Source organism: Listeria grandensis (assembly GCF_014322885.1).
Taxonomy (GTDB): domain Bacteria; phylum Bacillota; class Bacilli; order Lactobacillales; family Listeriaceae; genus Listeria_A; species Listeria_A grandensis.
Genome location: NZ_JAASUG010000004.1, coordinates 230,686 through 288,356, shown reverse-complemented (window position 1 = coordinate 288,356; position 57,671 = coordinate 230,686). Strand labels below are relative to the sequence as shown.

Here is a 57,671-nt window from a genome sequence, read left to right as displayed (position 1 = left end):
TTTATGTGGAAAATAAGTATGATTTTGGGAAATAATAAATGATAAGCTAAAGCACTCGGCCTTCTGGTCAGGTGCTTTTTGTTGTTAGACATATGTAATTTTAATTATATAAATATAAATGTAAGCGTACGCAAATCGCTTGAAAGATGTGTTTATGTATATATAATGAACTTTTCTATAGAAGCTTGAATACGCGGAGTCCTGACTGTATAATAATAGAAGTAGAGTCAATAAAATAAGATTGTAGAATTAAAAAAGTTGAAATAGTGCCATAAAAAAATATTTTTGTGCTTTTGTCAAATTAAAATATGCATTATTCGATGATTTTAAAATATATTTTCTTAATATTCAATTTTTAAAAAGGGGAGTAAGCAGAATGATTTCTGTAGATTCGAAAGAGCAGGACATGAATAAAGAATATCAATATCGAAAAGAGGAGACAAATTGGTCACGGTTGCTATTTTTGGCGATTATTTCCATTTGTAGTAGCTTGATGTTTTATATATGCATCATTGTCTATACAAATTGGGGAATGCTTACGAGTATGCTGATGGCGGCACCGTTACTTTACGCGCTGTTAAAATTATTTTTATCTTTGTTTTATCGTCCCTACCAAGATGAAGTAGGTGATAGCAAGAATGTAAGTGTAATTATACCGTCTTATTTAGAATCACCAGAAAGCATTACCGATTGTGTTCATTCTATTTTAGCCCAAGAGTATACGGTTCACGAAATTATCTTCATAGATGATGGTAGCCCAACGGAAGATGGCTATCGAGCCGCACAAGAAATCGCTAATTATGTAAATAATAATACGCGCATTAAATCTGTTATGACTGTTCACCGCTTCGAAAAAAATCAAGGAAAGCGAGAAGCGCAGAAATGGGGATTCAAACACGCGACAGGTGAATTTGTGATGATTATTGACAGTGATAGTTATTTTTTCAAAACAACCATTAAAGAAATTATGAAACCATTTGCGAGAGATAATATTTGGGGTGTTACTGGGCATGTAAGGGCTCGTAATAAAAATAAGAACATTATGACATTATATCAAGATGCCCTCTACGATCGAGCCTTTTATGTGGGGCGTGGCGTACAAAGCTTATCAGGTGATGTTTTAGTTTGTTCGGGTGCTTTATCTGTATTTAGACGAGATTTTATCATGGCTAATTTAGATGATTTCACAAGGACAACTTTCGGTAAGAAAAATTCAATTGGTGATGATCGTAGATTGACGAATATGGCACATGAAGGCGGAGGGCGTATTGTTTATCAGGCTACAGCGCAATGTTTAACAGATGTACCGGATAATCCTAAAAAATTTTTGAAACAGCAAACTAGGTGGTCCAAATCGTTTTTTGTAGAAAGTATTAGAGCCTATCGTTTTGCTTGGAAAAGACCGATGTTCTTGTTTTGGTTAACGTGCGAACTGATTTTATGGTTGTTTTTCTTAGTGTCACTATTATTTCATCTAGATACATTACATGAGTATTTTAGTTGGAGCTTTGTTTTTTATCAAAGCATTTATATTATGATGATTGGTTTCGTATGTAATGCTTATTATGCTAGACAGAATATTCTATCTTTTTTATTGTCGCCTATTTATATTATTATTCATGCAATATGGCTAATCCCTGTTAGAATCTATGCATTATGCACGCTGAATAATGCAAAATGGGGAACACGCTAAATAAAGGGAAATGGATCAATAAGATTAAACTAGTTGGTCTAATAGTTTCCGATAAAGAGCCTTTGACTTGGATGGTTGTCTTAGGTTCTTTGTCTGTTATTGTAGATAAAAATAGAAGCAGAGTATACGGAATGTTGAAAAATTTTAATTTGGTGCAAAAACGTGGAGATTGTTAATTTTTGGACGCTTATATTTGAGTAATTTCAGTGTTTTTTTCCTTATTTGTGAAGATATTATGAATTATTTTTTGAAGGCTTGAAATACATATAAACTTGGCTGTATAATCAATTAAGGAAATAGGTGTTTTGTGGAGAAGCAGTAATGATGACAGGAAGATTGGCTCAAAATAAAGCATAGAGAGGTCATTAAATTTTTGTACTGTCACTTTGTAGTATTTAATCCTTTAAATAAAAAAGAAAGAATATTCTGTTTATTTATTTGGTTTTTTTTTTTAGCTAGGCCTAAGCGATAATGTCTATGAAACAAGAAATAGATAAGGTTATAAAATTAAAAATAGTTATTGGATACTTTTTTATGTTGCTCTATATTGTAACAAAATGAGAGAGGCTTGCGAAAAAAGAGTGATTTATTCCAAATAAGTGACTATAAGATTCAAAAATCGGTTTTAATAAAAAAATGAACTAGTAAATGGGTTGAAAACTAGGTAATTTACACAAAAATCATAAAAATATGTATAAAAAGTGAAAGATTCAGAATGCTATTGTGTATCGATGAATTGGTATGTATAATGAGGAACGTACCTCACTTTAATGTAATAATGGAGTGAAAGGTGAGATGTCAATTTGTTCAAGTAAAGCGTCTAAGGTTTGCGGGAATCATTTATGACGAAGAGCAAATGGCAGTGCACGAATTTTATGGTTGCCGAGTTGTTGTAGTATTTTTGTTATTTTATTGTTCATGTACTGAAGTTGATGCGGTCCACAAACGCACTTGTTGAACTATCATAAGTATGGAGAGGAAGAGATGATGCGTGAAAAAAATTATCACATACGGTACGTTTGATTTACTCCATTGGGGACATATTCGCCTTTTGGAGCGTGCCAAGGAGCTAGGAGATCACTTAACAGTCGTATTATCAACAGACGAGTTTAATCAGCTAAAGGACAAGAAGGCATTTCACAACTATGAGCAACGTAAGTATTTACTCGAAGCAATCAAACATGTGGACAAGGTTATTCCTGAAACATCTTGGAATCAGAAGATTGCGGATATTCAAACGAATCAAATTGATATTTTTGTAATGGGTGATGATTGGAAGGGTCAGTTTGACTTCCTCACGCCTTATTGTAATGTATGCTATCTGGAACGAACGAAAAATATTTCTACGACATACATTAAACAACAGCTTGCCGGCAGTATCGAGACCTAACGCGCGGTATTCCTCTTCTATAAGGGTAAATATGATGAAAAAGTGGAGAGAGATTTTTTTTGAAAATGAGGAGTCATCGAGATGAAGGTTGGGATTATCGGATTTAATGTTTTTTCGCCAGGTGGTACGAGTCGGAGTAATTTAAATTTAACGAAGGAATTTAATCAAGAAGGGATCACGATTGTGATTTATAACGCGCGCTCTTTTTCACCTACGGATATTTTAAGTCTTCGCCACCAGGAAGGACTAAGCTCTCAGGTGATCTTCAAGCCTATTCAAGATTTAGGTAAGGATGAAACGATTGATTTATATATAATTACTCGGGAGACCTTTTTTCCTTTGGCACAACTCATTAAGCATTATTGCCCTCACGCGATGGTCATAGGGGAAATACATGCACCGCTTAGTTTGCTTCCTGATAATTTGGCAACCGATTTACACGCATTAGACTATGTAAGAGTCGCGACAGAATCTATCAAAACACAATTCCATATGAAATATAAATACGATGCTTTGCTTGTGCATCACGTTAGCACACATCATGTGACATTACCAAAAAATACAGCGCAAAAGCCTACGAGTAATCTGTTTGTTTTATCTCGTTTTGAAGATGATGTGAAAGATATCTCATATGCAATACGGCTTTTAGACTACCTCGTACATTACCACAAGGCAACGCATATCAAGCTGTATATTCAAGGATATGGCCCGTCGGAGATGTTATACAGGAATTTGATTAATAATTATTCACTGCATGCCAACGTGTTTTTTAATCAAGGGATACCGGTGGACTATATTTATTTTTCGACATCCCGTTATGAAACGTTCGGGTACTCTATATTAGAGGCGCTGGCAGAAGGGAAGCGAGCCATTTTATTTCCAGGAGAAGACAGAGTATTAAGAGAAGTATATGGTAATCCTAATAATATTCAATGGATTACGAAAGATATACAAGCTGATGCGCCGCGTGTTCTGAATTTTATCGCATCTACGGAGCGGATCAACTATCGTCAAGCGTTACCAGTCATTGCGACGCCTCAAAACTATGTTTCGCTCTATATGCAGCAATTAGCGACCTTTAAACGCCAAAAACAGAAGCATTTCATCGCAACAAAAAGTGTCGATGATGTTTGGACAGAAGTCTTGACGAGTCCGGTTCATCAGATTCCGATGGCCTATCAACTTTATGGTTACTTAAAAGATAAGCCGGTTATCGGGAAATTTTTGACGAGTCATTCTGTTAAAAATATGCTTCATTCTATGCTGGATCGTATCGAGGCTTGGAAAGAGCGGCATCAGCGGACAACATTAGTGAATGACAATATGTATTTTATCGAATCGTTTCATGGGAAATCTTTTTCTGGTGATCCGAAATATATGGCGCTTTGGCTAAAGCAAAACATTCCGGATGCCAAAATATTTGTCAGCTCGGTGAATCAGTTGGTGGACATGGAAATTAGGCATTTTGGTATGGAGGCGCTAAGGTTGGGCAGCGCAAACTATCTGCAAAAATTCCGGATGTGTAAATATATCATTGTTAATGGAAACCCGTTAGATAAGGCTGGAAAAGGGGCAAATCAAGTCATTATACAAACTTGGCATGGTTTACCGCTTAAGAAGATGGTGGCCGATCTTGAGGATCTAAAACATCGCCAACAAGAATTAAGTGCGTTTCTGCCAAGGATGAAAAAATGGGATTATCTACTAACTTCTTCGGCTTTTAATACGGAATTGTTTACATCTGCATTTTTGTTAAAAGAAAATCCGAAATTGGAAATTCTGGAGATGGGAGCTCCTCGAAATGCTTATTTGATTCAAAATAGGAGTAGGCATGGAGAAAAAGCGCGGTTGCATTTGAAGTATTTCAACCGCCCATTAGATGCGACTAAAAAATTCATTCTTTTCTGCCCTACGTGGCGAAAGCAAGAGCGAGAAGAGGTTACCGGCATTGACTTGAAGAAGTTGATTGAAAACTTGCCGCCAGAATATGAGGTTATTGTGAAATTGCATCCACTTGAAACCTCGCTTCGTAGGCTGTATAAATCATTAGATCCTCGGATTCATTGTTTCTTTAATGAGCTGGTAGATATTCAAGAACTATTTATTTTAGTCGATGTCTTAATTTCTGATTATTCTTCTGCTATTTTTGATTATGCACATCTCAATAAAAAAATTATTATTCTTCAAGAGGATTCAGAAAACTATCAAAAGAAGGTTGGCTGGTACTTTGATATGAAAACGACTTGTTTATTGGAAGGCAAGTCATATACAACGGAAAGTCTCACTCAGGCGATTTTAGAAGAGGATCCGAACATTTTTAGTTATTGTAAAGCGATTCAGAACAATTTGTTAAACAAGGATAACGTATTTACAAATGAGAAATTAATGCACGAATTATTTTTGCAAGAGAGGCTGTGAACATATTTGACAACAAATAAAGATATTGAATTTACAGACATTTATAACTTTCAATGTGATTATGAGAAAACAAAATTGGTCGTTAAAACATTTTCCAATAAAAACATGTTGGAATTGTCACGGGAGACGCAACCAATTTTAGATATGTATAAAGCGGTTTTAGCGCACGATTATATTTTATATATGCATACTGGTCAATCTTCGTATTTTATTCGTCGTAAAGATGTGCACACGATTTGGCAACGAAAAGACCTGGTTCAGCATGGAGATCTGTTTTATTCGCTCGATCAAATACCTGAGGATAGAGAAAACAAGCTTGCTCCTAAGCGTTTGGTTGTCATTTTTTCACCAATGCCTGGGAAGGAACAGTATCATAGCGCGAATATTGCACACCGCTGTTTTACATCATCATTTCCGAGCATGCAGAAGCACTTAGTTAAAAATACAATCATCATGCGTATTATGGATTTGAATTTATCATACGGTAGTCACTATATTAATACGTTTAACTACCATAACATGGAATCTGATATTCAAGAAGCTATTCAGTACGTCATGTATTCGCAGCACATTGCGAAAGAGGATGTGGTTTTATACGGTGGATCAAAAGGTGGAACTGGTGCACTATATCACAGTTTACTCGGTGATTACAATTCTGTGACGGTGGACCCAATTATTAGTATCGAACAATACAACCAAGAGAATGATCTGCATTTTTTACGTGATTTCCGTAAAAGAAGTATTTTGAATGATCTTATCAAACTTGCGAATCAAGAGACAACGAAAAAACGGATTATTTTCGGATATCCGCTCATTTCTTTTAACTATAATTTGTACTCACAAATTCCGTCTGATTCGGTTGAGATTCATAACGTGTTTGATTCATCGGTACACAAGCATGCCGATATTTCGCGAAATACGATGATAGAACAAATTACATGTATTAATGAGCTGTTACTTTCCTCAGATAATCTGCATAAGATTGTAGATCAAATAAGCGCACTAACTGAATAAAGAAGGGGACGAGTAACATTATACCTAAAAAAATTGCGATTGTAGGCTCATGCTTATCCAGAGATAATTTTAATACGACATTTAATCCAGACTATAAAGATGTGTTCGAATGTGTTCTGCATCAGCATCAGTGCAGTTTTCTGAGTCTGATGTCACCGGAGATGCCAATGGTTGAAGATGAAGCGACGGCGGAAATGAATGCTTTTACGAGTTGGCATTTTAAAACGGAGCACACGAAAGAGTTTTTATCTTTGATTCAAACAAGAAAGCCGGAATATCTGTTGTTGGATGCCTATGCGGACATCTATTTGGGAGTTGTGGAAGTTGCGGAAGGCTACTTTACGTATAATCCTAAATTTAAAGATACGCCGGTGCTCCAGTTAGCCAAGGAAAAGTGGACTTTGGACGCGGATTACGAGAAATATTGGAAAGCTTGGACGCAGCATGTGGATGCATTTTTTCAATTTTTACAGGAGGAGGTTCCTTTTTGTAAAATTATTTTAGTAAAAGCACGATTTGCAGATCGGTTTGCAGATGGCAGTTCACTGAATGAGTGGCGAGAAAACCGTAAATATCCGACGGTAGATATTGCGGGCTTAAACGCGCTTTGGGATCAATTAGATCATTACGTGGAAGACTATTTCTCTGTTCAAATTTTAGATATGACGCAAAAAGAGTATACGCTGGATCGGGATCACCCGTGGGGCGCGTTTTATGTGCATTATACGCCTGATTTCTATCATGATTTTATGCAACAACTGATAGAATTAACGAATGGGAAATGAGACTGGAACATACTATTGAATGTGAGTGATGCAGTATGTATATACGAAAAATGTGATGTCTCTATTTGGTTCAAATAAGGTTACTCGTTTCGGTGGTGGGTCAGCTGTAGATGCTGAAAAATCATTAACAGTACAGTAAATTTTTACATTATAAAGGATTGCGAAGCTAAAGAAGATTCTGCTCTTGCTAAAGTGAGCGGAATCTTCTTTGTTATATCGATTAGTTACGCGGTCTTAATTGAAACGCCTGCCCGGGTTTTATGAAGGGGAGTAGAGCAATGGACTCTGGAGTGATATGACCGATATTATTTGTTTTTAGCTCGCTAGGCAAGTCGCGAATGGCTATGGTGACTTCGCCTCGATAACGTCCGAATAGGTTGTTGTCGATGAGAATGCTGCCGATGGGACGGGCGTTGGATGAGGTGGGTGCGATGTCAAGTTTCGCCAGGGCTGGGCGAGATTTTTCTAGGCGAATGAGATCGCGTGCTGGGTCCATGCGGTTATTGTCTGGGGTTAGCAGATGTTTTTGGATGGATGGATCTAGGTTGGATGCTAGTTTGCAGTCAAGTAAGAGCATGTTGTTTTTGGTGAAAGTCGCGAATTGTTCGGTAGTTTGTGTTTGTAAAGATGGATCGCCGATGTAGATGTGATCGACGCCGAGTGCTGCAAGTTCAAGCGCAGAAGCGAATGGATGGCTGTAGCGGTGTTTTTCGAGTGTCGGTAAGCCTTCGAATAAGGGTTGGCGTTTTTTACCGTCGCCGGGTACGAAAGCTGCAATTTTTAAGCCGTGATGGTGTAGAAAATCATTGGTTTTCTGGAAAAAGGGAACATCGAGACCTGTGTGCGGTTTTGGGTAGTAGTTATGGAAGGCCTCGACTTGTGAGATATCAACGCCAGCTTGTACAAGCGCTTCTAAAAAGGGTTGGTCAATTGTGCTGGCGTTGAGGTAGACTTTGATTTTTTTTGCGAGTTTTGCGATTTCGTCTGTGGTGAGGCCGTAATCAACGCGTAAACCGGTGACGCCTAAATCGGATAGTTGGTCGGCATTTTCAATCGTGAGGCTAATGTGTGCCAGCGATTCAGCAGAAATATCGAGGATTAATGGCATCTCGTGCATTTTTGCCGCAGCGCCTAATCTTGTGAGTAGGCGGCGATAGTTTGCAGGATTTTCTTCGGGGATATGTAAAGAACTAAAAATGAGCGAAAAGCCGTTTTTGGATGCTTGTTGGATCGTTTTTTCAAAGTCATGATTGCTGGATAAATAAATCGAGATACCAAACATGTGAATCACCGTACTTTCTTGATATTTTAAATTAAGTATACAGCTAGTGAAATATTATTTCAAACAAAAACCAGCTTCCGTTATTAGTTCGCGGAAACTGGCTTTGTTTTTCGTTTTTCAATAGCGATTACAAAGGGGGGATTGTTGCGCTGGTTGATGAAGCGGTATTCTAAGACGTGAAACTGTTCTTGAGGAAGCGCTTCAGCATAGTTTAGCACGGCTGATTTCTCTGTTTGGCCTTCGGGGTGTCCGTGATAAATGACTAGAATCACAATGCCGCCGACGGTAAGCATAGATAGGGCGCCTTCAATGGCTTTTATGGTAGAGTCAGCGAGTGTTGTGATTGTTTTGTCGCCGCCTGGAAGATAGCCAAGGTTGAAGATGGCTGCTTTGATCGTTTGATTAGGTAGGAGCTCCGTCATTTTTGCGTGATTCTCGCGTAGAAGTGTGACTTGATTGGCGACATGTTTCTCCGTGAGTAATTGTGTCGTGGTATCAATGGCTTCTTGCTGGATATCAAAACCGAATACGTGACCGTTTACGCCAACTAAATTCGCTAAAAAGGCTGTATCATGACCGTTACCAACAGTGGCATCGATGACGGTATCACCAGGCAAAATAATACGAGTTAACAGGTCGTGACTGAATGGTAAAATGCCTCTTAAGTTCATGCTTCGTTACCAACCTTCGCAAGGCTGAAAAATTTTCCTTGCCAACTATCACGTCTGACGAGTTCGGCGTCAATCGAATTCAAAACTTCCCATTTATTTAAGCTCCAAATTGGACCGATCAGATCTTCAATCGCGCCATCTCCCGTAATACGATGAATTACCATCTCAGGAGGTAGTATTTCCAATTGGTCACAAACAAGGTTGACATAATCGTCTTTTGTTAAAAATTTCAGTTCGCCGTTTTTGTATTGCTGGACCATGGGTGTTCCTTTTAGCAAATGCAATAAGTGGATTTTGATGCCTGCAACGCCGCTTTCGACGACTTTTTGGACGGTTTGCATCATCATTTTCGGTGTTTCGCGAGGTAGGCCATTGATAATGTGCGTACAAACACGAATGCCGCGCGCATGTAATTTTTCGACGCCTTCCACGTAACAATCGTAATCGTGTGCCCGATTGATTAGCACGCCTGTCTCGTTGTGCGCGCTTTGAAGGCCTAGTTCGACCCAGAGGTAGATTCGCTCGTTTAACTCAGCTAAATAGTCCACAACGTCGTCAGGAAGGCAATCAGGGCGTGTGGCAATCGAGAGGCCGACGACACCTGGTTCAGTCAGTACGGATTCATATTTTTCACGTAGTTCGGCAACTGGGGCATGCGTGTTCGTGAACGCTTGAAAATAAGCCATATACTTGCCGTCCTTCCATTTCGTGTGCATCCGGTCCTTGATAGCGTGAAATTGGGTTTGCAAATCATCCACCCGATCCCCTGCAAAATCACCAGACCCCGCCGCGCTACAAAAAGTACAACCGCCATGCGCCACCGTACCATCGCGGTTTGGACAATCAAAACCACCGTCTAGCGCCACTTTGAAAACCTTGTACCCAAAATGGTCACGCAAGCAGTAATTCCACGTGTGGTATCGTTTATTATCGTTCGTATATGGAAATGGGTTCATTTTTGTCAAACTCCTTCAAACTTGAAATAATCATCTCTGCTATTTTATCATATTTTTCAGGGTTGCGGAGGTGTTATCATTGTGCTATGATATAAAAATACTTTAACTTGGTAATGTGTTAAATCGACTTGGAGGCAGAGGACAATGAGCAAAACAAATAAAAAAATGGGCTATCTCGTGTTAACATCGTTAGTAGTAGGGAATATGATTGGATCAGGTATCTTTATGTTGCCGCGACAAATGGCAGAAGTGGCGAGTCCGCTAGGCATCATGTTGGCGTGGATCTTGACAGGGACGGGCGTATTAATGATTGCGCTTGTATTCGGAAATTTGGCTGTGCGACGACCAGACTTAACAAGTGGTGCGCAAAGCCATGCGTTCGAATTATTCGGAAATCCAAAGCTAAAACGGCTCGCTGGATTTATCGCTGTATGGAGCTACTGGGTGGCAAACTGGGCAGGAAACGTATCCATTATCACCTCGTTCGCAGGCTACTTATCGGTCTTCTTCCCAGTGCTAAACAGCGAAACAATAGTATTTACGATGGGTTCTTACAGTTTAGGCTTAGGTCAATTATTGACATTTCTAGTGTGCTCTTTGCTTCTATGGGGTGTATGCTTGATTATCATTCAAGGTGTGAGTGGAGCTGGGCGGATCAATTTCATCGCAACAGCGGCAAAAATCATCGGCTTCTTTCTATTTATTGTCGTAGGCTTATTTGCCTTCCAGTCTTCGGTGATGGGCGAGTGGTACCACCCAGTTGTGGATACTAGTGGCTTAGAGCATGGCTTATTATCGCAAGTGAACAGCGCGGCAATCGTGACGTTATGGGCGTTTATCGGAATTGAATCAGCCATGATGTTTGCTGGACGCGCAAAATCGGGAAGAACGGTTCGTGCAGCAACCATTTCGGGGCTTGTGATCTCCGTTTGTCTGTACACAACGATTACCATTCTGGCACTTGGTCTCATTCCAAAATCAAAATTACTACATTCAGCGAGCCCGCTAGCCGATGCACTCAATGTTGTCACCGGAAGTGGTGGCTCTGCAGTAATGGCTTTGCTCGCGCTAGTATGCCTTTTTGGTTCCGCAATCGGCTGGATTATGATGAGTTCAGAAGCGCCGTACCAAGCTGCCAAAAACGGACTTTTCCTTCCGTTCTTAGCTAAAACAAATAAAAATGGGACGCCGGTTTTTGTGTTAATTTTGACATGTTGCGCATCGCAATTATTCATTCTTTCTACACTCTCAGGAAATATCGCGGCGGCTTATGATTTTGTTGTCAAAGTATCGACGCTTGCTTTTCTCGTTCAATATTTCATCTCGCCACTGTTCCAGTTAAAACTAACGATTACTGGTGCAACGTATGAAGGAAATAGTGTTCTTAAGCGTTGTTTCGACGCTTTTATCGCAGCACTTGCTTTGACTTATTCCTGTTGGATCATCAAAAGTGGTATGGGAGACTGGCATGTATTCGTGCTTAGCGTAGGCCTGTTTTTACTAGGGTTCTTGCTCTATCCACTCATGAAATACCAACCGCTTCAAAAATAAGGAGTGAGGCTTTTGCACGAGCTATCCTTCGCAATTGATTTATTATGGTATCTATGCTATTTTTAAAGCAATTGTACATGGCTTTAAAAAAGGGAAAGAAGTGGAGAAATGATAATTCTGTATCTTGTGTTGGCAGTTATTTGTTTGATGGTTATCACGGCTTTTTATGGTAAATTTAATTTAAAAAAACATTGGATCGGGGTTGCTGCACTCATTTTGCTGGCGGGGTTAATGGCGATTTTTTTGAGGCAGACTTTTTTTGTGACGGGCAGTCCGTATCATGAAATCCACAAACAGGTGGCTTCCACAGACCTTTCTTCGGAAGCGGTGAACGGTATTAAAATCGATCAAATCCTCTCGAGCGAAACACAAAAAAAAGATTTTAACCTGCAAAAAGCGTCGGACAAGGGGCTAGAAGAAGAAATCAAAATGCTCGTTCCTAAGAAGCAAGACAAAGCAACGTACTGGGTTTCAATGGAAAAAGCCGACAAGAACCGTGTTATCCATATTGAGTTTGATAGCGATAAATTAACGACGAGTCGCAGTATTAAGTTCGGGGATTCGGTGGATAAAGTGACGGGTACGTACGGTTCAGCATATCGTAATTTAACGCGATCGGATCGCTATGAACAGGAACTTGTGTATGAGGATAAGGATAATAATATCGAATTGCGCTTTGGCTTTTGGAATGATAAAGTCGAGATGATTTGGTTGACGGCGCTGGATAAGGCTCCAATTTAGAGGGTTGTCAAAGCCGGTTTTATGCGCTACAATAGAAGCTTGATGAACAAAGTGAAGAGGAGTAGTAGTATGGGTGGATTGGCGTTTAGAGAGGTGACGGTTGGTGCGAGTCACACGCGAAAACATACGAACTTGCCTCGTGAGCATAGATTGCGGTTTGATACCGCCGTGTATTTCGCGTTAAGGAATGCTTGAGTTGAGTGGAGACACTAATTTGGGTGGTACCGCGGGGGTTTTTTAACTCTCGTCCCATAGCATTTTTTTGCTGTGGGATTTTTTTTGTGCAGCAAATATAGAAAGGGAGTATGGATGATGACATTTAATCACAAAGAAATGGAGCCGAAATGGCAGAAGAAATGGGAAGATGAGAAGATTTTCAAAACGACGGAGGACGCGGATAAGTCGAATTTTTATGCACTCGATATGTTTCCTTATCCATCAGGCTCAGGCCTCCATGTTGGGCATCCTGAAGGCTATACGGCGACGGATATCATTTCGCGAATGAAGCGGATGCAAGGACTCAACGTACTGCACCCGATTGGTTGGGATGCGTTTGGCCTACCAGCAGAGCAGTACGCGATTGACACTGGGAATGATCCGGCTGAATTTACGGCGCATAATATTGAGAATTTCACGCGTCAAATCAAGGCACTAGGTTTCTCTTATGATTGGGATCGCGAAATTAATACGACCGATCCGAGTTACTATAAATGGACGCAATGGATTTTCACGAAGCTTTACGAAAAAGGATTGGCATATGAGGCCGAAGTTGCAGTAAACTGGTGTCCAGCGCTTGGTACGGTACTCGCGAATGAAGAAGTTATCGATGGCAAAAGTGAGCGCGGCGGGCATCCTGTCTTTCGTAAACCGATGCGCCAATGGATGCTGAAAATTACGGCGTACGCAGATCGTTTGCTAGATGATTTGGATTTGGTGGATTGGCCGGAGAACATTAAAGATATGCAGCGCAACTGGATTGGTCGCTCGGAGGGAGCAGAAGTTGCGTTTGCAGTGAAGGATAGGGATGCGAGCTTTGCGGTATTTACGACGCGTCCAGATACACTTTTCGGAGCAACATATGCTGTTTTGGCGCCAGAGCACGACTTGGTTGATAAAATTGTGACGGCTGACCAAAAAGAAGCGGTGACGGCGTATCAGAAACAAGTCGAGCTAAAAAGTGAGCTAGAGCGCACGGATCTTGCGAAAGATAAGACGGGCGTTTTCACAGGTGCTTATGCGATTAATCCGGTGAATGGCGAAGAGATGCCAATTTGGATTGCAGACTATGTTTTGATTCAGTACGGAACGGGTGCGATTATGGCTGTTCCAGCGCATGACGAGCGCGATTATGCGTTTGCCAAGCAGTTTGGATTGCCGATCAAAGCTGTTCTTGCAGGTGGAAATGTGGAAGAAGAAGCGTATACAGGTGACGGGGATCATATTAATTCCGAATTCCTCAACGGTCTGAGTAAAGATGATGCGATTAGTAAAATCATTGATTGGTTGGAAGCAAATAAAGCGGGCACACGTAAAATCAGCTTCCGTCTGCGCGATTGGTTGTTTAGCCGTCAACGTTATTGGGGCGAACCAATTCCAGTTATCCATTGGGAAGATGGGGAAACGACAACGATTCCAGAACAAGAATTGCCGCTACTCCTTCCAAAAGCAACAGAAATTAAGCCGTCAGGAACTGGCGAATCACCACTTGCGAATTTGACCGACTGGGTAAACGTGGTGGATGCGAACGGCCGTAAAGGTGTCCGCGAAACCAATACAATGCCACAATGGGCTGGATCAAGCTGGTATTTCTTGCGTTATATTGATCCTACAAATAACGAGGTTTTGGCAGATAAAGAGAAACTTGAAAAATGGTTGCCAGTGGATGTCTATATCGGTGGCGCTGAGCATGCCGTATTGCACCTGCTTTACGCGCGCTTCTGGCATAAATTCCTATATGATATTGGTGTAGTACCAACGAAAGAACCGTTCCAAAAACTGTTTAACCAAGGGATGATTTTGGGCGATAATAACGAGAAAATGAGTAAATCTCGCGGTAATGTGGTCAATCCAGATGACGTGGTAGAGCAGTACGGTGCTGACACATTGCGTCTTTACGAAATGTTCATGGGACCGCTCGAAGCTTCTATTCCATGGAATGCAAACGGTTTGGAAGGAGCACGCAAGTTCCTCGATCGCGTTTGGCGCCTGTTCATAGAAGAAGAAACAGGAAAAGTGAACGCTAAAATTACAGCAGAAGCAAATGTAGACCTTGAGAAATCCTACCACCAAATGGTGAAAATGGTGACAGAACACTATGAAAACCTGCGTTTCAATACGGGGATCTCTCAATTGATGATTTTCATAAATGATGCGTATAAAGCAACGACACTGCCAAAAAATTATGCAGAAGGCTTCGTGCAGCTGCTTTCGCCAATCGCACCACATTTGGCAGAAGAGCTTTGGAACCGGCTTGGTCATTCAGAAACAATCACATACGAAGCTTGGCCAACATTCGATGCTTCCAAACTAGTAGAAGACGAAGTAGAAATCGTACTGCAAGTAAATGGAAAAGTTCGAGCGAAAGTCACGGTAGCCAAAGATTTGAAGAAAGAAGAACTGGAAGCAATCGCATACGGAAACGAAAAAATCAGCGAAGAAATTGCCGGTAAAACGGTTCGTAAAGTTATTGCTGTACCAGGTAAATTGGTGAATATTGTTGCCAATTAAATAAGTATCAAAATCCCTTTAGCCTATCCAGACGGCTTGGAGGGATTTTGCCGTTTTTAAAGAAATTCTAAAGGTTTTCATTTTGTCAATTTCGCGTCATAAATCTATGGTATGATGGAAAAAAATGAACCATTAGGGTGATGAATCATGAATGTGTTAATTGCAGATGACCAAAAAGATATGTTAAAAATTTTATGCGCTTATTTTGAAAAAGAAGGTTTCACGGTTTTTCAGGCGGAAAACGGCGAGGCAGCTTTGGATATATTTTATCGTGAAAAATTGGATTTGGCCGTGCTCGATTGGATGATACTGGGCGTTGATGGTGTGGATATCTGTAAGGAGATCAAGGCATCCAGTGCTGTGAAGGTGATGATGTTGACTGCAAAAAGTGAAGGCGAGGACGAATGTTACGCGCTGGAAGCTGGTGCAGATGATTATGTAAAAAAACCATTTTACCCTAAAGCACTGTTGGCGCGAGCGAAGAACTTAACTGGTTTTCAGAATTGCTTGCAAGTTGCGGATATCAAGATTGATACACATGCGAAGAAGCTTTTCAAAGCAGGTGTGGATATTAATGCAACAAAAACAGAATACGAATTGATGCGGGTATTATCTCAAAATAAAGGCGCGATTTTAAACCGGACGCAGCTTCTTGATATTGTTTGGGGCATGGACTATGAAGGGGAAGAACGCACTGTAGACACGCATATTCGCAGGCTTCGTGAGAAAATTGGTGATGGTTTGGTGAAAACACACCGCGGCATGGGTTATAGTATTGAGGTTGGTTATGAGTAAGCTTGGCCGCAAGTTGACATGGCGCATTTCCGCGGTTGTTATCGGCGTATTTGCGCTGTCTATCTTAGTCAACCAATTTTTTCTACCTAAATATTATCATTATGAAATGAAGCAAAAAGTGACGCAGGCAATGAAAGAAGTTGAGCATTGGGATAAAGATCAGATTGAGAATGATTCGGGAAAGCTGGAAGTGAAATATGATGTTACGATTGTGTCGGAAAATATTAATAACAACGAGAATGATCTAAATGAGATGTTGTCGCTTGATTTGGCTAGGAAGCAAATCGCGCTGAATCGCTTTTGGGTGACGGGTGATACGTTAGATGAATTGAAAAACGGCGCGATTTTAACGAAGTTGTACGATCAAGGAAAGCAGAAGTCGAGCTTTTTAGTCAGTTTGAACGAGAAAGACGGATTGCTTGTTATTGCAGGGGTTTCGATTGCAGATTACAGTGATACGGCGAAAATTATTAATGAGTTTAACTTGATGCTCATGCTACTCGGTTCGATTCTAGTTGTTGCGCTCACTGGTTTTTTATCACGAAAAATTACGAAACCGCTAGAAGAACTGAAAATTGTTGCCGATCAGATTTCGAAACTAGAATTTGAAAAAGTAACCGTAGAAACAAAAGATGAGCTAGAAGATTTGGCGACGAGCATTAATGTGATGAGTGATGATTTGAAAAAGGCACATCATGCTTTGTTACGCCGGAATAAAGACTTGAAATATTTTATGGCGGATTTGACGCATGAGTTAAAAACACCGCTGGCACTGATTAAGGCGTATAGTATCGGTATTCAGGACGGCTTGGATGATGGCACCTATATGGAAACCATTGTGAAACAGACGAATCAAATATCAGTGATTATCGAAGAACTTTTGCGCTTTTCTAAAATGGAATCGGACCCGCTACACCTTGAAAAAATCGAAGTTCAGACGCTTTTTGATGATTTGCTTGCGAATTATCAAGAGACAATGGGCATGGACATTCGAATGAAATCGGAAACGAGTCCGAAAACAGTAATTTTAGCAGATCGTGTCAAACTGAAAATGGTATTTAATAACTTAATTACGAATGCGATGAAATATGCTACAACGAAGAAAATCAAAGTGGAATGGGCCGAACGGGATGGCAAGCTGTATTTTGCCATAAAAAACGAGACGTCGATTCGCAATCATGAGACGTTAGAGCACATTTGGAAGCCGTTTTACGTAAGGGAAGCCTCGCGTAATAAGAATTTTTCAGGAACGGGACTTGGTCTTGCTATCGTACAAACCTTGATGGAGCAGCATGAATTTGACTATGGAGTGGAGCTTGAAGACGATTGGATCACATTTTACCTTATTTTTGAGAAAGCGGAGTGACAGCTATGAAAACGAGAAACATGGTAGTCAGTATGGTACTTGTCCTCGTGTTTGCAATCTTATTTATTCTGCAAATTTGGCAACCAGACCAAACGATGTATTAATCAACAAGGATAGAGAGGTTAAGGCTATGAAAAGAGAAACTTTTATTTTTATATTAGGCATATTGGCGGCTGGCGCGCTTGTGTTTCACTTCTATGAGCAACATCAGCAGCGTGTCGCTATAATGGATATGATCAAGGAAACGGCAAAAAAACATGATATACCAGCTTGGATACCACTATCGATTGCCGAAACTGAAAGCAAATTCGATCCTAAAACGGTGGGAGATGAAGGAACTTCCTTTGGATTATTCCAGTTACATCGCGGCGGTTTGGCACCAGAAGAACTGACCGAAGAAGAGCTATTAAAACCCGAGAAGAATATCGAGATTGCCATTTCCAATATGACGAGAGCCTACGATCGTGCGCAAAAAGAAGGCTTAGAAGGCATCAAAATGCTGACGTATATCGCCAATACATCTGGCTGGCCAACGCAGCGAGGCACATACTGGACGGATCAAAACACGAATTACAATGAAAAACTAGCGAAGAACTTTAAGAAACATGTGAAAGTGACAGAACTAGCAAACGATATGTAATGATGAAGACCGTCGGATAAAGCAATAATGGACCTCTAACCAAATGGCTCCTTTTTTGTCACGATATATAATACTCTGGCAAAACTGAAGACGGAAAAATAGTATGATTCCATACTATTTTTCCGTTTTTTTTTGTATCACAAATGGGGTTAAGATTTACAGCTGTCAAAAAAATACTTGGTATTGCTCCACAGTATGGGAGTGATACCAAGTATTAGTTAGCACTAAAATTTGTTCTGCTAGAATAACAGATTCTACTGGTGTTCGATCTAGTTGATTATTTTGAAAGTTATTATTTAGCAGCTTGAATGATTACATCCGTTGCAATACTTTCCTCAAATTTATGATTTGCTGTTTTAACAGAAATTTTACCTCCAGCGACAAGAAGGCTAGCTGGTAAATTGACTGAGAACTTCCCATTTTGTACGCCTACCATGTGCACGTCTCCATTTGGAAAAGTAACAATTGCAGTAATTGCCAATACATCTGTCGTTACGCCAGAAAGAATAGTACTGCTTGTATCAACATTTCCAACTATTTGAGGCGCTAGAGCTGGAGTAGCAGGTGTTACTGGTGTTACCGGAGTAACTGGAGTAACAGGTGTTACCGGAGTAACAGGCGTTACTGGTTGATTATTTGAAGCAGCTTGAATGATTACATCCGTTGCAATACTTTCCTCAAATTTATGATTTGCTGTTTTAACAGAAATTTTACCTCCAGCGACAAGGCCAGCTGGTAAATTGACTGAGAACTTCCCATTTTGTACGCCTACCATGTGCACGTCTCCATTTGGAAAAGTAACAATTGCAGTAATTGCCAATACATCTGTTGTTACACCAGAAAGAACAGTACTACTTGTATCAACATTTCCAGCTATTTGAGGCGCTAGAGCTGGAGTAGCAGGTGTTACTGGTTCATTTTTTGGAGTAGCTTTGATGATTACATCCGTTGTAAGACTTTCTTTATATTTGTTATTTGCTGTTCTAACAGAAATTTTATTTCCAGCGACAAGAATGCCAGGTGGTATATTAACTGAGAATTTTCCATTTACTACTCCCACAAACCGCTGAATTTCATTTGAAAAAGTAACAATTACAGTAGTTGCAGATTTATCTGTCGTTGAACCAGAAAGAACACTACTATCTTCAAATACTTCTCCACTAATAACTGGTGCTGATGCTTGCTTTGTAGCTGCAGATACTTCTGATGATGTCATACCTAAATAAGTTGGCGAAGCTGCAAGAGAAAGTGCCATAGCTATTGCTACAGCTGGTTTTAAATATTTTTTGTTCTTCATAAATTGATAACTCCTTCATAATATTTTTTTGGTATTTTTGCTTTTTACAAGGATAGTAAGATTCCAAACCTACATCGTACTTGCTGGATCCAGAATTGAATTATACCATTTGAAAATAGTTCTGTCTACTACTTTTAAACATATTTGTAGTTAATAAAAAAATGGCCTAGTGCTTGAATTTAAAAATACCGAAGAAAAAACCACACTAGTAGAGGTAGAAAACACCGAATAAACATTGCATATATAAAACGGTTTAAATGATTGGTATATATAGATTTTATTAATGTGAGCAAGGGTGTCAAGGAACTATTTAACTCTGTCTACAGCCCCTGATTTGATTATTTCCTCTTGCCAATAAGCTGTCATTAGATTTAACAACACATATTATTTTAGTAATATATATTAATTTTAATAATAGGAATCTGAAACCAGCGTAAAATTTGTTTCTAAGTGATTTAGGCATAAAAGTACTAAAGCAATTTGCCGATGCTTATCTTGATATTACTCATCTAAGTATATTTTTTTGCATTTTTAAAACTTTATTTCACCTTAAATAAAAATATATTGAAATATAATTTCGTTTAAGGTACAATGAACGTATGAAAGAGGTGTTTTTAACATGTTAGAGAATTTATCCACGGAAAAACGAAATGAAAAGACAACATCTTTAGACATGCTATCGGTGAAAGAGGCGTTGCAAATTATGAACGAAGAGGATGCCAACGTTCCAATGGTTATCGCGGCCAATCTTGCATCAATTGAGAACGTTATCAAAGATGTGATCGAAAGCTTCAAAAAAGGTGGTCGCCTCATCTATATTGGGGCTGGAACAAGTGGACGTCTTGGCGTTCTTGATGCGGCTGAGTGCGTGCCAACGTTTGGTGTTCCTGCTACAATGGTAGTTGGATTGATTGCAGGCGGCGAGAAAGCCTTTTTACAGGCAGTGGAAGGTGCGGAGGACTCTAGCGTTTTAGGTAAAGGAGATTTACAAGGGATTTCTTTGACGGCGAATGATTACGTGCTTGGAATTGCAGCAAGCGGTCGTACGCCTTATGTGATTGGTGCACTTGATTATGCAAAAAAAGTTGGCGCGAAAACCGGAGCTTTGTCATGCAACACAAACGCCGCGATTTCGGAGCATGCAGACACGGCGATTGAAGTGGATTGTGGTCCAGAAATTTTGACGGGATCGACGCGCCTCAAGGCAGGCACAGCGCAAAAATTAGTGCTGAATATGATCTCAACGGTTTCGATGATCGGAATCGGCAAAGTGTACAAGAACTTGATGGTTGATGTGATGCCAACGAATGAGAAACTAGTAGAACGTTCCAAACGTATCATCATGGAAGCAACCGAATGTGATTACGAGACAGCAGAAAAGCACTTTGAGTTAGCAGGACAGCATGTGAAACCAGCAATTGTCATGATTTTAACGAATACAGACCTTGCGACAGCCACGGAGAAATTAGCAGCAGCAGATGGCTTTATCAGACGCACATTAGACTAAAGGGAGGTAAGAAACATGAGTAAAGAACATGATTTAGGTCAAAAGATTTTTGAAGAAGTCGGCGGTATGGGAAACGTTTCTAAGATCGCACATTGTATGACGCGTGTGCGTTTAGGAATTAAGGATATAGATAAAGTCAATGTGGAAGGATTGAAAAAAGCACCAGGAGTTCTTGGTGTCGTAGAAGATGATACGCTACAAATCATTGTTGGACCAGGCTTTGTCAATAAAGTAGCAGGCGCGATGTGTGAGATGGCAGGTGTGAAATTAGGGGAAACATTGCCCGATAATCTAGATGAGAATCTGACACAAAGTTCAGCTAAATCGGGTAAAGACTTGGTGGAAGAAAGAGCTACAGCTATAAAAGCAGAAATGAAAAAGAAACAAAATAGCTCGTCAGGATTTAAACGTTTACTGAAATCTGTTTCTAACATTTTTGTACCACTTATTCCAGGCTTTGTTGGTGCTGGTTTAATCGCAGGTATTGCGGCGATTCTTTTCAACAATATCCAAGCTGGTAATTTAGACGTTGGCACATGGATGCAATATGTTACACTTTTAAACGTTATTAAGAATGGTATTTTTTACTTCCTTGTTATTTATGTTGGTATTAATACAGCGCAAGAATTCGGTGGAACGCCCGTGCTTGGTGGGGCCGTCGGTGGTATAACGCTACTTATAGGCGTAACACCAGAATTACCGATTAAAAATATTTTCAATGGTAGCGACATGGTTGCTGGACAAGGCGGAATTATCGGCGTACTCTTAGCGGTTTACTTGTTATGTGTACTTGAGAAATTCTTGCGTAAATGGATTCCGAATTCACTTGATATTATTCTGACTCCGATGTTAGCGCTACTAATTATTGGATTGTTTACGATTTTCATCATTATGCCATTTGCTGGCGTTATTTCAACAAGTTTAGTAGGAAGCATCAACTGGATCATCGCAAAAGGTGGGTTGTTCGCCGGATTCGTTCTCGGGACACTATTCCTTCCAATGGTAATGCTTGGTCTTCATCAAGTCTTAACACCTATTCATGTTGAAATGATTGCACAACAAGGCTATACAATCCTATTACCTATGCTTGCAATGGCTGGTGCTGGCCAAGTTGGAGCAGCAATCGCTATTTGGATGCGTTGTCGCAAAAATAAACCACTTATTAATATGATTAAAGGTGGTCTGCCGGTAGGTATTTTAGGAATTGGTGAGCCGCTAATTTACGGTGTTACAATCCCACTTGGAAAACCTTTCATTACGGCTTGTATTGGTGGGGGTATCGGTGGGGCGGCCATTGGTTATTTCGGAAATGTTGGCGCGATTGCAATTGGACCATCTGGAGTTGCGCTAATTCCATTGATTGCAAATGGTTCATGGCTTGAATATGTTTTCGGTTTGCTAGTAGCTTACATTGGTGGTTTCATCCTAACTTATCTTTGGGGTGTTCCAAAAGACGCGATGGAAGCAGTAGAAGAATAAAACAAATAGAGCGGGGCGTGAATCTCGCTCTATTTTAATAACCAAACCGAAAATAGATGTAGAACTAGAAAGGAGGATGGGACAAAAGTTGATTAGTATCAACGGATGTTCCATCCTTTTTTGTATATAGAAATAAGTACACAAAAATAGCACGCTTTGGTAAAATTAAAATACCAACCAAAAAAACAACAAAGGAGTGCTATTTATGTATATCAATTCATGCCCTATATGATGTATCGAAAAGAACAAAAACGCTCGTATAAGAAAGACCTGATGCATCGATATCACTGGGAATACCGAGAAATGGATTGTTTTTCCATTTTTTCGAATCAGCGAAAGGTCAACTTTCAGCGGTATGCTTATCGGACAGATCGCTATGGCGGCTATGCGCGTGATTTTAAAGTCTATGAATGCGAAGACTGTTCCGATTGTCCTTTGCGTGCAGCATGCACAACCGCTAAATCAGGAAAGAATCGCAAAATTTACTATAATCCAGTTTGGGAAGAACTAAAAAATCGAGCAAGACGAAGCCTAACATCCGAAATAACTTCTGCCATCTATCGGCAACGAAAGATAGATGTAGAAGCAGTTTTTTGGGCAGGTGAAGGCTCTTTTGGGGTTCACTCGTTTCCGAGGGCTTCCAAAAGTAGCGACCGAAGCCAATCTCTACTTCATGGCTAATAATATGCGGAAACTGGCACGGCTCGCGTGCCAAAAGGAAAAAATACATATCAAAAATCTGAATTTAGATTCTTGATACGTATTTTTCTAGGTCAGAGAACCTTTTGTCTCAGCCTCCTTATATTAGCGATGCTAAACTTAATTGAGTTTATATTTTTCTTCATTTATAGTATCTACGATCCTTATGATATTGACAATGATGATTGCCGGAACTCCGAAATATAATAAGAAATCGTTTGGAGTAAGTATAAAGTACAATGGTATACCTATAAGGGTTGCAATAATCATAGATAGTTTAGTCGCACTCATCTTTGTTACTCCTTTTTACTTTATGACGTACTTTGCATTAGACATATAACTATCAGTAGTGTAGTTACTAAAGTGAGATATATAAGTAACTTGGACACCTTTATTTTTATTTGCGGCATTCACGAATACTTGATTAGCGCTAACAGCTGAACCGAAAGCAAGTGATGCAACTCCTGCTGTAAAACCACTCAATCCAATGAAATTTGTTATAGATGAAATTGTATTCAGCTTTTTAGTTTGTGCTTTTACCTTTTTTGCCTGTGATGGACTTATATAGTATGACATTTTGTAGCAAGTATAGCCGACGTGATTGTGAGTGTATTTTGTCCCTGCTGATGCTGCGTCTGTGGCAATAGGTATAGCTGAGATGCTGATAGTGGTAGCTAAGACTAATGCAATAAGTAAATTTAATATTTTTTTCATGTGTGATAACTCCTTGGAAATGTATTCATAGAATGACTATGTACCTATTATTATAACTTTTTTTTATTTATAATCAAATAAAATACAAAAATATGAGTAATTAATTTTAAATTAAGAATTTTTTGCTGAATTTGGTCTTAAAAGAAAGTAAAGAATGAGTTTTTTTTGAATAAAAATGATCACAGAGTTGAGGTAGATTATTTTTTAAACTGATAATGTGCTTGTTAAGCTTTTTTAGGTGTGTCTCGCTTTTTTTGTTGTATTGTCTAGTCGCATGTTATAATTAAAGCATGAAAATGATTCAAAGGAGGCTTCAACAGACATAATGGGAAGTGTGATTAATCGAATTCAAGGTATTTTAGATGAATTGCCGAAATCAGAGGCAAAAGTAGGTCGCGCGATATTGGCCGATCCTAGTAAAATTGTGAAAATGTCGATTCACGAGTTGGCGGAAAGTTCTGGGGCAAGTGGTGCTGCGGTGATTCGATTTTGCCATTCAATGGGGTTGGAAGGCTTTCCTGAGCTCAAAATGAAGTTATCCGTCGAGCTTGTTCGACCTGAAAAGGTAGGTTACTATGATATTGAACCGAATGAAGAGTTTGAAGAAATTACGCGAAAGCTTGTTTCTAACACGGTGCAAACATTGAACGACACGGTGGGGCAACTAGAGAAAGAAAAAATTATGGAGGCGTGCGAGATTCTCTATAAAGCAGATACAATCTACGCCTATGGTGTCGGAGCTTCGTGGTTAATTGCCGAAGATATTGCTCAAAAATGGATGCGCGCTGGCAAACATGCGATTGCGATTGCTGATCCACATATTTTAGCGATGGCTTTTGCGGCAGGCTCTAAAAATGCGGTTTTTTTTGCGATTTCAAATAGTGGAGAAACGAGTGAAGTATTGCAGTTGGCCGATGAAGCGCTTAACAATGGGTTAGAGTTGCTTAGTTTGACCCGTTTCGGACAAAATAAATTAAAACAACGAGCGGCGGTTGCGCTGGAAACATCACGTGCGCCAGAAACCGAGCTTAGAAGTGCAGCAACGAGTTCCAGGCAAGCACAGTTTCTAGTGATTGACATCTTATTCTACTTTTACGCCTCGCATCATTATGAGGAAATGATTGAGCAGATAAGGACATCACGGGAAGCGACGAATCGATTTAGGGAATCTTGATTTGTTTGCTACATAATTTGAAAAGGTAGGCCAACAGCGGCTTATGGAGACTTCATTGTAAAAAATGCTTGACTTTAGTAGGAACATCGGCTAATATAAGTGTTATATTAAACGAATGCGTGGATGAAGAGTAAGTAGCATAATGGATGTTTTAAGAGAGCTGATGGTTGGTGTGAATCAGTAGCAGAAATGGTGTGAATGGACTTCGGAGCAACTAAGCTGAACGGGATTTTTCCTCAGTAGGAGTTAGCGATTAGGCCTTATCGTTACACAAGGCACCCCATAGTATTGTGGGATTGAGTGAATCGTTTTTTCGATTAATGAAGGTGGTACCACGGGTCTCCCGTCCTTATCTAAGTTTATTAGATATGGAGGGAGGCTCTTTTTGTTGTGGGTCTTATGAGAGGCATCCCCTGCCGATTTAGAGCCACAATATGCATGAGAGCGAAGCGAGCATGTAAACCATCAGCGGCTCTTACCACGTGCCAAACGAGACTAAATACCAAATAAAATACGATAAAACATAAAGCAAGAAGAGTAAGCAAATATAATTTTTATAGAGAGTCAGTGGTTGGTGTGAACTGATAAAGTTATGTTGCCGAAGTGGTCCTTGCGCGTGTGGCTTTGAACAAAAAAGTAGGAGCTACCGGGTTCTCCCGTTATAGAGATGGGATTTGGAGCCGACATCTGGCCCTAAATTCTAATGAGAAAGAAGTAAAGCGAACCGCCAAACTTTTCTCTCATCACCGCCGAACACTAGCGACCAGGCAACTGCTTAGGTCCTAGGCAAAATCGAGTACCGAAGCGGAATGTACGATTTGTACACGAGCATCGGAACGGAGGTTTTAACGACGGAGATGAGTGTTTGCCTGATCGCTAGCTTCTAAGTAAGAGGTGGTACCGCGATATTCGCCCTCTAAGGAAAGCAGTGGTTGTGCTGTGTTCTTTAGAGGGCTTTTTTGTATATAGAATTGGAGGAATGAACGATGAAATTAACGAAAAAAATAAATGCTGATACGATAACGGCGATTTTGGCGTATGAACGGTTAGATGGGAAAAATAAGGCGTTGCTGGAAGGTGCGGCGCGGGATGCGGATGCGGGTCGGTACTCGATTATTGCGATGGATCCAGTGCACGAGATCAGTATTCATGGACAGCGATTTGTGTTGGATGGTGTGGAGAAAATGGTGACGGATCCGTTAATGGAGCTTGATCGGGTGATTCGGACAGAAACTCGCACGGCAGAGGAACTTCCTTTTGAGGCAGGGGCGATCGGATATGTTGGTTATGATACGATTGCGCTTTATGAGGATTTGGGGGAGATGCCGAAAGAAACACGTGCGGGGCTGGCGGATAGTCATTTTATGTTGTATGAGTCGTTTTTGATTATGGACCATCAGGCGGAGGAAATGATGCTTGTTCAGGATAATTGTTATTCGAATCGGACGGAACAAGAGATGCAGGAGGCGTTGAATCGGATGCATGAGCAGCTGGTGACGCCGTTTGAGCAGGAGGCACGCGATGTGACAGTGGCACCGATGGAGTATACGAGTAATGTGACGAAGGCGGAATATATGGCGCAGGTAGAGAAGGCGAAGACGCACATTAAAAACGGAGACTTTTTCCAAATTGTATTGTCGCAGCGCTTGGAGACGCCGTTTACGGGTGAAGCGTTTGATTATTACCGGAAATTGCGATTGTTGAATCCGTCGCCGTACTTATTTTTCGTGGATTTTGGGGAGACGAAGTTGATTGGATCTTCGCCGGAAAGCTTGGTGAGTGTGACGGGAGATGTCGTTGTGACAAATCCGATTGCTGGGACGCGAAAACGTGGGGCGACGAAGCAGGAGGATGCGAACTTGGCGCAGGAGTTATTACATGATGAAAAGGAGCTTGCGGAACATCGGATGCTAGTTGATTTAGGCCGAAATGACATCGGGAAAATTGCGGTGACGGGTAGTGTGACGGTTCCGGTTTACTTGACGATAGAACGATATCGCTTTTTGATGCACTTGGTATCGGTTGTGGAAGGGACGTTGAAACCTGGTTTGACTGCGATGGATGCGCTGAAATCGGTCTTGCCAGCGGGAACGGTGAGCGGGGCACCAAAGATACGGGCGATGGAGCGGATTTATGAATGGGAGAATGTGAAACGTGGACCTTATGCGGGAGCGGTTGGGTATTTGACGCATACTGGTGATTGTGATTTTGCCTTGGCGATTCGAACGATGGTGCTACATCAAGGCAGAGCTTATGTACAAGCTGGGGCTGGGGTTGTGTATGATTCGGATCCAGAGAGTGAATATTTAGAAACGCTACAAAAAGCAAAGGCATTACTGGAGGTTGGAAAATGATTTTATTAGTTGATAATTATGATTCATTTACGTATAATTTGGAGCAATATTTAGCGGAGTACGCAGATGCGGTTGTTGTTCGCCGAAATGATGCGGAGGATTTGCTGGATGTGGCGGCGCGTGCGACGGGAATCGTCTTGTCACCAGGGCCTGGGAAGCCGAGTGAGGCTGGGCTTCTAGAGGAGGTCGTTCGGAGGTTTGCGAAGGTCAAACCGATGTTAGGCATTTGCTTGGGACATCAAGCGATTGGTGAAGTGTTTGGCGGGACGGTGAGTCGGGCGGGAATTATCCGTCACGGGAAGGTATCGACGATGAGGCAGGATGGCGGCGCGATTTTTGCGGGGCTAGGTGCGGATTTGGAAATTATGCGGTATCATTCGCTGATTGTTGATAAAGCAGGATTTCCAGAGGAATTGGAAGTTTTGGCGAGGTCGCTAGATGATGCGGAGATCATGGCGATGCAGTTGCGCGGCTTTCCGGTTTATGGCTTGCAGTTTCATCCAGAGTCGATTGGAACAGTGGATGGGAAGCAGATGATGGGGAATTTTGTAAAGATTGTGAATGAAGGAGGTGCACAGGATGGAAGCGTATTTGCAGAAAGTATATGATCAGGAAAATTTAACGCGAGAAGAGATGCAGTCGGTGGCGAGAGCAATTTTTGCAGGAGATTTAACGCAGGCGCAAATCGCGGCTTTCTTGATGGCACTCAAAATTAAAGGCGAAACGATTGAGGAAATGCAGGCGATTGCGGAGACGATGCAAGGTGTGGCCATTCAATTACCGATAGCGTCTGAAAATACGATGGATAATTGTGGAACGGGTGGAGATAAATCGCTCAGCTTCAATGTTAGTACGACATCAGCGTTTGTCCTAGCGGCAGCAGGAATTAAGGTCGCAAAACACGGAAATCGTAGTATTTCAAGTAAGTCAGGAAGTGCGGATGTCTGTCAGGAATTAGGCATTGATATTTCGCTTGGCGCCGAGGATATGGTATATTTACTGGAGAATGCAGGCATTGCTTTCTTGTTCGCACCTCATGTGCATCCGAATATGAAATACGTGATGGCAGTGCGGCGTGAGTTGAATACACCGACGATTTTCAACCTGATCGGACCACTTACCAATCCTGTGAAATTAGAAACACAATTAATGGGCATTTATCGTCGTGATCTATTGGAACAAACCGCTCAAGTCCTCGGAAAATTGGGGCGAAAACGAGCGATTGTTGTGAATGGTGGCGGTTTTATGGATGAGGCGTCGCTTGCCGGTGAGAACCATTACGCGTTACTTGAAAATGGAGAAGTCACGCGACACACTTTTCTACCAGAGGATGTTGGGTTGAAAAGCCAGGGTTTGGAGGCTATTCAAGGTGGGGATGCGGCGCGAAATGCGGAAATTTTGTTATCGGTATTAAAGGCAGAACCAAGCGCGTATTACGATACAGTGGTTTTGAATGCAGGTCTTGGCCTGCTTGCACACGGGAAAGCTGCGACGCTTGAAGCGGGGATTCAGATGGCGCGTGATTTAATTGATAGCGGCGCGGCCTATGCTAAATTAACGAAATTATTAGCTTGTCAAAAGGAGCGATTAGCAGGATGACATTTTTAGAAGAAATTTTAGCGAAAAAAGAGCAAGAGGTGGCGGAGATGCCTTTAGAAACGGTGAATTTACCACGTCAGAAACCATATTTTCAAGCATTTTTAAAGGCAAATCAAGGAGAGGTGCAGTTGATTGCTGAAGTAAAGCGAGCTTCCCCGTCGAAAGGGGCGATTAATTTAGATGTCGATCCGGTTGCCCAAGCTAAAAGTTACGAAGCGGCAGGTGCTGGGGCGATTTCAGTGCTCACAGATCAGCAATTTTTCAAAGGGGATATCGAGGATTTGCGTGCTGTTGCGAGTGCGGTGAGCATTCCGGTTTTATGCAAAGATTTCATCATCAGCGAAAAACAATTGATCCGTGCCAAAAATGCTGGCGCCTCAATCGTGTTATTAATTGTTGCCGCACTAAGCGAAATGGCTTTAATGACACTCTACAAGCAAGCAATGGCGCTCGATTTGGAAGTGCTCATGGAAGTGCATAATGAAGCAGAGTTGAAAATTGCGGAACAATTAGGAGCGAAATTAATCGGCGTGAATAACCGCGATCTACATAGCTTTGTTGTGGATATTGCGGTTAGTGAGCGCATGGCCGACTCTTTTTCGTTGACCGATACGTTTTATATTAGTGAAAGTGGTATTCGCGAGCCGAGAGACGTTGCTCGGGTGGCAAAATCGTATAGCGTCGTGCTTGTCGGAGAAGCGTTAATGCGTGCGGAAAATGTCGAACAAGCAGCCAGTGATTTGAAGGTGAATCGCTTATGACGCAGATCAAGATTTGTGGGTTGAAATACCGACCGGATATCGAGGTGGCGGTGGAGCAAGGCGCGGATATGATCGGTTTCGTTTTTGCTGCGAGTAAACGACAGGTGACGCCAGATCAAGCACGAATTTTAGCTAGAGATATTCCGGAAACAGTGAAAAAAGTAGGCGTTTTTGTGAATGAAAGTCCCGCAGAAATCAACCGTATTGCGGCGATGGTACCGCTTGATATCGTGCAATGCCACGGTCAGGAGACGAGTGCGGACTTGGCTCTGATCAATCACCCGACGATCAAAGCGTTTCCGGTCAAGGCAGGGCGGATGGAGGGCGATATAACGGCTTATCCAGACAGCCTGATCTTGCTAGATGCACCGGCTACCCAGTTTGAAGGTGGTAGTGGTGAAACGTTTGACTGGGAAGCGCTTGGGAAAACAGAACTCCCGAACGAACGGCTAATCATTGCAGGCGGCCTAAATGCGGGTAATGTCGGTGTCGCGATCCAACAATTTCATCCGTTCGCCGTCGATATTTCCTCTGGCGTCGAAACAAACGGAACGAAAGATCCTGAAAAAATAATAGCATTCATTCAAAAAGTGAGAGGAGCCGAAGAAAATGAGTTATAATGTACCGAATAAACATGGTTTTTATGGTAATTACGGTGGCAAGTTTGTCCCCGAAACCTTGATGAAAGCTGTCACAGAACTAGAAGAGGCTTATGAAATATCTAAAACAGATGAGGCGTTTCAAAAAGAGTTGCGCTACTACTTACGAGATTATGTTGGCCGTGAGTCACCACTTTATTTGGCAGAGCAATTAACGGCACATGCAGGAGGCGCTAAAATTTACTTGAAGCGAGAAGACTTGAATCACACCGGTGCCCATAAAATCAATAACTGTATTGGCCAAGCTTTGTTGACGCGCCAAATGGGCAAAAAGAAAGTAGTCGCTGAAACCGGTGCAGGACAACATGGTGTTGCAACCGCAACTGTAGCCGCATTGTTCAACTTAGAATGCACAATTTTTATGGGAGAAGAAGACATCCGTCGCCAACAATTGAACGTTTTTCGGATGGAGTTGCTTGGCGCCAAAGTGGTCAGTGTTTCAGGCGGTAATGGTACGCTTAAAGATGCTGTTAATGAAGCACTGCGTTACTGGGTGGCGAATGTAGAAGATACGCATTATATCATGGGTTCTGTCCTAGGACCGCACCCATTCCCACAGATCGTTCGTGATTTCCAAAGCGTGATTGGTGAAGAGGCTCGCGCGCAACATCTGGAAAAAGAAAATCGATTACCAGAAGCGATCGTAGCATGTATCGGTGGTGGCAGTAACTCGATGGGACTTTTCTATCCATTTGTAAATGATGCAAGCGTCAAAATGTATGGCGTCGAAGCAGCTGGCTCCGGTCTTGATACGGCTTTTCACGCAGCATCACTTTCCAAAGGCGAAGTTGGGGTCTTGCACGGCGCAATGATGCATATTTTACAAGACGATGCCGGTCAAATCCAAGAAGCCTACTCGATTTCCGCCGGTCTAGATTATCCCGGAATTGGTCCTGAGCACAGCTTTTTGCGAGACGAGGGACGTGCGGAGTATACCTCTGTAACCGACGACGAGGCCGTAGAAGCCTTCCAATTACTTTGCCGTACCGAAGGAATCATTCCTGCGTTAGAAAGCTCACACGCAATCTCCTTCGCCGTAAAACTAGCAGCTCTAATGAATCCCGACGAAAGCATCATTGTTTGTTTATCCGGTCGAGGAGACAAAGACGTAGACCAAATCCGCGAACGCTTGAAAGGAGACGTTGAAAAATGAAGCTACAACAAGCAATCGAACAAGCAAATCTCGCCGTTGTTCCCTATATCATGGCGGGTGATGGAGGTTTAGACCAACTAGAAAATCAGATGCAATTACTAAGCAATGCAGGCGCGACCGCAATCGAGCTAGGCATCCCGTTTTCTGATCCAGTTGCAGATGGTCCAGTCATTCAAGAGGCAGGATCGCGTGCTTTGGCAGCTCACATAAGTCTTGAGCAAATTTTAGAAACACTAACAACGAGTAAAATCGATATTCCGCTTGTTGTGATGAGTTATTTTAATCCGATTTATCACCTTGGTGTCGAAAGATTTATCGAACTTGCGAAGAAAACGCCAATTAAAGGTTTGATTATTCCAGATCTTCCATATGAACATCGCGATTTAATCATGCCCCATATCGAAAATACAGACATCGCGCTAATTCCGCTCATTTCCCTGACTAGCCCGAAAGAGCGCATGGAGCTGATTGCAAAACAAGCACAAGGTTTCATCTATGCTGTGACTGTGAATGGCACAACCGGTGAACGCGCCGAATTTGGCGATAAGATTGATGAAAATTTAACGTACTTAAAAACGATAAGCCCAGTCCCTGTTTTAGCAGGTTTCGGAATTTCGAATCTAGATCACGTGGCGAGATTCGCTGCGGTATGTGATGGTGTGATTGTCGGGAGTAAAGTTGTCCAGTTGTTGCATGAGGGGAAGTATGAAGAGCTTAGTGCGTTTATTGCTAGGGCGAGTCAGATTAAATAATTTATTAACATAGTGATATTTTCAAGGGATAGTCTTTGTTTGTACTGAGAAATTAATCAAGATTGTGAAGTCTATATCTGAAAAATAATTTAGTATTATTTATTCTCAGATATAGGCTTTTTTTATGCGAAATATGGTATGATTAAAGCATAAAATAACGATGGAAAGGGATGGATAAAATGGCTAAAAAGATACAATTGTCAGTGGGCGATTAGCCGAGCATGCGAATGGGATTCAAGCGGCGACAAATACGTTAAAGCTACAGCCAAATCCAAGTCAACGGGTAGTGTGCGGCAACTGATGGAAGGTGTTATGGAATTCGCGCAAATGACGGCATCCGCAAAGATACAACTAATTTAAAAAATGTCGAAAAAGCATTAGTGTATATGCTGCACAAAGGAATCGAATGGATGGGAAGTGAAAAATAGATAAAGGGGATACATAGAAGTGAGGATTAATGGAGCCACAAAACAAGTGGCGAGCATTGAAGATTCAGAAATGCTTTATGTACTTGCAGCAAATTTATAATTGGTATAACGGATTTAGTATGCCTAATGAAATTATCAGCAATGACAATTGTGATATGGTTTTGATGATGTTCTATTTGTCTGAGGGTATCAGATTACTGGAGGATAAAGAGAGTGTTGAACAATCGAGGCTGGATGAGCGGAGTAAATTTATAACGGCAATTTATTCTATGTTCTAGACAGATGGTTTCAAGCAAAGCAGTATTTCATATTACCCAGAGCTAGATTTGTAAGTATTGATATATAGACCACTATACAGAAAAAAGAGGGGTATAATGCTAAATAATAGAGAGATAGCTATTATTGTATGGGGCACTATTTTTATTATCTGCCTACTTGTATTTCCAAAAAATAAAAAAGATATCAGAAACTCATTAATCCATGTGTTCCGTGCATGGATTGCTTTTTGTAAAATAGGAATAGTGAAGTTATTCTTTTTATATGAAGCTTTTATTATGATAATTGTGGCAATTCTTATATATGCTAATAATTTAGATTGGAACTTGTTAAAAGATATATTAATATATTTAGTAATAGGATTTTTTCCATTTTTTAATTCTATCGGAAAAATGGAAGGAGGAAAATTACTAAAAAGCCAATTCTTATCTATTTTTAGGTTTTCCATTGTTCCGTTATTTGTAATAGCAAATTATCCATTTGGATTGTGGATAGAACTTATTCTAGTACCTATGGCAACGTTTATTGTTTTACTTCAAGTAGTTGCGGAAAAACAAAAAGAAAAAGGTATAAATAAACTTTTAAGATATTTAATTGGGTATATGGGGTTGTTAATATTTTTATATGCTTTAGTCAATTTCTTTAATCATTTTGAAGATATTAGGGATATAAATTTTTGGTTAACATTTTGTATCGAGTTTTTCGGTTTAGTAATACAAATGCCTATCATAATATTGATGACTAGGTTTATTGAGATTGAGAGAAGAATGGTATTTTATAAAAAAAGAAGTACTATCGCTGGTATAAAACAACTGATAGCTGAGCAAATTGATTTTATTAGTGTTAATAAAAGTCCAAAGATTAAATCATTTGAAATAAAGGAAATAGAACAGTTAGCTAAAATGCCTTCAACAATTAGAGTATGGTGTTACTTGAAAGATGTCATTCCAGAAAATGTTGAGAGAGATATCATTGTCTTCAATCAACAACTGAACTCGACGAAGTATATAAAAAAAATTTTTAAAAGCTATAAGATTAATTCGGGTGCAGATATAATATATATATATTTTGGAACTGACCAATTAGACTTTGATTACTGTTTATGGAAGTGTGAGAGTATCTGGTGTTATAGTAAAGTAGAAGGTACCCATACACCGTACAAATTGAAAGGTAAAAATGAGGAAGATAAAACACTGATATGTTGGAATCCTGACTACAATGACAGTAGAAAAGTTTACGAGGGTTTTGTAAAATGAGGAAACACAAGTATTTGATGATTCTCAGAAGTCATCAAAGGTATATGCCAAGATACTTTTCCGATTGTTGATAAAGAAATTAATATAGAAAGTCCGCTTTTTTCTATTTATTTTCAACTAATGATTGCAAGCTGATGCAAGAAGGAGTAAACTAAAATTTAGTTGAGTTTTTAACAGAGCACTTTTTAATTCAAAAGCGAGTATCATTAATCGGCTCAAATATAGAGCACTTCATAATAAAGGACGAGGTCTATGTCTTCATCAAAACTACTTCGAGGAACTTTCATTTTAACGTTAGGAACTTTCATTTCTAAATTTCTAGGTCTGTTTTATGTCATTCCATTCTATTGGATTATGGGTGGCGCAGGACCGATGACGTTGTATAATTTTGGGTATGTACCTTATCAGATTTTTCTTGGAATCGCAACGGCGGGGGTTCCGCTTGCAGTGGCAAAGTATGTAGCGAAATATAACGCGATAGGTGAATATGAAATTGGACGCCGTTTATTCAGAAGCGGTGTGTACCTCATGCTTGCAACAGGATTTATCAGCTTCCTTGCGATGTATGCTTTGGCGCCGGTTTTGGCGGGCTTGCAATCGATTGAAGGTAGTGGTTACACTGTACAGGATGTGACAGGAGTTATCCGTGCAGTCAGTTTTGCGCTCATCGTTATTCCGGTGATGAGCTTGATCCGTGGCTTCTTCCAAGGATACCAGTCGATGGGGCCTTCTGCGGTTTCTCAAGTCGTTGAACAAATTGTTCGTATTGCATTCTTGCTTGTCGGTTCGGCAACGGTTCTTTATATATTGCATGGTACGGTTGTTGGCGCGATTAGTATTGCCACATTTGCGGCCTTCATCGGAGCATTAGCGAGCCTCGCATGCCTGCTCTGGTACTTTTTCAAGCGTAAAAAGGGACTCGATGCTTTGCTACGAACGAGTAAAGGGGAAGTAACGGTTTCCTTACCTTCGATGTATAAAGATATTTTCATCACGGCAGTACCATTTGTAGTCGTAGGAATTGCCAGCTCACTCTACCAGCAAATTGACCAGTTTACATTCGGTCGCATTTTAACATGGATTGGTTACAGTGGGCACGAAGCTGAGAATTTACTTGGTATCGTTAACTTTAGTGCGCAAAAACTGGTCATTATTCCAGTTAGTTTGGCGACGGCGTTTTCGATGACGATTGTTCCGCTCGTGACGGCGGCTTATGCGCGCGGCGAACAAGAAAATGTGAAAAAGCAGCTAAACGATGTTTTCCAAGTGTTGCTTTTCATCACGTTACCGGCTTGTATCGGGATGTCCTTACTTGCAGAACCCCTGTATACGGTGTTTTATGAACACGACCCGGCGGGAATTCAAATTTTGGCATTCTACGCACCAGTCGCGATTTTACTATCCTTATTCAGCGTGACCGCGGCGATTTTGCAAGGAATTGATGAACAACGATTCACGATTTTAAGCCTGCTCATCGGTTTATTGACGAAATCTGTTTTCCAGATGCCGTTGATGATGTGGATGGGCGCGCGGGGTTCCGTTGCAGCAACTGGTCTTGGCTATACCGTGTCCGTCATTTTCGCGATGATTATTATCCGCAAATATGCAAACTATAATTTCAGCGTGATTTTAAGAAGGACGGTTTTAATGTTGCTCCTTAACCTGGCGATGGCAATCTCTGTATTGCTCGTATACCAAGGTTTGACACTATTTATGAATCCGGAAACAAAACTCAATTCGATGATTCTACTCATCATTTGCGGTGGTGTAGGAACACTCGTTTATGGCTATCTTAGCTTGCGTTTGCGCTTGTTCGATAAAGTATTTGGACCAAGAGCCGCGACCATCCGTCGAAAACTACGTATAAAAGCATAAGGGGAGGCAACACATCATGGAAAAACGAACAAGAAAAAGGTCAAAAGAAGCACGGCGCGCACGGCTATTCCTGTTTCTAGGATTGCTTTGTGTTATTGCGGGAATAGCGATGTATATTCTCAAGTTCATTTGGGTCGCTGTACCACTAGGATTACTAGGCGCATTACTGCTCGGCATGACGATTGGTTTAAAATTACCGAGAAAAAAAGAATGATTTGAAAAAGTTTGCGAGACCTTAAATAGGTTTTGCAAACTTTTTTGTGGTATTCATTGGAATCGGGAAAGGTTACACTCCAAACTGGGTCTCCTAATTTAGCACTAAAAAAGAGAAATAAAAGGCAGCAGACCTTTCATTTCTCTTTTTTCATTTCAATAAGGATTATCGTCTGTTTCACTGAACTTCTTCAAATAGTACGGAATTTGTTCCGCGACTTCTGTTGGTAAAACAACATATTTCTTCTTCGCCAGCGTTTCACCAATATAGCTATGCAAAAATACTGCCGTTAGAACTGCATGTTTTGGTTTGTCTAACTGACCAAGTAATCCGGCAATCATTCCGGCGAGCGTATCACCCATTCCACCTGTTGCCATTGCAGGTGTTCCGTAAATATTTTGCCAAATATCATCCTCGATGTACACGCGCGTCCGGTGATCTTTCAACACGACGATAGCATCTAGTTCTGTTGCAAAATCTTGATTTTTCATGTCGTCCAGATCCGTTGTATCCATATGCGTCAAGCGTTCCCATTCTGTCCGGTGCGGTGTAAAAATCAGCGTTGCTTGCGGTTTGTCGAAATCTTTCGAAGCATACAGTGTAATCCCATCACCGTCGATAATAATTCGCTGATGAGGCTTTGCATGAGCGCACACAAGTGTCAACAAGGCGCGCGCTGTAGCATCTAAACCGAGCCCTGGCCCAATTAAAATCGCATCAAATTTCGGTAAGACTTGCACCAAATAATCCGTATCGCTCGAATCAATAAACATCGCTTCTGGAAGCCGTGCATGAAGGGCTGAACGGTTCACGCTATGCGTAGCAACCGAAACTAGTCCAGCGCCACTATAAATTGCTCCTTGTGCTGCCATGATGATCGCGCCGCCGAGTTGCTCGTTACCGCCAATCAATAAAACACGTCCATAATCACCTTTATTCGTTTCATCATCGCGTTGTTTGATCCAAGCGCAGATAACCTTAGGTGTGATTTTTTTCATTTGAGATCATCCTTTCTTTATTTTTTTCTTATGTATTGTAACTTTCCTTGCTTAATTGTCCAATTTAGTATAACCTATCCACAAAAGGAGTGAAAGTAAAATGAAACCAATATTTCCAGCAGTAAAAGCAGTAATCATACATAACGGCAAATTTCTCGCTTTAAAAAAAGCCGATGTGAAAGACGATGTATGGGAACTTCCAGGAGGTCGCATGAATTTTGGAGAGACAAAGGGGGAGGCGCTGTTTCGCGAAGTACAAGAAGAAACAGGACTCCAAGTACAGCCGTTTATTCTGTATGATACATGGGAATTTTTCCAACCAGAATATCAAATTACAGGCGTGATTTACTTATGCGAAAAACCAGAAGGCGATGTCCGAATTTCGAGTGAACATCAAGCATATGAATGGTTTCCACTGGAAGCAAGTAGCTTAGAACGAATGGATGTTGTATTTGCTTCACGCATGGTACGCTGGGATTTTGAGGCAATTCAAGGATTTATGTCGTAAAGCACCTCAAAATGCTTTCATACGAGCGCAAAAGAGTATACAATGGAGAAGGACAGGACTGGAGTATAAATGTTGTTTTCATTTGATGTGTGTCAAGTTACAAGTTTTTCTCCAAATGCAGTAAATAACTAGTTGAAGGGATTGTTATACTATGAGTACGATCAATTGGCAAGAGGAAGTAGAGAAACGCCGCGAGGATTTTAAACGCGATTTATTCGCAATTTTAAGCATTCCAAGTGTGCGTGATGATTCCAAAGCGACGGAGGATGCACCATTTGGCCCGGAAGTGAAGAGAGCATTGGATTTTGCTTTAGAACTCGCGGCAAAAGATGGTTTTACAACGAAAGAAGTTGGCAATGTTGCCGGTCACGCCGAGTTTGGTCAAGGTGAAGAACTGGTTGCAGCATTAGGACATGTGGATGTTGTGCCGGTTGGCGATGACTGGTCACACGACCCATTCGATCCAATTTTGAAAAATGGGAAAGTATTCGCGCGAGGCTCAGCGGATGATAAAGGACCAGCAATGGCTGCCTACTATGCCATGAAAATTATTAAAGAACTTGATTTGCCATTATCCCGCCGTGTTCGTATGATTTACGGCTCCGATGAAGAAAGTGGGATGTCTTGCGTAGAGCGCTATTTCGAGACCGAAGAGCAACCGACAATGGGCTTCGTTCCGGATGCTGAATTCCCGATTATTCATGCAGAAAAAGGTATTTCAGAACTCGATATTTCTTTTAAAGATGGTGAAAAAGAAGGAAATGCCGATTTCCGCTTGATTGGTTTTGAATCTGGCGCGCGTTACAATATGGTTCCAGATCATGCGAAAGCTGTTTTAGAAAACGTCAAAGACTTCGATCAAATCGCGAAGAAATTTGCAGCCTATAAAAAAGAAACAAAACTTGCTGGTGAAATCGCGGAATCCGGTAATTCCGTAACTATTTCATTGATCGGTAAAGCGGCACATGCGATGGAGCCAAATAACGGTGTCAATGCAGGACTTCACTTAGTTGGTTTCTTAGGCAAGTTCACGTTAACTGGTGCGGCAAGCGATTTCGTGACATTTGGTAAAGACTACCTATATGGCGATTCTCGTGCTGTGAAACTTGGCATTCGCTATGAAGATAAGGAAAGCGGCGAATTGACAATGAATGTTGGTGTGATCCGTTATAGTGTCGAAGAAGGCGGTCGTTACGGCCTCAATTTCCGCTATCCTGTCACCGCCAATATGGACCAACTGAAATTAAAAATGGAAACAGTTGTGAATGAGTATAATGGCCAATATACGCATTACGATGATTCGAAGCCGTTATTCGTACCGAAAGACCATCCGCTAATCCAAACATTGCAAGAAGTATACACGAACCAAACTGGCGAAGAAGCAACATTGCTCGCTATTGGTGGTGGAACTTATGCACGTCATATGGAGACAGGGGTTGCTTTTGGAGCGCTATTCCCAGGTCGTGAAGACACAATGCACCAAAAAGATGAGTTCGCGTATTTCGACGATTTAATTAAAACAATCGCAATTTACGCCGAAGCCCTTTACAAACTAGCGAAGTAAAGTATATAATTGAAAAAAATTAAGATTCAGGCTGGAATATAGCAGGGGAGTGAGACCCAGGTTTTGCTCTCTGCTCTGGTCTTGATTAGAATTTTTAGACAGTTGCAAAAACATTTCGCAAAGGAGTGCTGAAAATGAAAGTATTAGTGAAAGATCAATTAATAGAACGTGACGAGGCAACAGTTGACATTGAAGATAGAGGTTACCAGTTCGGAGACGGCATTTATGAGGTTGTTCGTATGTATAATGGCACATTTTTTACATATGATGAGCACATTGAGCGCTTGTATGCCAGTGCAGCTAAGCTTGACCTTGTGATTCCGTACAGCAAGCCAGAATTACGCACACTTTTGGACAGTCTTGTGAAAGCAAACAATGTTGGGACTGGTAATGTGTATCTTCAAATCACGCGAGGTGTGCAATCTCCACGTAATCACGTGATTCCTAGTACACCACTGGAGGCAGTGCTTACAGCTTCGACGAGTGAGGTGCCAAGGGATACGACGCTGTTTGAGAACGGTCGTAAAGCGATTCTTGAAGAGGATATTCGTTGGTTGCGTTGTGATATTAAGAGCTTGAATTTACTTGGAAATACCATTGCAAAAAATAAAGCGCATCAAGCAGGCGCATTTGAAGCGATTTTGCATCGTGGGGAGAACGTGACGGAAGGCTCTGCGGCGAATGCTTACATTATTAAAGATGGCGCGCTGATTACGCACGCTTCCAATAATTTTATTTTAGAAGGCATCACACGCCAAGTTATTTTGCGAGTAGCCCGTGAAAATGGTATTCCAGTCGTTGAATCTGGCTTTACACTAGCTGATTTAGCGGTAGCGGATGAAGTATTTATTTCGAGCACGACCATCGAAGTGACGCCGATTATCGAAATCGATGGAAAATTAGTCGGTGACGGAAAGCGTGGACCAATCACAAAACAATTACATGACGCCTTTACAAAAGAAGTTTTGAAACAGTGCGGAGAATTGGCGGTAAATTGATAGAATAACAAAACCGAACGGGTTCATGAATAGATGAATCGGTTCGGTTTTTATATAGGAGGCGAAAAAAGAACATGAATTTCTCACTAAAGGATTATTTGCAGGGGTTAGAAGAGCAGTTACTCCAGTCCGAAATCCGTGCGTCTCAAAAAGCGTTACAAAAGCTCTTGGCGCCAGGTTTTTTCGAATTTGGGAGTTCTGGACGCGTTCTTTATAAAGGGGAAGCGATCCGTGAAGACGGCATTGGCGAGGTGAACATGAGGCTAAGTCATTTTGAAATTCAGGAGCTTTCTGAGGAGGTTGTTTTAGCGACATATCGTATTTTTGATGAAAAAGAAAGTCGGAATTCGCTACGAAGTTCGATTTGGAGATGCAACGATGGTCATTGGCAACTCGTTTTTCACCAAGGGACTATATGTATGTAAATATTTATATATATAAAATAACGCTGAAATACGGCTGTTGTTTTCGCTTTCATGAGAAAATGGTTAGAAAACTGTCTTGACATCATTAAAAATAGGCGTATAATAAGCTTTGTTAATAGTTCGTATACGAATCTTTCGCTTATGAACTTTGGAGGAGGGGAACGAATATTGGATGAGAAATTAATACGCGAAGTTGTTATTTCTTTTCGAACAATGCAGCGTAAGATACATCATTACTTACAAGAAGAAGCCACGAAGCGAGACATTACAACGGTGCAATTATTTTCTCTGGGCACGCTAAAAAGGGAGCCGCATTTAACGCTGGGCGAGCTTGCTGAACGTGTCAAAGTGAATAAAAGTACGATGAGCGGCATTGTCGACCGTTTGGTGAAGGCGGGTTACTTAACGCGAGGGCGCGACGAAGGGAACAGACGGGCGCTTAATCTGCAACTAACACCAGAAGGTCTTGCAAAAGTAGATGAAACATATGATGTCTTTTTTGACCGACTAGAGGCGGTTTTAGAAATAGATTCAGACGAACTAAAGGCAATGCTCGCAACACATGAAAAAATGATTGCGTTATTAGAACAAAAAGGAGCAAAAGAACAATGAATATGAAAGCAGCAACAAATGGCATTAAAACAAACGGTATCTTGATTGTGATGCTAATGGGGGCATTTGTCACGATTTTAAACCAAACGCTGATGAACGTGGCACTTCCAAGTATTATGACGGATTTCAATATAACAGCGAGTCAAGGTCAATGGTTGACGACGGGGTTCATGCTTGTCAACGGTGTCATGATTCCAATGACAGCTTTTTTAATTGAACGATTTACAACGAGACAGTTATACTTATTTGCGATGATTACTTTTGCGATTGGTACAACGATCTCTGGTTTTGCAGGGGATTACACGGTTCTAATTATTGGACGGATGGTACAAGCGATTGGGGCAGGGATTGTTATGCCGCTTCTGACTGTTGTTGTACTTAATTTATTCCCGATGGAACGACGGGGACGAGCGATGGGATTAATTGGGCTTGCGATGAACTTTGCACCCGCTATTGGCCCGACATTATCTGGTTGGATTGTACAAGAATATGATTGGCGGAACCTTTTTTACATTATTATCCCGTTCGCGATTTTAGATGTTGTAGTCGCATTCTTCCTATTAAAAAATGTGGGTAAACGTACTTTTCCAAAATTGGATTTTCTCGGTGTTATTTTGTCAACCATTGGATTTGGTAGTTTATTATTAGGATTTAGTAATGCAGGAGATCATGATTTCCTATCAGCAAAAGTACTTGGCTTTGTTTTACTTGGATTTATCGTATTAGCTATTTTTATTTGGTATCAAGGTCGTGCGAAAGCCCCACTACTAAATTTCAATGTTTTTAAACACAGAACCTTTACTTTAACCACAACGATCAGCTTTTTCGTTATGATGGGACTTTATGGAGGCATGCTATTATTCCCAATCTTTTTACAAAGCGTGCGTCATTTTACACCTCTAGAATCAGGATTAGTACTCTTGCCGGGAGCTGTCATGACTGCGGCGCTTTCCCCGGTAACTGGGATAATGTTTGACCGTTTTGGCGCGAAATATCTATCTTTAATCGGCTTAGTGATCATGGCTGTAACGACATTTATGTTCACGGATTTGGATGAAAGCACCACTTTAACGTACATTGTTGTTGTTCAAACGATTCGAGCTAGCGGAATGGCAATGGTTATGATGCCACTACAAACCGCGGCGCTTAACTCGCTACCACTTTCGATGGCGGCACATGGATCAGCGATGTTCAATACCGTGCGGCAAATTGCAGGATCACTTGGAACAGCGCTACTCATCACAACAATGTCAAAAAGTGCTACAAGCTTCGCGAAGAATATGACGGCAACAGACGTTATTGGAAAATCGAAGGAACAAATCGCTAATCATGTATTGATTCACGGTATCGAGACAGCTTTCTTAGTCTCCTCCATTCTTTCGGTGATCGCGGTTATTCTCGCTATCTTCATCAAGAAAAAACCACAATCATTGGCTCCAATCGTTACAAAAACGGAAGTCATAGAGCATTGATTGAGGAACTTTCCGTATCTGGGTATCCAGATACGGATTTTTTATTTGACACTATTTTCAAAATCGATGTAATCATTCATAGGATAATCAACATCTTATAAAATGGAATGTAGGGGGTCGTTATTCGCTTTTCCGTCACAAATAATCCAAGACCGAACATATGTTGACTTGACGGGAAGCACTAAGAGAAGTAAAATTTAAAAAGTAGCTATTAAGAAAATTGTAATAGCTATTTTTTTATCACGGTTTTATAAAGTACATAAAGTAAGAAGAGTAACCTGCAGACTGTTAGTGATGCATGCAACAGTGACTAGATTCGTCGTTATAATAACAAAAGTAGGGGCTACAAATAGAGAATGGTTAGACTTAAAAGCTAGACGACGTAATGTAAATGAAGGTGAATGTGGAATGGAAGATAATTTATTTGGGCAAGATTGGGAAATAGAGCCAGCGGGTGGCGAAACGGGGAAAGCGTTTGTTGCTGTCCATGAAGACGAAAAATTCTTTTTGAAAAGGAATTCCTCGCCTTTTTTAGCTGCGCTTTCTGTTGAGAATATTGTGCCTAAATTGATCTGGACACGACGCGTGGAAAATGGCGATGTCATCACTGCTCAAAAATGGATTAACAATGGACAAACGCTTCGGGCAACTGAAATGCGCGAACCGAGAGTGGCAAAATTATTAGGAAAAATTCACCAATCAGATGCATTGCGAGATATGTTGCAGCGGATTGAGAAAAAAGAGTATTCATGTGGTCAACTGTTAGCGACAGTGACAGGGTATGTGGATAAGCTAGGTCAGCCTGATTCATTGGTTGCACAGGCGTATCAGTATTTAATAGAGCATGTCGATGCCTTGCGAGAAGAACCACATGTTGTTTGTCATGGGGACGTCAATCACAACAACTGGCTTCTTTCGGAACAGGAGGAACTATACCTTGTGGATTGGGATGGGGCAATGCTTGCAGATCCAGCTAATGATTTAGGTGTTCTACTGTATCAATATGTTCCCTACGGAGAGTGGGAGCGATGGCTTCTTGAATACGGCCAAACGTTGACGTGCGAATTTTATTTGCGATTGAAATGGTTTTCGATTTGTCAGGTATTAATGGCGATGAACTGGCAATTTGAGCATAGCAGAGCGCCAGAACTTGCGCGCCTGGAATTATTGCTAAGGAAAATAATGGAGGATGAAGAGGTGTACGAGACATTATGCGAGTAAAACATAAACCGTGGGCACGGGAGAAAATTCTAGCTCACCCAGAAGTATGTGTGGCAAATCCAGAAGCATCAAAAGGGAAATGGCACCAGCTGTTTGGAAATGAAAACCCGATTCATATCGAAATCGGAACGGGGAAAGGTCAATTTGTTACCGGGATGGCTAAAGCGAATCCTGATATTAATTATATTGGCATTGAGGTTGTGGAAAGCGTGCTCATTACAGCACTTGATAAGGCGCTTGTTGCAGGTATTCCGAATTTGCGATTATTGTCCGTGGACGGGGCAGATCTGTTGGAATACTTTGAACCCAATGAAGTTGCGCGTGTTTATTTGAATTTTTCTGATCCATGGCCGAAAAAAAGGCATGCGAAGCGTCGGCTGACGAACTCGCGTTTCTTGGATATTTACAAGGCGCTACTACCTGTGGATGGTGAAATTCATTTTAAAACGGATAATCGTAGCCTATTTGAGTATTCGCTGGTGGCATTTTCTGAATATGGGATATTATTGACATATTTGTCATTAGATCTTCATCATAGCGATTATGAAGGAAATATTATGACGGAATATGAAGAAAAGTTTTCTGCGCAAGGTTTTCCGATCTATCGTTTGGAAGCAACATTTAAATCATAACGAGAGGCTAGAGCCCGCAGTAATTTGTGGTTGCTCTGGCTTTTTTTGTACGAAGGAGGAGACGTGTATGAATACATTGCGCGTAGGGGAGATCACGATTCATTGGTTGCGCGGTGGTGTGACGCATTTTGATGGAGGTGCCATGTTTGGTGTGGTTCCTAAGGCACTTTGGAGCAAAAAATATGAACCGAATGAAAAAAATCAGATCCGCTGCGTGTGCGACCCGATGTATTTTGAATATCAAGGGAAGCATTATCTGATTGACGCGGGAATTGGCGTGGGTCGGTTGACGGAGAAGCAAAAACGAAATTTTGGTGTCGTGGAAGAATCTTTCGTATTGGAAGACTTAGCGCAACTTGGTGTGAAACCAGAAGATATCGACGTTGTTTTGATGACACATCTGCATTTTGATCACATCGTGGGACTTACGGATACGACTGGAAAAAGTATTTTTAAGAATGCAACTATCTACACGACGGAAACGGAATGGGCGGAAATGAAGCGACCCAATATCCGATCGAAAGCAACATATTGGCCAGAGAATTGGCAAGGCGTTGCACATCAAATAAAAACATACAATCAATTCCTAACTTTAAATGATGCGATTATGCTCGAGAAGACCGGTGGGCATAGTAACGGGCATGCGGTCATTCGGATCAATAGTGGAGGGGAGTCAGCTATTCATATGGCGGATATTTTTCCAACGCACGCGCATCAGAGTGTTTTGTGGGTCACGGCATATGATGATTATCCAATGGATTCCATTTTTGCGAAGGAGAGATTGCGAGATGAAATTAATGGAACTGGGAAATGGTTACTTTTTTATCATGACTATTTTTACCGGGCATTGCGTTTTGATGAAGATGCTCAGATTGTGAATGAGGTAAAAGTGGAACGTTGAATTCCTTATACCCCTATAAGGTATATACTATCTTATCCTAGGTAGGGGGATATATAAACGCTTTATATTCAACGATTTTATGTTATTTTATAAAAATATAAATATAATAAGCCGGGGGTATTTTAATGTCGGAAGTTAGAAAAGCGGTTTCTAGTCGGTTGGCAAAGGTTGAGGGGCATGTGAAATCCATTAAAAAAATGACGGATGAGGGACGTTCTTATGAGGATATCTTATTGCAGATGGCTGCCGTAAGAAAAGCGTTGCAAAGTGCCGAAAAAGTTATCTTTAGCGAGCAGATGAAAGACATGGTGGTGAGCGGTGAGTTCGACCAAAAACGTGTGGATAGTTTTATTAAATAAAAAAATGGCAAGCCGAGTTGCGGCTTGCCATTTTGCATTTTTAAGTTAAGTAAACATCGATAATTGTTCCAGTCGTAGCATCTGCGATAAACTCGAATTGTTTTTTCTCGCCGTCGCGAATCGCTGTAATACCGCCGTGATACACGAATGTATCCATCGCGAATTTTTTGTAATGTTGTTTTTTTAGTTGGATCCATGAGCCTTCGATGGGCCCTTCTTTTTTGAATGCCTCTTTGACATTTTCCAGAATAACATCTCCTGAAATGGTTTTTGGTTCGAGTAGGTAATGATTGATGAAGTGACCAGCCGCAGCCCCTGCAGCAACGCCGGTAATAAACGCTTTCCAGTTCATTGTTTTCCTCCCTAAATCTTACTTGTATTTATCTTTAAGTTTCACTGTGTCTTATTATACCCTCTAAACTAAAAATATAAAAGCCTTTACATCGACGGAGCCTTTCTAAAAATGGTATAATGCTAGGGAAATCACCGAAAAGGACTGATTATAAATTGGAAAAAGAAACGTTGGATTTATTTAAAACATTAACGGAGTTGCCAGGTACTTCGGGTAACGAGCAATTTGTGAGAGATTTTGTGAGGAAAGAGATCACGCCGGTTTCTGATGAAGTTATTCAAGATGGTTTAGGTGGTATTTTCGGTGTGCGTCATGGGGTCGATGAGGGGCCGCGTATTTTGGTAGCGGGTCATTTGGATGAAGTCGGTTTTATGGTGACGCGAATTACGGATAGCGGAATGATTGCTTTTCAAACGATAGGTGGTTGGAATCCGCAAGTTTTGCAGGCGCAACGTGTGCAAGTGATAACAGCGAATGGTCCGGTAATTGGTGTGGTAGCCTCAGTTCCACCGCATTTATTGACAGAAGCAGAGCGAAGTAAGCCGACAGATCCGAAAAATCTATTGATCGATATTGGCGCGGATGATCGCGATGATGCGCTAGCGATTGGTGTGAAACCAGGACTACAAATTGTCCCTGTGGCTGAATTTACGCCGCTTGCTAACCCGAAAAAAATTATGGCGAAAGCATGGGATAATCGATATGGTGTTGGGCTTGCGATCGAGCTTTTAAAAGCAGTGAAAGACGATGCGCTACCCAATACATTATTTGCGGGCGCGAACGTGCAAGAAGAAGTCGGGCTTCGTGGTGCGGGTGTAAGCGCACATATGATTCAACCAGATATTTTTTTCGCGCTCGATGCTAGTCCGGCGAATGATACCACGGGTGATAAAACGCAATTTGGTCAAATTGGTCAAGGTTTCTTGATGCGTGTTTTTGATCGGACGATGATCATGCATCGTGGTATGCGTGAATTTCTATTAGATACTGCGGAATCTAATCACATTCCGTATCAGTACTTTATCTCGCCGGGTGGAACAGATGCTGGGAAAGTACACACGTCGAACAGCGGTATCCCGAGTGCGGTAATTGGCGTTCCGGCGCGCTATATCCACTCAGCTAATTCGATTCTGCACATCGATGATTATGCGGCGGCTAAAGAAATGATTACGACGGTAGTCCGCAATTTGGATAAAACGACATTTGAAACAATTCGCGACAATGCTTAAAATTTGGCGTTCGCCGGTGATCTTGACGGGAAGTATCATGATTGTTTCTGCTCTTTTTTTATGGATTGGCTATCTATTTCCGATTCTTTATTTTCAGGAGACGGAGCCGGGTTGGATTTTAACGACGTTGATCGGTGGAATTCTGGTTTTGGGATTTGGGTTTATGTGGTCTTGGAAGGAACGAGTGAACGTGAAGAAGCGCCTGAAATAGGGGTGCTTTTTTGCGCTTAGGAGGGGAAAGGAGCTTACGTTGAAGATAGATTACCAAGAAGATGTCACATTGTTTGTGAAGAAGGGGAAGGGGTCGCTGTTTGAAAAAAATCAGTTAATCTTCCCGCTTCTGTCACATACGTGATCTTTATGTGAATAGATAATCGATTACTTGTGCGGCTTGTTCGATGGAGTCTACTGTTACGTTCGCCTTCTCTGATAACTCTTTTAACGGGTGATGTAGCGATTCGGGTCGGATGATGATGGTTGGTTTTCCGAGTGTGATCGCAGTTGCTGCGTCGGTTGCGGTATTCCATTGTTTGAACTTCTCGCCGAACAGAGCGATGACTAAGTCTGCTTTTTTCAGATGTAGTTCGGTGCGCAAATTGTTGATTTTTGACGCTTGCAAGTCCTTGTAAATGGGATTTGGTTGCGTGCCGAGAATGTTTTCGCCGATCGCGTCTGACAAATCGTGATTTTCCTGTGGTCCCCAGAAGTGGAATGTGATACCTGGTTTTTCATTAATGCTAGCGCGCAGTTGGTTGCGCCAGTCCGAATGAATTTCGCCAGCTAAATAAATATGATAATCCATAAAAAACGCCTCCTTATCTGCTATGATAGAAGAAATAATGGTGAGTAGCAAGTTTTGTGAGCGTAATTCTTTACTAATTTTGGTGTGGGCTTTAGGATGGAAGATATAAGAACAAGAAGGAGTCGAGTGATGATGAAGCATTTGAAATCAGTAGCAGAATTTAATGAGTTAAAAGATAATGGTAAAACGATTTTTATGTTCAGCGCGGATTGGTGCGGGGACTGTAAGTTTATTGAACCGGTCATGCCGGAGATTGAAGCGGAGCATGATGATTTCACTTTTTCGCACGTAGATCGTGATCAGTTTATTGATCTGTGTGCGGACTTGGCGATTTTCGGGATTCCAAGTTTCTTGGCGTTTGAAGATGGCGAGGAGATCGGGCGTTTCGTCAGTAAGGACCGCAAAACAAAAGAAGAAATTAATGACTTTATCGATGCGCTATAAGAAGAGGGGAGGGCTTTGTTTTGAAAATGACTACGCAAAAAATGAAAGAACGCCTTGAAACAGAGCTTTCGGGCAATGGTCGGACGTTTGGCTATGATCGAGAAAAGGATACGTTAAAGGTGACGGAATCCGGTCACTCGATTACATTATCTATTCCGCAAATCATCGCGAACTGGGAAGAAAATGGGGATGTTGCCGTGGATAAAATCAGCTATTATGTACGCGAAGGTTTGCTTGCATCGCAACAAAAAATCGATATTCGTGCGAGTTTACCGAATGTATATCCCGTGATTCGTGCGACTTCTTTCCCTCGTGAAACGAAGGATGGGAAAGTGCTGTTAAGAGAAGAACACACGGCGGAAACAGCCATTTTTTATGTGGTGGATGTAGGAGCGTCTTATCGGTTTATCGAGGAAAAAAGTCTGCAAAATACAGATGTGACGCTGGATGATATACGGCTTGCGGCGTTTGCGAATTTGCGAACACGACCAACGACTTCGAAAAAAGATTCGGTGAGTGGGAATGATTATTATTTCGTGCGAACGAATGATGGATATGACGCGAGTCGCATTTTAAATGAGCCTTTTTTGGAAGAGATGCGAGCGCAAATAGAGGGCGAGATGGTGCTTGCGGTGCCACACCAAGACGTGCTGATTATTGCGGATATAAGAAATAATACGGGCTATGATGTGTTGGCGCACATGACGATGCAGTTTTTTGCGGACGGACTGGCGCCAATTACCTCTTTACCTCTCGTGTATAATGATGGTAAACTAGAACCGATCTTTATTATGGCCAAAAACAGACCAAAGGAGTAGTTAACGTGATTGTAAATGCATTTTATAACGAAAAAGGAGTAGGGGACACGCTTTTAGTTCACCTAAACGATGTAGAAAAAACGGATTTTGAATCCAAAGGAAACGTGACGCGTATTTTTGATGTGGAGACTGGTGAAACGGTTGCCATTAATTTATTTGAGGTTTCGAAAAGACGCGCATTTGATGCGAATGGTAAAGTGAATTTGACGGCGGAAGATGTCGCGTTCATCAACAAAGAATTAGTGGACAGTGGTTTTGATTTTGTATTAGAAGCAGATCTTTCACCTAAATTTGTTGTCGGATATGTGGTGTCGAAAGAAAAGCATCCGAATGCGGATAAACTAAATGTTTGTCAAGTTGATTTAGGAGGCAAAACAGTGCAAATCGTATGTGGTGCACCGAATGTTGACGCAGGTCAAAAAGTGGTGGTTGCTAAAGTGGGAGCTGTTATGCCGAGTGGTTTAATCATTAAACCATCCAATCTTCGCGGGGAAGATTCATTCGGGATGATTTGTGCGGCGCGCGAGTTGGCGATTCCTGATGCGCCGGAAGAAAAAGGAATCATGGTGCTAGATGGTAGCTATGAAACGGGCGCGGAATTTCCAGTGTTATTTTAAAATGAAAAGCAGTTCTTTCTGATGGGAGAATTGCTTTATTTTTGTTGTTTTTAGTATACAATAAATGTTTTTATTGTTCTTTTTATTTTAGGGGGATGAAGTATAAGTTTATGTTATATGGCTTTGGATGTTGGTATAACAGCAATCTACGAGGCTTTTTAGAGTTGAATCGAGGTTGCAGAACTTTCATGATAGCTTTATCTAAATTTCTCTGTTAGAATCAGTTTAAGAAACGGAAAAAAACAAATAGGTAGTGATATAAATGGGATGGTTTAAAGAGTTTTTCTTTGCCGATCGAAACGAAGAATATGAAGAAGTAGTGGCTAAGCCTAAAAAAGAGGCAGAACAAGCGCCACCAGTTCAAATAGTACCAGCTAAAGTTGAAAAAATAAGACCAGCGATACGTCAGAAGCATCAATCAGCAAAGCAACAGCGCGAAGTCCATGCTAAAGTTGTATATCAATATCCAAAAGGTGAGTTTCGCTTTCCGTTAATTCCAGATGGGCATCGACCGAGCACGGAGAAAGAAGTAGCGTTACATATAGAACAACAAGCAGTTTCATCAAGTATCACAAGAGCGATTCCGAATGGTACACCAAAAATCGAGAAGAAACGTCCGTTCAGGCCGACCGATGTGCCTTCTCCTGTGTTTGCCTTCCAAAAAAGACCAAGTCGTTTTGAGTTTGATATCACAAAAGACCAAGAATCGAGTGAAATTATTCCGGAAATAGTAGAAGCTGTAGCGGAACCTGCGCCAATCATGGGCATAGAAGAGGTTTGGGGTGATGACGCATCATCGGTAGCCGATGCCGCATTAGAGGCCGAAGAAAAGGTTGCGATTCCAGGGCAAATTCAGGAAGAAGTGTTGGCAGAGTCGATTGCTGAAGAAGTCGAAGCTCCGCCAGAACCGATCATAGAACAAAAACCAGTGGAGCAACGCATCGATCTTATTCATGAGGCTCCGCAACCAGAAAAAGTAGTAAAGTCTGAAGAAACACCGCCAAAAACCAGAATTCCTTTCAACGTGATGATGGTGAATCAAGATAAGCAGCATGTGGAGAAAAAAAGCAAGCCAGAGCCGGAAGTTGGAATAAAACCAGTTTTCCCTACAGAATCGCGCCTAAAAGAAGAGGCGAGCGGTTATTATTTCCCGTCGCTAAATCTACTGAAACCACCTGTTTTCGAAAATGAAGACGAAGAGTGGCTAGCATTTCAAGAAGAACTTTTAAACGAAACGCTTTCGAATTTCAATGTTTCCGCAAGCGTCGTGAATGTTACGCAAGGTCCTGCCGTTACGCGTTTTGAAGTTCAGCCTGAAAAAGGTGTGAAGGTAAGCAAAATCACGAATTTGACCGATGATATCAAGTTGAGCCTTGCTGCAAAAGACATTCGGATGGAGGCGCCAATTCCTGGAAAGAGCACCATTGGAATCGAAATTCCGAATGAAACGAGCCGTCCTGTGATGCTTTCGGAGATTATGAATAGCCAAGCTTTTCAGTCGAGCAAATCGCCGTTGACCGCAGCGCTTGGTCTCGATATTTCAGGCATGCCAATCGTTACTGATTTGCAAACCATGCCGCATGGTTTAATTGCAGGGGCTACCGGATCAGGGAAGAGTGTGTGCATCAATTCCCTACTCATTAGTCTGCTCTATAAAGCCACGCCAGACGAATTGAAATTACTACTTATCGATCCAAAAATGGTTGAATTAGCACCGTACAATCGCATTCCACACCTTGTTAGCCCTGTTATTACAGATGCGAAGGCGGCAACCGCAGCGCTTAAATGGGCGGTAGAAGAGATGGAACGCCGTTATCAACTCTTTTCGCATGCTGGCGTTCGAAATATGGAGAAATTTAATGAATACTCTTCGCACCCAGAGCACTCAGGTGAAAAATTGCCATATATTTTAATCATTATCGATGAATTAGCCGATTTGATGATGGTCGCTCCAAACGACGTAGAAGAAGCGATCAGTCGTATTGCTCAAAAAGCAAGGGCGTGTGGTATTCATATGATTGTAGCGACGCAGAGGCCATCTGTGGACGTTATTACGGGCCTTATTAAGGCGAACATACCGACACGGGTTTCGTTCTCTGTTTCTTCGCAAATCGATTCCAGAACAATCATCGATACAGCAGGGGCGGAGAAACTTCTCGGAAAAGGGGATATGCTCTTCTTACCTAGTGGTTCCTCTAAACCAGTTCGCTTACAGGGGACTTATGTTGGTGATCAAGAAATCGATGCTGTTATTGCTCATGTGCGGAATCAAGCCGAACCAAACTATCTTTTCAAGCAAGAAGAGTTGCTAGAACGTGAGGTTGCCAAAGAAGAAGAGGATGATCTTTTTGATGAAGCTTGTGATTTTGTACTCGCTCAGAATGGAGCTTCCACCTCTTTGCTTCAACGCCATTTCCGCATTGGCTATAACCGTGCTGCAAGATTGATGGAGGCGCTAGAGAAACACAGTATTGTCTCAGAAACGAACGGTTCAAGGCCGCGGGATGTTATTATCACAAAAGAACAATTAGAAAAGATACGTGATAATTAATACATCCATAGTTCTATTAGCGTATAAAAGCGTACTTTATAAAGCGCAAAAACGCAAAAATATAAGTCCTTGGATATAAATTTCCCACAAGGATTTCTTAATGGGCGAGAAAGTGCTATAATTGCTTAGTGAGAGTTTTCATGCGAAACGACTAACAGCAAACACACATACACGTAAAGTAACAAGAAGATGTCTAGAAATAATAAAAATAATGAAAATGCTATTTAAAATAAGCAACACACTATTTTTTAGGCTACCTCTTCAAAGATTAAAATTCTGGGGGTTCAATTAATGACGACGTATCATTTTGTTGGGATTAAAGGGTCAGGTATGAGTGCACTGGCTCAAATTATGTTTGATAAAGGCTTCTGCGTGCAAGGAAGCGATGTAGAGAAGTATTTTTTTACACAGAAATCATTGGAAGAAGACGGTATTGAAATTTTGCCATTCTCTGAAGACAATATTCATGAAGGGTTAACAATTATTGCGGGTAATGCGTTCAAAGACGACCATCCTGAGATTAAGAAAGCAATGGACATGGATTTACCAGTTATTCGCTATCATAAATTTTTGGGACAACTTATTGAAGGCTATACAAGTGTTGCTATTACTGGATCGCACGGTAAAACATCGACGACTGGTCTTCTTTCGCATGTGTTAGAAGAGTTGCGCCCAACCTCGTATTTAATTGGTGATGGGACTGGGAAGGGTAACCCAGATGCTGAGTATTTTGCTTTAGAGGCTTGTGAATATCAACGCCATTTCTTAGCTTACTCGCCAACCTATGCGATTATGACGAACATTGATTGGGATCATCCAGACTATTTTAAGAGCGAGGATGACGTATTTAGTGCGTTTGAATCATTTGGTAAACAAGTGAAAAAGGCTGTTTTTGCGTTGGGCGATGATACACAATTGCGCCGCTTAAAACTAGAAGTTCCCGTTATTTACTTCGGTTTTGAAGAGGGGAATGAGTTTCAAGCTAAAAATATTGTGAAAGAAACGACCGGCTCCACATTTGATGTGTATCATAACGGTGAGTTCCATGGAACATTCGTGATTCCGACGTATGGCGATCACAACGTGCTCAATGCGCTGAGCGTTATCGCGCTTTGTCATTATGAAAAAATCGGAACTGCTGATGTAGCAAAAGAATTGCGTACATTTGAAGGTGTGAAGCGTCGTTTCAGTATCACGGAGAGACAGAACCAAGTATTGGTGGACGATTATGCACACCACCCTTCTGAAATTCGGGCTACTGTCAATGCGGCTCGTCAAAAATATCCAGATCGTCCAATTGTAGCGGTATTTCAACCGCACACATTTACACGGACACAAGCATTTCTACAAGGTTTTGCAGATAGTTTGAATCTAGCGGACGAAGTGTATCTATGCGATATATTCGGTTCAGCGCGTGAAAATCGTGGCACGTTAACGATTCAAGATCTAGCCGCAAAAACGAAAGGCAACCATGTGATTCAAGAGCAGAATACAGAAAGTCTATTAGCTTACGATAATGCTGTGATTTTATTCATGGGAGCAGGAGATGTTCAAAAATTCCAAGCAGCATACGAAGGGATTCTTGACGCGGGTGTGAAATTTATAGAAGAAAAGCGAGCAGTAAATTAAGCATCTCATTTGAGAGTTGTATGTCAGTGAAATCCTGATGTACAGCTCTTTTTTGATGCGCTATTCTGGAGATAAGCCTAATAGTGCATAAAAAGAAGGAATCCGGCAAAATGGGATTCCTTCTTTATTGTGTTATTAAATGAGGTTCTCTGGATTCAATTTCTCTAACTCTGGAATGACGAAGCGGCCATCTTTACGAATGAGGACATCATCAAAGTAAATCTCGCCACCACCGTATTCAGGACGCTGAATGTTCACCAAATCCCAATGAATCGCGGAATGATTGCCATTTGGTGCTTCATCATAACTTTGGCCTGGCGTGAAATGGAAGCTACCTTCAATTTTTTCATCAAAAAGAATATCTTGCATCGGTTCGTGAATGAATGGATTAACACCAATCGCGAATTCGCCGATAAAACGAGCGCCATCATCTGTATCCAAAATTTTGTTAATACGCTCCGTATCATTCGCTGTAGCCTTCACAATTTTTCCGTTCTCAAAAGTAAAGGAAACGTTTTCGAAAACAAAACCTTGATAAGGAGAAGGTGTGTTATACGTAATTGTACCATTCACAGAATCGCGCACAGGAGCCGTGTATACCTCGCCGTCAGGAATATTCAACTCACCAGCACATTTGATAGCAGGAATATCTTTGATTGAAAAACGCAGGTCTGTGCCTTGTCCAACAAGACGAACGCGATCAGTTTGGTTCATCAATGTTACGAGGCTTTCCATCGCTTCTCCCATTTTACTATAATCAAGATTGCAAACTTGGAAGTAGAAATCTTCAAACCCGGCGGTGCTCATTTTAGATAATTGTGCCATGGACGCGCTTGGGTAACGTAACACAACCCATTTTGTTTGTTTAACACGAATACTCGTATGCATTTTCCCAACTGTTTCGCCGTTAATTTTCATTTTTTCGGCAGGGACGTCCGATAATTCATTAATATTATCACCAGCACGCAGGCCGATATATGCATCCATCTCTTTCATGACGTTTCCTTCAAACTCAGCGATTTTAGCATATTGCTCCGGGCTTGCACCAAGCATCATTTCACGGTCAATCTGTGGCTCTTTCAAAGATACGAATGGGAATCCGCCGGCTTTATAGGCTTCCGCAATGAGTGAGGTCACCAATTCTTTTTGTAAACCAAAGTTTTCAATAAGTACTTTCTCACCAGGTTGTAAGCGTACAGAGTAGTTAATTAAATTATGAGCTAATTTTTCAATACGTGGATCTTTCAAGCATATCACTCCATTTCATTTTTTCCACCGTTTTGCGGCACCTCTACAGTTTACTCCAATTCCACAAAATATGCTTCCAAAAAGAATTTATTTCGCCGCTTTCTGTACACTAAAAATACGATCTATCGGCAAGCCATGGTATTTTACTTCCCTTTTACGCATAATATTGCTAAAATGAAGACAGCCCGTTCTTTAGAAATGGTCGTTTTACATAGACACATTGGGGGTAAAGTGCTAGATATACGTGGAGGTGTGGAGAAGGTGGAAATAATTTTATACATTGCGGCTTTGGTGGCTGCAATCGCGCTACTTGTTATTGCTGTTTATCTTGGGATGACGCTCAAATCGACATCTAAGACAATGGATGAGGTAGCTAAATCGCTTGAACAAATGACTGGTGAGGTCAAGGGGATCACAGACCAAGCCGAGAAATTGATGGAAAAGACGAACAATCTTCTCGAAGATATCAATGGAAAAGTGGCGAAAGTGGATCCAGTATTTGATGCGGTTGGAGATATCGGCGTATCACTTCTTGGGCTCAGCCAATCGGTTCGCGAGCTAGCGACACTTGCGACCAACAAAGTACAGACGAACGAGAAAAAAATCGTGCAAGCAGTATCCTTTAGCAATTCGATTCTAGCTTTCCGTGATAAAATGAAGGCGAACAAAGTAGCCAAACAAGCAGCGAGTGAAGCAAACGAAGAAACAATCAACCTATAAAAACAAGTATGGAGGGAATATATATGTCTGAAAGAGATGGTATTAACGTAAAAGATTTTCTAATCGGTGGTTTAATCGGTGGTATCGTAGGTTCTGTAACAGCGCTACTTCTAGCTCCTAAATCAGGTAAGGAATTACGCGGTGACTTGAACGAACATGTAGACGTTTTAAAAGAAAAAGGTACACAATGGAAAGATGTTGCCTACGAAAAAGGAATCGAAATTGGCAATGTAGCCAAAGAAAAACGTGATTCTATTATGGATTCTACAGCAGGATTCGTCGATGTTGTGAAAGATAAGTCAGGTCAACTTTATGAAACAGTTTCTAAACAAACGAAGTCTGTGAAGGAAACTGCTGTTGCCGGTGTTGAAGCAACGAAACAAGCAGCACAAAAAGCCAGTGAAACCTTCAAATCAGAAGCAAAAGATGCGGAGTCTGAGATTAAACAAGCCGCTGATAAATCAAAAGAAGAAGTGAAAGATGCTTCGAAAACAGCGAAAGATAAGACAGAAAAAATTGTAGACGATGCGAAAAAAGAACTGAAAAAATAAGGATGAATCATAAATAGCGAAGGGCTATAGATCATGTTTCTATACATGGTTTATAGCCCTTTTTGCGGTTTCAATATAAATAATTTATAAATGTCACAAAAAATTCACATAAATAGATATTTATGGCGTATTTTTGTATAAAAACGTATTTATTAATAATATTTAAAATGATAAACTGAATTTGTATGTATTACTCAATGAGAATACATACAAAAAAATTAAAAGGGGTTTTGAGATGAAAAAGTTAAAAATGGCGGTATTCCTAGTAATTTTATTAGCGATTACCTGTGTCAGCTTTTCCATGCAAGCAAATGCTGACGAAATCAAGACGATGAAGTTATACAAATTGGAGAATCCAACATGGCTTCATAATGCAGGAGTAAATAAAGGAATTGGGCATGACAAACAAGATTTAGGTATTATTTTGCCCGCCAATGTAGAGTTAGAAATTCGTCAGACGAATCCTAAATTTACAGGGAATCTAACAATGGAACTTTTAAATGATGATTCCCAAAAAGAAAAGAATGTTTCCATCACGTCCACATGGACAAAAGTAAGTCACACGTACACAACGGTTCCTATGATCGATACGACATTCGGTTCGGAGGCACCAATTATCGAGTTCAAATTAACGAATAACATGAAAGTCTTGCCTATCTACATGCAAGGCGATATCGAAGCTGACTTTTTTAAAGAATGGGATAGTACAGATGCTGAATTCGGATTTGTCAAATCAAGATATTTTCAAATGCTAGTTCCAAAAAAAGATAAAGCCTATATGAAAAATATGAGAG

Annotated in this window: 57 protein-coding genes and 3 other annotated features (2 of these 60 only partly in view); of the genes, 47 read left to right on the top strand and 10 right to left on the bottom strand. The window is 41.1% G+C overall.

Annotated features, from left to right (window positions below; all coding sequences use genetic code 11):
- The 6 genes from asnB to HCJ54_RS07890 all read left to right on the top strand — a co-directional run.
- Window positions 1-35: the end of an asparagine synthase (glutamine-hydrolyzing) gene (gene asnB, locus HCJ54_RS07915; RefSeq protein WP_187137249.1), read on the top strand. It extends 1,831 nt beyond the left edge of the window; the window shows 35 of its 1,866 coding nt (coding positions 1,832-1,866); the start codon falls outside the window, past its left edge; it ends in the stop codon at window positions 33-35.
- Window positions 36-376: 341 nt separating this feature from the next.
- Window positions 377-1,693 carry a glycosyltransferase gene (locus tag HCJ54_RS07910; RefSeq protein ID WP_187137248.1) on the top strand — a complete coding sequence of 439 codons (1,317 nt, stop codon included), beginning with the start codon at window positions 377-379 and terminating at the stop codon, window positions 1,691-1,693.
- Window positions 1,694-2,684: 991 nt separating this feature from the next.
- Window positions 2,685-3,083 (top strand): glycerol-3-phosphate cytidylyltransferase, encoded by a 399-nt coding sequence (gene tagD / locus HCJ54_RS07905; RefSeq protein WP_185409274.1) that lies wholly within the window; start codon window positions 2,685-2,687, stop codon window positions 3,081-3,083.
- A gap of 81 nt (window positions 3,084-3,164) precedes the next feature.
- Window positions 3,165-5,501 carry a CDP-glycerol glycerophosphotransferase family protein gene (locus tag HCJ54_RS07900; RefSeq protein WP_187137247.1) on the top strand — a complete coding sequence of 779 codons (2,337 nt, stop codon included), beginning with the start codon at window positions 3,165-3,167 and terminating at the stop codon, window positions 5,499-5,501.
- A 6-nt stretch (window positions 5,502-5,507) separates the two neighbouring features.
- Complete coding sequence (locus tag HCJ54_RS07895; RefSeq protein WP_187137246.1) at window positions 5,508-6,515, top strand: XcbB/CpsF family capsular polysaccharide biosynthesis protein; 1,008 nt, start codon at window positions 5,508-5,510, stop codon at window positions 6,513-6,515.
- A complete protein-coding gene (locus tag HCJ54_RS07890) occupies window positions 6,512-7,300 on the top strand; it encodes a DUF6270 domain-containing protein (protein ID WP_342354450.1) in 789 nt (262 codons plus the stop codon). Before HCJ54_RS07895 ends, HCJ54_RS07890 begins: the two co-directional genes overlap by 4 nt.
- Window positions 7,301-7,520: 220 nt before the next feature.
- Here HCJ54_RS07890 and HCJ54_RS07885 read toward each other — a convergent pair whose 3' ends face one another.
- From HCJ54_RS07885 to mnmL, 3 genes are all read right to left on the bottom strand, one after another.
- Entirely contained in the window at window positions 7,521-8,582 is a 1,062-nt protein-coding gene (locus tag HCJ54_RS07885) for a MupG family TIM beta-alpha barrel fold protein (RefSeq protein ID WP_187137245.1), read from the bottom strand.
- Window positions 8,583-8,665: 83 nt separating this feature from the next.
- On the bottom strand, window positions 8,666-9,253 hold the full coding sequence (gene mnmM, locus HCJ54_RS07880) for a tRNA 5-(aminomethyl)-2-thiouridylate-methyltransferase MnmM (RefSeq protein WP_187137244.1): 588 nt from the start codon (window positions 9,251-9,253) through the stop codon (window positions 8,666-8,668).
- Complete coding sequence (gene mnmL / locus HCJ54_RS07875; protein ID WP_187137243.1) at window positions 9,250-10,218, bottom strand: tRNA modification radical SAM protein MnmL/YtqA; 969 nt, start codon at window positions 10,216-10,218, stop codon at window positions 9,250-9,252. The genes mnmM and mnmL overlap by 4 nt, the downstream gene beginning before the upstream one ends.
- A 135-nt stretch (window positions 10,219-10,353) precedes the next feature.
- Here mnmL and HCJ54_RS07870 point away from each other — a divergent pair, with 135 nt between their 5' ends.
- The 6 genes from HCJ54_RS07870 to HCJ54_RS07845 all read left to right on the top strand — a co-directional run bounded on the left by HCJ54_RS07870 (window position 10,354) and on the right by HCJ54_RS07845 (window position 18,029).
- Window positions 10,354-11,760 (top strand): amino acid permease, encoded by a 1,407-nt coding sequence (locus HCJ54_RS07870; RefSeq protein WP_187137242.1) that lies wholly within the window; start codon window positions 10,354-10,356, stop codon window positions 11,758-11,760.
- Between the two features lie 108 nt (window positions 11,761-11,868).
- Window positions 11,869-12,501 (top strand): hypothetical protein, encoded by a 633-nt coding sequence (locus HCJ54_RS07865; protein ID WP_187137241.1) that lies wholly within the window; start codon window positions 11,869-11,871, stop codon window positions 12,499-12,501.
- Between the two features lie 45 nt (window positions 12,502-12,546).
- Window positions 12,547-12,756, top strand: a binding site (T-box leader).
- A gap of 57 nt (window positions 12,757-12,813) precedes the next feature.
- Window positions 12,814-15,228 (top strand): leucine--tRNA ligase, encoded by a 2,415-nt coding sequence (gene leuS, locus HCJ54_RS07860; protein WP_187137277.1) that lies wholly within the window; start codon window positions 12,814-12,816, stop codon window positions 15,226-15,228.
- A gap of 147 nt (window positions 15,229-15,375) precedes the next feature.
- The gene (locus HCJ54_RS07855; RefSeq protein ID WP_187137240.1) at window positions 15,376-16,023 is read left to right on the top strand and encodes a response regulator transcription factor; all 648 of its coding nucleotides are present in this window, start codon (window positions 15,376-15,378) and stop codon (window positions 16,021-16,023) included.
- Entirely contained in the window at window positions 16,016-17,389 is a 1,374-nt protein-coding gene (locus HCJ54_RS07850) for a HAMP domain-containing sensor histidine kinase (RefSeq protein ID WP_187137239.1), read from the top strand. The genes HCJ54_RS07855 and HCJ54_RS07850 overlap by 8 nt, the downstream gene beginning before the upstream one ends.
- 130 nt (window positions 17,390-17,519) lie before the next feature.
- Complete coding sequence (locus HCJ54_RS07845; RefSeq protein ID WP_187137238.1) at window positions 17,520-18,029, top strand: transglycosylase SLT domain-containing protein; 510 nt, start codon at window positions 17,520-17,522, stop codon at window positions 18,027-18,029.
- A gap of 292 nt (window positions 18,030-18,321) precedes the next feature.
- Here HCJ54_RS07845 and HCJ54_RS07840 read toward each other — a convergent pair whose 3' ends face one another.
- Window positions 18,322-19,326, bottom strand: a complete 1,005-nt coding sequence (locus tag HCJ54_RS07840) for a hypothetical protein (protein WP_187137237.1) — start codon at window positions 19,324-19,326, stop codon at window positions 18,322-18,324.
- A 619-nt stretch (window positions 19,327-19,945) separates the two neighbouring features.
- On the opposite strand from HCJ54_RS07840, the gene murQ reads away from it, so the two are divergent.
- The 3 genes from murQ (at window position 19,946) to HCJ54_RS07825 (ending at window position 22,993) form a co-directional block, all read left to right on the top strand.
- The gene (gene murQ, locus HCJ54_RS07835) at window positions 19,946-20,833 is read left to right on the top strand and encodes an N-acetylmuramic acid 6-phosphate etherase (RefSeq protein WP_187137236.1); all 888 of its coding nucleotides are present in this window, start codon (window positions 19,946-19,948) and stop codon (window positions 20,831-20,833) included.
- A 15-nt stretch (window positions 20,834-20,848) separates the two neighbouring features.
- The gene (locus HCJ54_RS07830) at window positions 20,849-22,312 is read left to right on the top strand and encodes a PTS transporter subunit EIIC (RefSeq protein ID WP_187137235.1); all 1,464 of its coding nucleotides are present in this window, start codon (window positions 20,849-20,851) and stop codon (window positions 22,310-22,312) included.
- Between the two features lie 273 nt (window positions 22,313-22,585).
- Window positions 22,586-22,993: a transposase gene (locus HCJ54_RS07825; protein WP_187137234.1), complete on the top strand. Its 408-nt coding sequence runs from the start codon at window positions 22,586-22,588 to the stop codon at window positions 22,991-22,993.
- Between the two features lie 138 nt (window positions 22,994-23,131).
- Here HCJ54_RS07825 and HCJ54_RS07820 read toward each other — a convergent pair whose 3' ends face one another.
- Window positions 23,132-23,302 carry a hypothetical protein gene (locus tag HCJ54_RS07820; RefSeq protein ID WP_187137233.1) on the bottom strand — a complete coding sequence of 57 codons (171 nt, stop codon included), beginning with the start codon at window positions 23,300-23,302 and terminating at the stop codon, window positions 23,132-23,134.
- Between the two features lie 15 nt (window positions 23,303-23,317).
- Window positions 23,318-23,725, bottom strand: a complete 408-nt coding sequence (gene bacA / locus HCJ54_RS07815; protein ID WP_185409258.1) for a bacteriocin 51 precursor BacA — start codon at window positions 23,723-23,725, stop codon at window positions 23,318-23,320.
- Between the two features lie 325 nt (window positions 23,726-24,050).
- On the opposite strand from bacA, the gene HCJ54_RS07810 reads away from it, so the two are divergent.
- The 12 genes from HCJ54_RS07810 to HCJ54_RS07755 all read left to right on the top strand — a co-directional run bounded on the left by HCJ54_RS07810 (window position 24,051) and on the right by HCJ54_RS07755 (window position 36,226).
- The gene (locus HCJ54_RS07810; protein WP_036068428.1) at window positions 24,051-24,899 is read left to right on the top strand and encodes a MurR/RpiR family transcriptional regulator; all 849 of its coding nucleotides are present in this window, start codon (window positions 24,051-24,053) and stop codon (window positions 24,897-24,899) included.
- Between the two features lie 111 nt (window positions 24,900-25,010).
- Window positions 25,011-25,253: a binding site (T-box leader), on the top strand.
- Between the two features lie 161 nt (window positions 25,254-25,414).
- Window positions 25,415-25,819, top strand: a binding site (T-box leader).
- Between the two features lie 66 nt (window positions 25,820-25,885).
- Entirely contained in the window at window positions 25,886-27,253 is a 1,368-nt protein-coding gene (trpE, locus tag HCJ54_RS07805) for an anthranilate synthase component I (protein ID WP_187137232.1), read from the top strand.
- Window positions 27,250-27,861 carry an anthranilate synthase component II gene (locus HCJ54_RS07800; protein WP_187137231.1) on the top strand — a complete coding sequence of 204 codons (612 nt, stop codon included), beginning with the start codon at window positions 27,250-27,252 and terminating at the stop codon, window positions 27,859-27,861. The genes trpE and HCJ54_RS07800 overlap by 4 nt, the downstream gene beginning before the upstream one ends.
- Entirely contained in the window at window positions 27,833-28,852 is a 1,020-nt protein-coding gene (gene trpD / locus HCJ54_RS07795; protein ID WP_185409255.1) for an anthranilate phosphoribosyltransferase, read from the top strand. The genes HCJ54_RS07800 and trpD overlap by 29 nt, the downstream gene beginning before the upstream one ends.
- Complete coding sequence (gene trpC, locus HCJ54_RS07790; protein WP_187137230.1) at window positions 28,849-29,613, top strand: indole-3-glycerol phosphate synthase TrpC; 765 nt, start codon at window positions 28,849-28,851, stop codon at window positions 29,611-29,613. The genes trpD and trpC overlap by 4 nt, the downstream gene beginning before the upstream one ends.
- Window positions 29,610-30,233 (top strand): phosphoribosylanthranilate isomerase, encoded by a 624-nt coding sequence (locus tag HCJ54_RS07785; protein WP_187137229.1) that lies wholly within the window; start codon window positions 29,610-29,612, stop codon window positions 30,231-30,233. The genes trpC and HCJ54_RS07785 overlap by 4 nt, the downstream gene beginning before the upstream one ends.
- Window positions 30,223-31,425, top strand: a complete 1,203-nt coding sequence (gene trpB / locus HCJ54_RS07780) for a tryptophan synthase subunit beta (protein WP_187137228.1) — start codon at window positions 30,223-30,225, stop codon at window positions 31,423-31,425. The genes HCJ54_RS07785 and trpB overlap by 11 nt, the downstream gene beginning before the upstream one ends.
- The gene (gene trpA, locus HCJ54_RS07775) at window positions 31,422-32,177 is read left to right on the top strand and encodes a tryptophan synthase subunit alpha (RefSeq protein WP_187137227.1); all 756 of its coding nucleotides are present in this window, start codon (window positions 31,422-31,424) and stop codon (window positions 32,175-32,177) included. The genes trpB and trpA overlap by 4 nt, the downstream gene beginning before the upstream one ends.
- A 457-nt stretch (window positions 32,178-32,634) precedes the next feature.
- Entirely contained in the window at window positions 32,635-32,883 is a 249-nt protein-coding gene (locus HCJ54_RS15685) for a DUF4274 domain-containing protein (protein ID WP_425324796.1), read from the top strand.
- A gap of 96 nt (window positions 32,884-32,979) precedes the next feature.
- Window positions 32,980-34,137 carry a hypothetical protein gene (locus HCJ54_RS07765; RefSeq protein ID WP_187137225.1) on the top strand — a complete coding sequence of 386 codons (1,158 nt, stop codon included), beginning with the start codon at window positions 32,980-32,982 and terminating at the stop codon, window positions 34,135-34,137.
- A gap of 252 nt (window positions 34,138-34,389) precedes the next feature.
- The gene (locus HCJ54_RS07760) at window positions 34,390-36,012 is read left to right on the top strand and encodes a putative polysaccharide biosynthesis protein (RefSeq protein ID WP_185525148.1); all 1,623 of its coding nucleotides are present in this window, start codon (window positions 34,390-34,392) and stop codon (window positions 36,010-36,012) included.
- A 16-nt stretch (window positions 36,013-36,028) separates the two neighbouring features.
- Window positions 36,029-36,226, top strand: coding sequence for a hypothetical protein (locus HCJ54_RS07755; protein WP_036068396.1), 198 nt, complete (start codon window positions 36,029-36,031; stop codon window positions 36,224-36,226).
- A gap of 155 nt (window positions 36,227-36,381) precedes the next feature.
- Here the strand turns inward: HCJ54_RS07755 and HCJ54_RS07750 are convergent, their stop codons facing one another.
- Window positions 36,382-37,224: an NAD(P)H-hydrate dehydratase gene (locus HCJ54_RS07750; protein WP_185409246.1), complete on the bottom strand. Its 843-nt coding sequence runs from the start codon at window positions 37,222-37,224 to the stop codon at window positions 36,382-36,384.
- A 100-nt stretch (window positions 37,225-37,324) separates the two neighbouring features.
- Here HCJ54_RS07750 and HCJ54_RS07745 point away from each other — a divergent pair, with 100 nt between their 5' ends.
- From HCJ54_RS07745 to HCJ54_RS07700, 10 genes are all read left to right on the top strand, one after another.
- Complete coding sequence (locus HCJ54_RS07745; protein ID WP_036068394.1) at window positions 37,325-37,732, top strand: NUDIX hydrolase; 408 nt, start codon at window positions 37,325-37,327, stop codon at window positions 37,730-37,732.
- Between the two features lie 151 nt (window positions 37,733-37,883).
- A complete protein-coding gene (pepV, locus tag HCJ54_RS07740) occupies window positions 37,884-39,296 on the top strand; it encodes a dipeptidase PepV (RefSeq protein ID WP_187137224.1) in 1,413 nt (470 codons plus the stop codon).
- A 134-nt stretch (window positions 39,297-39,430) separates the two neighbouring features.
- Window positions 39,431-40,294, top strand: a complete 864-nt coding sequence (gene dat / locus HCJ54_RS07735) for a D-amino-acid transaminase (protein ID WP_187137223.1) — start codon at window positions 39,431-39,433, stop codon at window positions 40,292-40,294.
- Between the two features lie 74 nt (window positions 40,295-40,368).
- The gene (locus HCJ54_RS07730; RefSeq protein WP_187137222.1) at window positions 40,369-40,719 is read left to right on the top strand and encodes a nuclear transport factor 2 family protein; all 351 of its coding nucleotides are present in this window, start codon (window positions 40,369-40,371) and stop codon (window positions 40,717-40,719) included.
- A 168-nt stretch (window positions 40,720-40,887) separates the two neighbouring features.
- Window positions 40,888-41,331, top strand: coding sequence for a MarR family winged helix-turn-helix transcriptional regulator (locus HCJ54_RS07725; RefSeq protein ID WP_185525151.1), 444 nt, complete (start codon window positions 40,888-40,890; stop codon window positions 41,329-41,331).
- Entirely contained in the window at window positions 41,328-42,803 is a 1,476-nt protein-coding gene (gene mdrM, locus HCJ54_RS07720; RefSeq protein ID WP_187137221.1) for a multidrug efflux MFS transporter MdrM, read from the top strand. Before HCJ54_RS07725 ends, mdrM begins: the two co-directional genes overlap by 4 nt.
- A gap of 408 nt (window positions 42,804-43,211) precedes the next feature.
- Window positions 43,212-44,024 (top strand): phosphotransferase family protein, encoded by an 813-nt coding sequence (locus HCJ54_RS07715; RefSeq protein WP_187137220.1) that lies wholly within the window; start codon window positions 43,212-43,214, stop codon window positions 44,022-44,024.
- On the top strand, window positions 44,015-44,656 hold the full coding sequence (trmB, locus tag HCJ54_RS07710) for a tRNA (guanosine(46)-N7)-methyltransferase TrmB (RefSeq protein ID WP_187137219.1): 642 nt from the start codon (window positions 44,015-44,017) through the stop codon (window positions 44,654-44,656). Before HCJ54_RS07715 ends, trmB begins: the two co-directional genes overlap by 10 nt.
- A gap of 67 nt (window positions 44,657-44,723) precedes the next feature.
- Window positions 44,724-45,557 carry an MBL fold metallo-hydrolase gene (locus HCJ54_RS07705; RefSeq protein WP_187137218.1) on the top strand — a complete coding sequence of 278 codons (834 nt, stop codon included), beginning with the start codon at window positions 44,724-44,726 and terminating at the stop codon, window positions 45,555-45,557.
- Window positions 45,558-45,682: 125 nt separating this feature from the next.
- Entirely contained in the window at window positions 45,683-45,916 is a 234-nt protein-coding gene (locus HCJ54_RS07700; RefSeq protein WP_187137217.1) for a metal-sensing transcriptional repressor, read from the top strand.
- A gap of 40 nt (window positions 45,917-45,956) precedes the next feature.
- On the opposite strand, the gene HCJ54_RS07695 is transcribed toward HCJ54_RS07700, so the two are convergent.
- Entirely contained in the window at window positions 45,957-46,268 is a 312-nt protein-coding gene (locus HCJ54_RS07695; protein WP_185409238.1) for a PepSY domain-containing protein, read from the bottom strand.
- A 155-nt stretch (window positions 46,269-46,423) separates the two neighbouring features.
- On the opposite strand from HCJ54_RS07695, the gene HCJ54_RS07690 reads away from it, so the two are divergent.
- Both HCJ54_RS07690 and HCJ54_RS07685 read left to right on the top strand, forming a co-directional pair.
- Window positions 46,424-47,497 carry a M42 family metallopeptidase gene (locus tag HCJ54_RS07690; RefSeq protein WP_187137216.1) on the top strand — a complete coding sequence of 358 codons (1,074 nt, stop codon included), beginning with the start codon at window positions 46,424-46,426 and terminating at the stop codon, window positions 47,495-47,497.
- Window positions 47,472-47,708: a hypothetical protein gene (locus HCJ54_RS07685; protein WP_187137215.1), complete on the top strand. Its 237-nt coding sequence runs from the start codon at window positions 47,472-47,474 to the stop codon at window positions 47,706-47,708. The genes HCJ54_RS07690 and HCJ54_RS07685 overlap by 26 nt, the downstream gene beginning before the upstream one ends.
- Before the next feature lie 147 nt (window positions 47,709-47,855).
- Here the strand turns inward: HCJ54_RS07685 and HCJ54_RS07680 are convergent, their stop codons facing one another.
- Window positions 47,856-48,299: a YtoQ family protein gene (locus HCJ54_RS07680; protein WP_187137214.1), complete on the bottom strand. Its 444-nt coding sequence runs from the start codon at window positions 48,297-48,299 to the stop codon at window positions 47,856-47,858.
- Window positions 48,300-48,431: 132 nt separating this feature from the next.
- Here HCJ54_RS07680 and HCJ54_RS07675 point away from each other — a divergent pair, with 132 nt between their 5' ends.
- The 5 genes from HCJ54_RS07675 to murC all read left to right on the top strand — a co-directional run bounded on the left by HCJ54_RS07675 (window position 48,432) and on the right by murC (window position 54,358).
- Window positions 48,432-48,743 (top strand): thioredoxin family protein, encoded by a 312-nt coding sequence (locus HCJ54_RS07675; RefSeq protein WP_187137276.1) that lies wholly within the window; start codon window positions 48,432-48,434, stop codon window positions 48,741-48,743.
- Window positions 48,744-48,769: 26 nt separating this feature from the next.
- Window positions 48,770-49,561 (top strand): DUF1444 domain-containing protein, encoded by a 792-nt coding sequence (locus HCJ54_RS07670; RefSeq protein WP_187137275.1) that lies wholly within the window; start codon window positions 48,770-48,772, stop codon window positions 49,559-49,561.
- 5 nt (window positions 49,562-49,566) lie between these two features.
- Window positions 49,567-50,178: a YtpR family tRNA-binding protein gene (ytpR, locus tag HCJ54_RS07665; protein WP_187137213.1), complete on the top strand. Its 612-nt coding sequence runs from the start codon at window positions 49,567-49,569 to the stop codon at window positions 50,176-50,178.
- 262 nt (window positions 50,179-50,440) lie between these two features.
- Entirely contained in the window at window positions 50,441-52,729 is a 2,289-nt protein-coding gene (locus HCJ54_RS07660) for a DNA translocase FtsK (protein ID WP_187137212.1), read from the top strand.
- Window positions 52,730-53,020: 291 nt separating this feature from the next.
- Window positions 53,021-54,358, top strand: coding sequence for a UDP-N-acetylmuramate--L-alanine ligase (gene murC, locus HCJ54_RS07655; protein ID WP_187137211.1), 1,338 nt, complete (start codon window positions 53,021-53,023; stop codon window positions 54,356-54,358).
- A 135-nt stretch (window positions 54,359-54,493) separates the two neighbouring features.
- On the opposite strand, the gene HCJ54_RS07650 is transcribed toward murC, so the two are convergent.
- Complete coding sequence (locus HCJ54_RS07650; protein WP_187137210.1) at window positions 54,494-55,606, bottom strand: aminopeptidase; 1,113 nt, start codon at window positions 55,604-55,606, stop codon at window positions 54,494-54,496.
- Window positions 55,607-55,867: 261 nt separating this feature from the next.
- Between HCJ54_RS07650 and HCJ54_RS07645 the strand changes: the two genes are divergently transcribed.
- The 3 genes from HCJ54_RS07645 to HCJ54_RS07635 form a co-directional block, all read left to right on the top strand.
- Window positions 55,868-56,326 carry a DUF948 domain-containing protein gene (locus tag HCJ54_RS07645; RefSeq protein WP_185409230.1) on the top strand — a complete coding sequence of 153 codons (459 nt, stop codon included), beginning with the start codon at window positions 55,868-55,870 and terminating at the stop codon, window positions 56,324-56,326.
- A gap of 23 nt (window positions 56,327-56,349) precedes the next feature.
- Window positions 56,350-56,877 (top strand): YtxH domain-containing protein, encoded by a 528-nt coding sequence (locus HCJ54_RS07640; protein ID WP_187137209.1) that lies wholly within the window; start codon window positions 56,350-56,352, stop codon window positions 56,875-56,877.
- A gap of 235 nt (window positions 56,878-57,112) precedes the next feature.
- Window positions 57,113-57,671: the start of a putative mucin/carbohydrate-binding domain-containing protein gene (locus tag HCJ54_RS07635; protein ID WP_187137208.1), read on the top strand. 1,940 nt of this gene lie beyond the right edge of the window; the window shows 559 of its 2,499 coding nt (coding positions 1-559); it begins with the start codon at window positions 57,113-57,115; the stop codon falls past the right edge of the window.

Excerpts from the sequence above, each read along its gene's own strand:
- pepV (WP_187137224.1), top strand. The coding sequence starts at position 37,884 with ATGAGTACGATCAATTGGCAAGAGGAAGTAGAGAAACGCCGCGAGGAT.
- HCJ54_RS07670 (WP_187137275.1), top strand. The coding sequence starts at position 48,770 with ATGACTACGCAAAAAATGAAAGAACGCCTTGAAACAGAGCTTTCGGGC.
- HCJ54_RS07680 (WP_187137214.1), bottom strand. The coding sequence starts at position 48,299 with ATGGATTATCATATTTATTTAGCTGGCGAAATTCATTCGGACTGGCGC.
- trpB (WP_187137228.1), top strand. The coding sequence starts at position 30,223 with ATGAGTTATAATGTACCGAATAAACATGGTTTTTATGGTAATTACGGT.
- trmB (WP_187137219.1), top strand. The coding sequence starts at position 44,015 with ATGCGAGTAAAACATAAACCGTGGGCACGGGAGAAAATTCTAGCTCAC.
- HCJ54_RS07845 (WP_187137238.1), top strand. The coding sequence starts at position 17,520 with ATGAAAAGAGAAACTTTTATTTTTATATTAGGCATATTGGCGGCTGGC.
- HCJ54_RS15685 (WP_425324796.1), top strand. The coding sequence starts at position 32,635 with ATGGAGCCACAAAACAAGTGGCGAGCATTGAAGATTCAGAAATGCTTT.
- trpC (WP_187137230.1), top strand. The coding sequence starts at position 28,849 with ATGACATTTTTAGAAGAAATTTTAGCGAAAAAAGAGCAAGAGGTGGCG.
- murC (WP_187137211.1), top strand. The coding sequence starts at position 53,021 with ATGACGACGTATCATTTTGTTGGGATTAAAGGGTCAGGTATGAGTGCA.
- dat (WP_187137223.1), top strand. The coding sequence starts at position 39,431 with ATGAAAGTATTAGTGAAAGATCAATTAATAGAACGTGACGAGGCAACA.
- HCJ54_RS07705 (WP_187137218.1), top strand. The coding sequence starts at position 44,724 with ATGAATACATTGCGCGTAGGGGAGATCACGATTCATTGGTTGCGCGGT.
- leuS (WP_187137277.1), top strand. The coding sequence starts at position 12,814 with ATGACATTTAATCACAAAGAAATGGAGCCGAAATGGCAGAAGAAATGG.
- HCJ54_RS07745 (WP_036068394.1), top strand. The coding sequence starts at position 37,325 with ATGAAACCAATATTTCCAGCAGTAAAAGCAGTAATCATACATAACGGC.
- HCJ54_RS07810 (WP_036068428.1), top strand. The coding sequence starts at position 24,051 with ATGGGAAGTGTGATTAATCGAATTCAAGGTATTTTAGATGAATTGCCG.
- HCJ54_RS07695 (WP_185409238.1), bottom strand. The coding sequence starts at position 46,268 with ATGAACTGGAAAGCGTTTATTACCGGCGTTGCTGCAGGGGCTGCGGCT.
- HCJ54_RS07840 (WP_187137237.1), bottom strand. The coding sequence starts at position 19,326 with ATGAAGAACAAAAAATATTTAAAACCAGCTGTAGCAATAGCTATGGCA.
- HCJ54_RS07800 (WP_187137231.1), top strand. The coding sequence starts at position 27,250 with ATGATTTTATTAGTTGATAATTATGATTCATTTACGTATAATTTGGAG.
- HCJ54_RS07755 (WP_036068396.1), top strand. The coding sequence starts at position 36,029 with ATGGAAAAACGAACAAGAAAAAGGTCAAAAGAAGCACGGCGCGCACGG.
- HCJ54_RS07865 (WP_187137241.1), top strand. The coding sequence starts at position 11,869 with ATGATAATTCTGTATCTTGTGTTGGCAGTTATTTGTTTGATGGTTATC.
- trpE (WP_187137232.1), top strand. The coding sequence starts at position 25,886 with ATGAAATTAACGAAAAAAATAAATGCTGATACGATAACGGCGATTTTG.
- mnmM (WP_187137244.1), bottom strand. The coding sequence starts at position 9,253 with ATGAACTTAAGAGGCATTTTACCATTCAGTCACGACCTGTTAACTCGT.
- HCJ54_RS07750 (WP_185409246.1), bottom strand. The coding sequence starts at position 37,224 with ATGAAAAAAATCACACCTAAGGTTATCTGCGCTTGGATCAAACAACGC.
- HCJ54_RS07700 (WP_187137217.1), top strand. The coding sequence starts at position 45,683 with ATGTCGGAAGTTAGAAAAGCGGTTTCTAGTCGGTTGGCAAAGGTTGAG.
- HCJ54_RS07675 (WP_187137276.1), top strand. The coding sequence starts at position 48,432 with ATGAAGCATTTGAAATCAGTAGCAGAATTTAATGAGTTAAAAGATAAT.
- HCJ54_RS07730 (WP_187137222.1), top strand. The coding sequence starts at position 40,369 with ATGAATTTCTCACTAAAGGATTATTTGCAGGGGTTAGAAGAGCAGTTA.
- HCJ54_RS07660 (WP_187137212.1), top strand. The coding sequence starts at position 50,441 with ATGGGATGGTTTAAAGAGTTTTTCTTTGCCGATCGAAACGAAGAATAT.
- HCJ54_RS07765 (WP_187137225.1), top strand. The coding sequence starts at position 32,980 with ATGCTAAATAATAGAGAGATAGCTATTATTGTATGGGGCACTATTTTT.
- murQ (WP_187137236.1), top strand. The coding sequence starts at position 19,946 with ATGTTAGAGAATTTATCCACGGAAAAACGAAATGAAAAGACAACATCT.
- trpA (WP_187137227.1), top strand. The coding sequence starts at position 31,422 with ATGAAGCTACAACAAGCAATCGAACAAGCAAATCTCGCCGTTGTTCCC.
- mdrM (WP_187137221.1), top strand. The coding sequence starts at position 41,328 with ATGAATATGAAAGCAGCAACAAATGGCATTAAAACAAACGGTATCTTG.
- HCJ54_RS07900 (WP_187137247.1), top strand. The coding sequence starts at position 3,165 with ATGAAGGTTGGGATTATCGGATTTAATGTTTTTTCGCCAGGTGGTACG.
- trpD (WP_185409255.1), top strand. The coding sequence starts at position 27,833 with ATGGAAGCGTATTTGCAGAAAGTATATGATCAGGAAAATTTAACGCGA.
- HCJ54_RS07640 (WP_187137209.1), top strand. The coding sequence starts at position 56,350 with ATGTCTGAAAGAGATGGTATTAACGTAAAAGATTTTCTAATCGGTGGT.
- HCJ54_RS07830 (WP_187137235.1), top strand. The coding sequence starts at position 20,849 with ATGAGTAAAGAACATGATTTAGGTCAAAAGATTTTTGAAGAAGTCGGC.
- HCJ54_RS07715 (WP_187137220.1), top strand. The coding sequence starts at position 43,212 with ATGGAAGATAATTTATTTGGGCAAGATTGGGAAATAGAGCCAGCGGGT.
- HCJ54_RS07870 (WP_187137242.1), top strand. The coding sequence starts at position 10,354 with ATGAGCAAAACAAATAAAAAAATGGGCTATCTCGTGTTAACATCGTTA.
- HCJ54_RS07760 (WP_185525148.1), top strand. The coding sequence starts at position 34,390 with ATGTCTTCATCAAAACTACTTCGAGGAACTTTCATTTTAACGTTAGGA.
- HCJ54_RS07855 (WP_187137240.1), top strand. The coding sequence starts at position 15,376 with ATGAATGTGTTAATTGCAGATGACCAAAAAGATATGTTAAAAATTTTA.
- HCJ54_RS07885 (WP_187137245.1), bottom strand. The coding sequence starts at position 8,582 with ATGTTTGGTATCTCGATTTATTTATCCAGCAATCATGACTTTGAAAAA.
- HCJ54_RS07910 (WP_187137248.1), top strand. The coding sequence starts at position 377 with ATGATTTCTGTAGATTCGAAAGAGCAGGACATGAATAAAGAATATCAA.
- HCJ54_RS07825 (WP_187137234.1), top strand. The coding sequence starts at position 22,586 with ATGCATCGATATCACTGGGAATACCGAGAAATGGATTGTTTTTCCATT.
- HCJ54_RS07820 (WP_187137233.1), bottom strand. The coding sequence starts at position 23,302 with ATGAGTGCGACTAAACTATCTATGATTATTGCAACCCTTATAGGTATA.
- HCJ54_RS07850 (WP_187137239.1), top strand. The coding sequence starts at position 16,016 with ATGAGTAAGCTTGGCCGCAAGTTGACATGGCGCATTTCCGCGGTTGTT.
- bacA (WP_185409258.1), bottom strand. The coding sequence starts at position 23,725 with ATGAAAAAAATATTAAATTTACTTATTGCATTAGTCTTAGCTACCACT.
- HCJ54_RS07785 (WP_187137229.1), top strand. The coding sequence starts at position 29,610 with ATGACGCAGATCAAGATTTGTGGGTTGAAATACCGACCGGATATCGAG.